This window comes from Micromonospora sp. CNZ296 (genome assembly GCF_007827635.1).
The window spans coordinates 1-53,860 of sequence record NZ_VISW01000029.1; the positions used below are offsets into that span (position 1 = coordinate 1).

General features: G+C 66.4%; 28 protein-coding genes and 5 pseudogenes. 18 read left to right on the top strand and 15 right to left on the bottom strand.

Features of this window, described 5'->3' with window-relative positions:
* Positions 1–107, top strand: a pseudogene (locus FB455_RS31100) (IS5/IS1182 family transposase); the annotation flags it as partial.
* Between the two features lie 771 nt (positions 108–878).
* On the opposite strand, the gene FB455_RS31110 reads toward FB455_RS31100, so the two are convergent.
* Both FB455_RS31110 and FB455_RS31120 read right to left on the bottom strand, forming a co-directional pair.
* Positions 879–1,193 carry a YrhB domain-containing protein gene (locus tag FB455_RS31110; protein ID WP_145755654.1) on the bottom strand — a complete coding sequence of 105 codons (315 nt, stop codon included), beginning with the start codon at positions 1,191–1,193 and terminating at the stop codon, positions 879–881.
* 623 nt (positions 1,194–1,816) lie between these two features.
* The gene (locus FB455_RS31120) at positions 1,817–2,764 is read right to left on the bottom strand and encodes a hypothetical protein (RefSeq protein ID WP_145755656.1); all 948 of its coding nucleotides are present in this window, start codon (positions 2,762–2,764) and stop codon (positions 1,817–1,819) included.
* 226 nt (positions 2,765–2,990) lie between these two features.
* Between FB455_RS31120 and FB455_RS31125 the strand changes: the two genes are divergently transcribed.
* The gene (locus FB455_RS31125) at positions 2,991–3,380 is read left to right on the top strand and encodes a hypothetical protein (protein ID WP_145755657.1); all 390 of its coding nucleotides are present in this window, start codon (positions 2,991–2,993) and stop codon (positions 3,378–3,380) included.
* 279 nt (positions 3,381–3,659) lie between these two features.
* Here the strand turns inward: FB455_RS31125 and FB455_RS31135 are convergent, their stop codons facing one another.
* The 5 genes from FB455_RS31135 to FB455_RS31155 form a co-directional block, all read right to left on the bottom strand.
* Positions 3,660–9,161: a DUF3320 domain-containing protein gene (locus FB455_RS31135; protein ID WP_186466473.1), complete on the bottom strand. Its 5,502-nt coding sequence runs from the start codon at positions 9,159–9,161 to the stop codon at positions 3,660–3,662.
* A 404-nt stretch (positions 9,162–9,565) separates the two neighbouring features.
* A complete protein-coding gene (locus tag FB455_RS31140) occupies positions 9,566–10,780 on the bottom strand; it encodes an SNIPE associated domain-containing protein (protein ID WP_486481623.1) in 1,215 nt (404 codons plus the stop codon).
* Positions 10,781–11,370: 590 nt separating this feature from the next.
* Positions 11,371–12,575 (bottom strand): IS3 family transposase gene (locus FB455_RS31145; RefSeq protein ID WP_145755659.1). Its coding sequence is split into 2 segments (ribosomal slippage): positions 11,371–12,252 and positions 12,255–12,575, totalling 1,203 coding nucleotides; the frame shifts between segments, so codons are not numbered across the junction.
* A gap of 180 nt (positions 12,576–12,755) precedes the next feature.
* Positions 12,756–13,070, bottom strand: coding sequence for a hypothetical protein (locus tag FB455_RS31150; RefSeq protein ID WP_145755660.1), 315 nt, complete (start codon positions 13,068–13,070; stop codon positions 12,756–12,758).
* A 12-nt stretch (positions 13,071–13,082) separates the two neighbouring features.
* Positions 13,083–24,047, bottom strand: a complete 10,965-nt coding sequence (locus FB455_RS31155; RefSeq protein ID WP_145755661.1) for a LamG-like jellyroll fold domain-containing protein — start codon at positions 24,045–24,047, stop codon at positions 13,083–13,085.
* A 214-nt stretch (positions 24,048–24,261) separates the two neighbouring features.
* On the opposite strand from FB455_RS31155, the gene FB455_RS31160 reads away from it, so the two are divergent.
* The 3 genes from FB455_RS31160 to FB455_RS31170 all read left to right on the top strand — a co-directional run bounded on the left by FB455_RS31160 (position 24,262) and on the right by FB455_RS31170 (position 28,365).
* Positions 24,262–24,744 (top strand): hypothetical protein, encoded by a 483-nt coding sequence (locus tag FB455_RS31160; RefSeq protein ID WP_145755662.1) that lies wholly within the window; start codon positions 24,262–24,264, stop codon positions 24,742–24,744.
* 261 nt (positions 24,745–25,005) lie between these two features.
* Positions 25,006–26,409: an MGMT family protein gene (locus tag FB455_RS31165; RefSeq protein WP_145755663.1), complete on the top strand. Its 1,404-nt coding sequence runs from the start codon at positions 25,006–25,008 to the stop codon at positions 26,407–26,409.
* Positions 26,410–27,006: 597 nt separating this feature from the next.
* Positions 27,007–28,365, top strand: coding sequence for an integrase core domain-containing protein (locus tag FB455_RS31170; protein WP_486481624.1), 1,359 nt, complete (start codon positions 27,007–27,009; stop codon positions 28,363–28,365).
* Between the two features lie 82 nt (positions 28,366–28,447).
* Here FB455_RS31170 and FB455_RS31175 read toward each other — a convergent pair whose 3' ends face one another.
* From FB455_RS31175 to FB455_RS31185, 3 genes and pseudogenes are all read right to left on the bottom strand, one after another.
* Positions 28,448–31,636: a serine protease gene (locus FB455_RS31175; protein WP_145755664.1), complete on the bottom strand. Its 3,189-nt coding sequence runs from the start codon at positions 31,634–31,636 to the stop codon at positions 28,448–28,450.
* Between the two features lie 7 nt (positions 31,637–31,643).
* Positions 31,644–31,973 (bottom strand): trypco2 family protein, encoded by a 330-nt coding sequence (locus FB455_RS31180; protein WP_145755665.1) that lies wholly within the window; start codon positions 31,971–31,973, stop codon positions 31,644–31,646.
* Positions 31,974–32,911: 938 nt separating this feature from the next.
* Positions 32,912–34,199, bottom strand: a pseudogene (locus tag FB455_RS31185) (IS256 family transposase).
* A 340-nt stretch (positions 34,200–34,539) separates the two neighbouring features.
* On the opposite strand from FB455_RS31185, the gene FB455_RS31190 reads away from it, so the two are divergent.
* On the top strand, positions 34,540–36,159 hold the full coding sequence (locus FB455_RS31190; protein ID WP_145755666.1) for a hypothetical protein: 1,620 nt from the start codon (positions 34,540–34,542) through the stop codon (positions 36,157–36,159).
* Between the two features lie 359 nt (positions 36,160–36,518).
* Here the strand turns inward: FB455_RS31190 and FB455_RS31195 are convergent, their stop codons facing one another.
* Positions 36,519–37,055, bottom strand: coding sequence for a hypothetical protein (locus FB455_RS31195; RefSeq protein ID WP_145755667.1), 537 nt, complete (start codon positions 37,053–37,055; stop codon positions 36,519–36,521).
* A gap of 124 nt (positions 37,056–37,179) precedes the next feature.
* Positions 37,180–37,314: a hypothetical protein gene (locus FB455_RS34975; RefSeq protein WP_486481625.1), complete on the bottom strand. Its 135-nt coding sequence runs from the start codon at positions 37,312–37,314 to the stop codon at positions 37,180–37,182.
* Positions 37,315–37,407: 93 nt separating this feature from the next.
* Between FB455_RS34975 and FB455_RS31200 the strand changes: the two are divergent.
* The 4 genes and pseudogenes from FB455_RS31200 to FB455_RS34980 all read left to right on the top strand — a co-directional run.
* Positions 37,408–37,740: pseudogene (locus FB455_RS31200) on the top strand (transposase family protein); the annotation flags it as partial.
* Positions 37,741–37,952: 212 nt separating this feature from the next.
* The gene (locus tag FB455_RS31205; protein WP_145755668.1) at positions 37,953–38,843 is read left to right on the top strand and encodes an esterase/lipase family protein; all 891 of its coding nucleotides are present in this window, start codon (positions 37,953–37,955) and stop codon (positions 38,841–38,843) included.
* Positions 38,836–40,509, top strand: coding sequence for a tetratricopeptide repeat protein (locus FB455_RS31210; RefSeq protein ID WP_145755669.1), 1,674 nt, complete (start codon positions 38,836–38,838; stop codon positions 40,507–40,509). The genes FB455_RS31205 and FB455_RS31210 overlap by 8 nt, the downstream gene beginning before the upstream one ends.
* A gap of 294 nt (positions 40,510–40,803) precedes the next feature.
* A pseudogene (locus FB455_RS34980) lies at positions 40,804–40,895 on the top strand (transcriptional regulator); the annotation flags it as partial.
* A gap of 169 nt (positions 40,896–41,064) precedes the next feature.
* On the opposite strand, the gene FB455_RS31215 reads toward FB455_RS34980, so the two are convergent.
* Positions 41,065–41,409, bottom strand: a complete 345-nt coding sequence (locus tag FB455_RS31215) for a hypothetical protein (protein ID WP_145755670.1) — start codon at positions 41,407–41,409, stop codon at positions 41,065–41,067.
* Positions 41,410–41,711: 302 nt separating this feature from the next.
* On the bottom strand, positions 41,712–42,386 hold the full coding sequence (locus FB455_RS31220; protein WP_145755671.1) for an HNH endonuclease family protein: 675 nt from the start codon (positions 42,384–42,386) through the stop codon (positions 41,712–41,714).
* A 272-nt stretch (positions 42,387–42,658) separates the two neighbouring features.
* On the opposite strand from FB455_RS31220, the gene FB455_RS31225 reads away from it, so the two are divergent.
* Positions 42,659–43,600 (top strand): endonuclease/exonuclease/phosphatase family protein, encoded by a 942-nt coding sequence (locus FB455_RS31225; protein ID WP_145755672.1) that lies wholly within the window; start codon positions 42,659–42,661, stop codon positions 43,598–43,600.
* 498 nt (positions 43,601–44,098) lie between these two features.
* Positions 44,099–45,484 (top strand): helix-turn-helix domain-containing protein, encoded by a 1,386-nt coding sequence (locus tag FB455_RS31230; protein ID WP_145755673.1) that lies wholly within the window; start codon positions 44,099–44,101, stop codon positions 45,482–45,484.
* Here FB455_RS31230 and FB455_RS31235 read toward each other — a convergent pair.
* Positions 45,457–46,645: pseudogene (locus tag FB455_RS31235) on the bottom strand (alpha/beta hydrolase family protein). The gene FB455_RS31230 and the pseudogene FB455_RS31235 overlap by 28 nt on opposite strands.
* Positions 46,646–47,648: 1,003 nt before the next feature.
* Here FB455_RS31235 and FB455_RS31245 point away from each other — a divergent pair.
* From FB455_RS31245 to FB455_RS31270, 6 genes are all read left to right on the top strand, one after another.
* Positions 47,649–49,055: an APC family permease gene (locus FB455_RS31245; RefSeq protein WP_145755674.1), complete on the top strand. Its 1,407-nt coding sequence runs from the start codon at positions 47,649–47,651 to the stop codon at positions 49,053–49,055.
* Positions 49,052–50,077, top strand: coding sequence for an acetamidase/formamidase family protein (locus FB455_RS31250; RefSeq protein ID WP_414739641.1), 1,026 nt, complete (start codon positions 49,052–49,054; stop codon positions 50,075–50,077). Before FB455_RS31245 ends, FB455_RS31250 begins: the two co-directional genes overlap by 4 nt.
* The gene (locus tag FB455_RS31255; protein WP_145755675.1) at positions 50,074–50,751 is read left to right on the top strand and encodes a GOLPH3/VPS74 family protein; all 678 of its coding nucleotides are present in this window, start codon (positions 50,074–50,076) and stop codon (positions 50,749–50,751) included. Before FB455_RS31250 ends, FB455_RS31255 begins: the two co-directional genes overlap by 4 nt.
* A gap of 697 nt (positions 50,752–51,448) precedes the next feature.
* Positions 51,449–51,781 (top strand): hypothetical protein, encoded by a 333-nt coding sequence (locus FB455_RS31260; protein ID WP_091331899.1) that lies wholly within the window; start codon positions 51,449–51,451, stop codon positions 51,779–51,781.
* Positions 51,782–51,930: 149 nt separating this feature from the next.
* On the top strand, positions 51,931–52,419 hold the full coding sequence (locus FB455_RS31265) for a glycine-rich domain-containing protein (RefSeq protein WP_145755676.1): 489 nt from the start codon (positions 51,931–51,933) through the stop codon (positions 52,417–52,419).
* Positions 52,420–52,431: 12 nt separating this feature from the next.
* Positions 52,432–53,223, top strand: a complete 792-nt coding sequence (locus tag FB455_RS31270) for a protein kinase family protein (RefSeq protein ID WP_145755677.1) — start codon at positions 52,432–52,434, stop codon at positions 53,221–53,223.
* Positions 53,224–53,860 lie beyond the last annotated feature (637 nt).

Sequence of the window (53,860 nt, forward strand, 5' to 3'; positions counted from 1 at the left end):
CCTGGAAAATCCTGGTCAAGCTGCGCTGCTGCCCACGCCGAGCGACCGCGATCGTGCAGGCCATCCTCGTCCTGCACCGCGTCGAAGCCGACCGCCACGCAGGATGAAAATGGCTCAGTCCATGTCCCACGGCTCCTCCCACGGCGGGTGGAAGCAATCGTGATCAAAGCGCACCAGAAGGCCAGCACCACACTCCGGGCAGGCCACCACGCTGCTCCAGCGGTAGTTGACCTGGTGCCCGAGGCACCGTGCGGAACGCCCCAACGGCTGATGAGCACCACCGTGCGCTGATCCGCCCGGCACACGACGCAGATGCCCATGGCCGCACCTCCCCTGCCGTACGCCCGCAACCACACTGTAGAGATCGACGACAACCCACGGGACGGGGCGAAGGAGGCGAACGCTGTGAGGTCGAGATGAGGTGGGCTCGGTACCGTGACGAGGTGATTCCGAGTTGTCCCGACTGCCACGCCGCGGGCGTTCCTCTGCTCTTCGGCCTCCCGGCGCCGGAAGCCAGAGAGGCCGCAGCCGCAGGCGAGCTTGCGCTCGGCGGATGCTTCCTCCCCGAAGAACCGGTACCGAACTGGCAGTGCCCACGGCAACACCGATGGCACGACGCCGATGAGCGGACATGGAACACGCAACTCCTAGCCGCGCTACTCGCACACGGCTACACCGAGCGGGATGACGACGCTTGAGCCGGCAGCGGGAGCGGGCGCCGGCAGCTGCGGTGCTTCGGCAGAGACCGTGCTCCCCACCGATAACGGCCTCTTACTCCTACGGGACGTCGCCGCGGGCACGCCAGCACACCATCGACCCGCCTTCGAGGCATCGCGCATCCCCCGCTCCGACGCGTGGCTCCCAAAGAGGGCTCGGGCTTACGGCTGCGGGGAGGCGCAGAGTGCGCAGGTGTGTCGGCCGTTGGTGTGCTCAGCGACGTAGTAGTCGATCGATCGAGCCGTACCCGTGTGGTGGGCCTGCCCCGTTTTCCGGTCCACAAGGATCGGCGCGTTACCCATGACGGAGTCGAGGAAGGATCCAGTCTCGATGTACCGCACCGACTGGTAGTGGAACACCCAGAAGGCCGGGCGCTCCTTCACATCGGCGATGGCAAGCGGCGGCACGTCCGGAAACGAGGACATCTCCTGCAGCACCGCCGCTGCGATGCTTCTCGCCTCCTGCTCCGTAACCACCGCCACATCATGCCCTCAGAGAGGCACCCGGGCGACCCCGCCTTACAGAAGGTCAAGCGCCCTGCGAGATGGGAAACCGGTGAGGCGTGCGCCCTCTGGCCTCGGCAGCTTGTCCAATACCGGAGCCACTCTCAACCGACCTGGTCCAGCCATGTGCGGAAGCGGCTTCCGAAGGGTTCCACACCGTCGTACAGCGCAGTCGACAGCCACTCGGCGGTCCCCTCCGCGCGCGTGATGAGGTCTCGTGGATAGTCGTACCGCCTCTGACTACTGGCGAACTCATCCTCGTCGTTCATAACGACTGACCCGCTGGAGACGGAGCAGTGAACCGGACCGACGCGTACCGGTTCATCGACACGATGAAGACCACCTACCCGGCCCGTCTGCTCTGCCGACTCCTTGGCGTCGGCCACAGCGCCTTCTACGACTGGCTTCGGCAGGGACGCCACCGCGATCACCGAGCAGGCGTGGTCAAAGCACCGATCAAGCCGCCGACTTGGCCGAAGCTACACCCGCCTCCCCCCGTTAGCGCGGGATAAGCATCAACACCGCTCCGTCCTTGGAGATAGCGGTGACGTCGTCGCTGGTCCCGCTGCACCGCCAGTGTTCGTGAGCCGCCGATCTCAATGATGGTTCGCCGCCCAGACGGGATCGGCCAGGGTCGCCACACGCTCCCACTGCGGCACTCCGCCGGGGAGCATCCAGGCCTTGCTGGGCTTCGTCGCGAGCTGCGGTGCCACGAAATCGTCGGCGAGCCGCCGTCGCTCAGCCACCAGCGCGTCAGCGGCGCCCGGCGTGCCCTTGGAGATCTCGCGTTCGATGTGCGCGGTGGTCTCGGCATGATGGCGAACCGACCAGGCGTGGCACCGTTGCACCTCGTCGGCGTCGACGACCGCGGTCAGGGTCATCAGCGGCGGCTCGACCATCTCGGCCAGGCAGGCGGCCAGCCGATCATGACCGTCGAGAAGAAGGTACGAGTCGAGGCTGCTCACCCACCACAACAGGATCGGCGGCAGCGTGCCGCTGCGGACCTGCTTGCGGTAGCTCTTCACCCGCGCGTCGTCGGGCCGGGACGTCGGACGCATGGTCAGGACGAGGCCGCTGCCGCCGTGGATGTACCAGTCGAGCTGCCCCGCATCGTCATCGACCAGCAGCTCGGACCACCGCTCGGCGGTCCCGGCAGGTTGCCGGACCGATGCGGCTGCCTCCACGTACCGCAGGTTCGGTGCGCTGGGCTGCAACAACCACCGGCCCGGATACAGCGGCCCTGCTCCGCTGGCGGTGAGCAGATCCGCGAACCGGTACGCCCACCGGACATCCCGATCGTCCGCCGTGCCCCCGCCCATACGACGTGCATCCATCGACCTCACCGGCGGCAAGATCGGGTCGTAGCCCGCCAGCCGCCGGTAGTCGACGTGGTAGTGGCCCGCGTCGAGCCGAGCGAGGAACACCACCGTCGGCCCCTGCCGGATCTGCAGACGCCCGCCCCCGGTCACCTCCACCACGATCCCGGGACACCGGGGCGCGGCGGTGACGTCGAGGAGCAGGCCCTGCCAGCGGTCGTCCCGCACCAGATCCTCACGACGGGCACGGAGACCGCCTGTCCCGGACCGCGATTCCTCAACCACCATGACATCGTCCTACCCGACCACGAACCTGATCACGAGCAAATTTCGGGATGTTCGTTCTCGCCCGGTGAAGCTGAGTACGCCGACTCATGCTCGGCCGGGGAGAGCCGTCCACGCTGACTGCATGACGTCTGACGCGATCGGTACAGGTCGGCGGGGTGGCCCGATCGTGGGATTTCTGGTCCTGGTCTGGGTCTGCGGATTGATCGCGGCGACTGTGTGGTGGGCGGGCATCGGATTGGAGCAGTGGAGCGTCAGTTACGGCGACCAGCCCGGCGAGTTCGCGGACCTCAAACGTCGGGCGAGCCTGGCCCTGCTGGTCGCCGCGTTGGTGGCGGCCGTCGGGCCGGCCGTCATCGCGCTCGTCGCGCACCGGCTGCGGCTGGTCCGGACCGCGGTCGTCTTCCTGGTGCTGGCAGTCGCGATCGCCGCGCCCGCCGGACCGGTTGCCGTGCTCGCCGGCCGGGACCTCGCTCCGGCGCCGGCAGCGACGACGCCCGGCCCGCCATGGCACTGCGTTGAACACAGCGGCGGTGACACCCGCTGCCCGGGCGGATGACCGCAGCGGTTCCGTCGGACTGTCGTGCCATGACGCCGCTCACCTCAAGGCAAGGAGCACGAGGCGATGGCCACGGTGACGGTTCGGGACGAGACAGCGACGGGCAGGGCGATCGATCAGTGGCCGTCGACCGGCCTGCCCGAGCGCATCTCCGCGCGGGAGCTGGTCCGGTTGCGCGTCCGAGAGGAGGTGGCGCGGTTCAACGCCGACCAGGGCGGCCTCTTCCGGGGTCTGGTGCGGCCGACCGACGCGGAGGCGACGCTGAACGGCTATCGAAACTCAGTATCCGGGCTCATAAAGGGCGAGAGGACTGACCGACAAGCTGGGCCCGTTGGCGCCCAAAAGGCCCTTGGACATCAGCCGGTCGATCAGCGTCTCGAGTCGGCGGGAGATATCAGCGCCCCTTCGCGTCCAGCCATACAGTTTGGCAACTTGGGCGCTCAACTCGTCGCGGCCCACACCACCGGTATCGCGGACCAGGTTGACCAGCGCGAGCATCAGCTCCTCGTCGTGGACCTGCTCTACAGTCCGACTGCATTTGTCGGAAGGGCGGCGGATCTCGCTGACCACGACGCCAGGCACGCGTACGAAGTCGCCTTCACGGTTAAGGCCGGCCTGTAGGATCGCGAGATCGATGTTCTCGCGGATCCGCGCCCCGATCCGGCCGATGCCCCAACTGTCACGCAACCGCTGGTGCAGGACAGCGATGTGCACCGGCCCCTCAACGGCTACGACCTCGGCGACACCGATCTTCATGACGTGGGCGGTGCCGCGCTCACCGGGATCGACCCAGTACGGTAGGCGATCAACGATCGCTGTCCGGTACGGCGTCACCCAACTTGGCTGCAGGTCGAGCGCTGCTACCTCGGTGGTGACGGCCGGACGCTCGATCACGTCCTCGACCTGGGACAGCAGCCCACGCACCGGCGCCGCTACAGCCTTCTCGATTGCGGCGCGCAGTCGTTCCTCCTCACCGAGCCGGTTGCGATACCAGGCTGTACCCCATATGCGGTGCAAGTTCCACCCGAGGCCACGCAGCACTTGCTCACGCAATCGGTCCCGGTCCCGGGCGACCTTCGAGGAGTGGTACTGGAATCCGTCGCATTCGACGCCGAGGACGAAGACGCCGGGCCGGTCCGGGTGGCGTAAGCCCATGTCGATCCGGTAGCCGGCCGCGCCAACCTGCGGGGTCACCTCGTAACCCCAGAAACGGATTACGGAGATGACCGACTCCTCGAACGGTGACTCGGCGTCGCCACCCGTGCTGGTGTTCAGCGCGAGCGCCGCGATGCCGCGCTCGGCGTAGTCCAGGTAGCGGCGCAGATGCCGCAGCCCTTCGCTGCCGGCAGAGGCGACGATGTCGGACGCTCGCACGCTGGTGACGACTTCGTTGCGGTAGCGCGCCCGGGTGATGGCCACGTTCAGGCGCCGCCAACCGCCTGCCCGGTTGAGCGGGCCGAAGTTCATCGTGGTCTTGCCGGCCTCGTCGGGACCGTACCCGATCGAGAAGATCATCACGTCGCGCTCGTCGCCCTGCACCGACTCCAGGTTCTTGACGAAGAAGCCGTCGAGCCGGTCATCGGTGAAGAACCTGTCCAGTTCCGGCCGGTCCTCGCGAGCCTGTTCCACCGCATGTTCGATCGCTGCGGCCTGCGCCTCGGAGAAGCTGACAACGCCGAGGGTGAGGTGTGGGCGAGTGGTGAAGTGGTGGATGACCCGCTCGGCGACCTTGGCTGCCTCGACCGGGTTGTCTCGCGACGATCCTCGCCGATAGACACCGGCGGCGTAGAAGAGCTCCACGCCCACGTCGGGCCCGACATCCTCGGCGCCGGGGAACGTGATCAGCCGGCCCTTGTAGAACGACGAGTTCGAGAAGGCGATGAGCGCCTCGTGCCGGGATCGGTAGTGCCAGCGCAGCGTGAGCGCCCGGAACTCGGCGGAGCCCTTCATGAGATCGAGGACAGACTCGAAGTCGACACCGTCTTCAGCCTCCTCGTCCCACTCGTCGCCATCGTTGGCAACACCGGCCGTAAAGAAGCTGGTCGGCGGGAGCTGCTTCTGGTCACCGGCAGTGATCAGGGCTTCGCCCCGGTAGATGCAGTTGACCGCGTCAGCCGGTGCGACCTGACTCGCCTCGTCGAAGATGACGACGTCGAACCGCATGTCGGACGGGAGATACTGGCTGACTGCCAGTGGAGACATCATGAAGCACGGCTTGATCGCCTGGGTGACGTGACGAGTGCGCTCCAGCAGCAGCCGCACCGGCATGTGCTTCTTCTTCTTGCCGGCTTCGCGGCGGATGACGCCCGACTCACCCAGATTGTTGCGGGGCCGACGCGCATTGCAGGAGGTGATGATCTGCGAGGTCGCCGCCGAAATGAGACCACGGTCGAGAACGCGGTACTCCGCTACTAGTGAGTCCCGATCTTCCGCTCGCGCGACACGCAGGGCCGAATCCTGCTGCAGGTGATGGTCGGCCCATTCCTGCAGCAGGGCGCGTTCGAGAACCAGCGGTACCTGGTCGGCGCTCAGTCCCTCGGTGATGCAGAAGTCGATAGCGGTCTCGAGTCCCACGGCGACGAGATCAGTACGGGCACCTTGATAGGCGAACCACTCCTGTTGCCCAGCGCTGTCCTCACGCAACGCCGCGATGAGATCGTCAGCCTCTGCGTAGTCGTCGAGTTCGGCCCCGAGCTCCGCGTGCCGGCTGGGATCGAAGGCGGCCAGCACGTCGGCACGGGCTGCGGCCCACCGTCGCTCGATCTCGCCTAGTTGCGGTGTCGGAACGATGCTCCCCAGCGCCTCGACCTCGGTATCGGTCAAGCGTCGATCGGGACCGACTCGGCAGGCACGCATCTGCGTCGCCCAGTCCAAGGCCGCGTACACGGCCGGCAGATCGGTCTCTTCCCCGTCGTACAGCAGACCGAGATTCGACAGGAAGAAATCGTCGTGTGCTGACAGCGCGGCATAGGCCGCATCGACAGCCGCACGCAGCTGAAGCAAATGGCCAGACTCCGCCACAGTCAACTGTCGGTTCACCGCCTTGCTGACGGATCCGGCCAGCACGGCTGCCGTCCTGAGCGGGGCCTCGTGGCTGTGCAACCAGCCGGCCGCGTCGGTGATCGGAAGCAGGACAAGTTCCGGCCGTGCAGCGTGCAGCGGTTCCGGCGCCAGGCGGGATTGCCAGTCTTGAAGCTTCGCTCGCGTTTCGTCCGCGACGGCAAGCACGCTGGCGTTGGGGGTGGCGTCGCGGGCGATGTGATCGGCGAGCTTGCGCAAGTCAGTGGTACGGGCTCGGCGAATCGCGGTGTCCGCGATCGCCAATGCCCGGGTGATGAGGTTGAAGTCGGTCGAGCGGCCGTCGTAGTAGCCTCCGAGGGCCGCCGCGTGCTGGGTCTCCGCCTCGTGGAGCGCGGCTGCGGCCTGCTTCCAGGTGATCGCCAGTGGGAGTTGGTCACGTGCACACCGCCACTCCACGCCCGGGCAGGTGATCGTCGCCAAGGTGCGCTTGTCGGCGCGGTAGGCGCCGCGCAGCTTCTTCAAGCCGCGGTGTTCCTGCGCGAAGCGGTGCGCCATCCCTTCGACGTCCGCGATAAGTCCGGCCTCGGTGTATCGCGCCACCGCCGCCATCTCTGCCTCCACCAGGGTGGCGATGGCCTGCTGCAGGATGTGCGCGGCCCGAGTCGCGGCAGCGTGGCCTTCGGCGGACAGCCACGCACGTTCGGGGCGGTCTTCACTGGAGCCGAGAGCGGCTGTCGCCAGCGTCGCCGCGGCGTCGTCGAACGACACGACCGGCGGCAGGCCCAGCATGACGGCCACCCCGCTGAGCGATCGGCTGGCCGTCTGCAGTGCCTCAGCGTCGCCCTGAAACGTGTCGGCGAGGACCGTGGCCTGCTCCGCGGTCAGCGATGCGAGGTGCAGGGGTGCAACCGCGAGACGTTCCAGCGTAGAGGTGTCGAGTTCCGGCGTGCTGTCCGCAGTGGGAAGCTCGGACCATGGAACACCGGCGGTACGACTGGCAGCCTCCTGCAGATTGGCAAGCTCGCGCAGTTCGGTGGTGAGCCGATCCGCGGACTCCTTGGCGAAGGTGAGCTGGCCAGCAGTGAGCCACTGCTGCGGTAGGCCCTCCGGCCGCGTGGCGGCGTGATCGACGATACGCGCGAGAGCAGATGCTTGCCCCAACCGGTTGACGTCGAACGCGTTGGCCAGCGAAGCGTTCACCGCGGTGACGCCCCGCAAGGCATGGAGCGCCGACGCCGCTGCGTACAGGCGAGCGTCTAGGGAACCGCGATACGTAACGCCTCTCCAGACGAATGACCGTCCCTGCACGGCCGGCCGCCAGGCCCGGGCCAGCGCCGCAGCGGTGACCCGTACGGTCCCGAACATCTCCACGGTCAGATCAACCGGCGCGATGCCGCTCATTGGGGCAGCGGGAACCTTGTGCAGGTTGGCGATCATGCCGAGGACGTCGTGCAGCGAGTAGTTGAGCGGCGCCCGCGGTGCATTCATGGCTTCGGCGTATGCGTTCAGCTCTTCTCGCCGGCGCCGCGCGTTGTCCAGATCGAGGCCGGTCATGCCGCTTGGGGCGACCGGAACCGTCTCCAATGCCTGACCCAGAGCCGAGGCGACTTCTTTTCGCGTCGCCTTGTGAGAGTGCAGTTCCAGCAGGTAGGCGCTGAGGCCGACATCGTGGAGCCGGTTGCGGACGACTTCGAGCGCCGCCGCCTTCTCGGAGACGAATAGGACGCGTTTGCCTGCGTGCAGCAGCGCTCCGATCATGTTGGCGATGGTCTGCGACTTGCCGGTTCCGGGCGGGCCGTCCATGACGAACGAGCGGCCTGCCAGTGCGGCGGCGACGCTGGCTCGCTGAGATGAGTCGGCGTCGAGCACCAGCGGGATTTGCTCGGCCGGCATGTCACGGTCGACTTGGTCCTCCGTCAGCTCTTCGAAGAGGAAATCCCCGCCACCGGAGCCTCGCCCGCCTGTCGCCAGCCCTTGGATCACCGGATGCTTGGCGATGGAGCTTTCGTTGTCGAGCAGGTCGCGGTACATTGCCTCCTTCGCGAACGAGAAGTAGGAGAGCGTGACCTCGTCATTCACGCGCCAGCCGGTTTGTCCCGCCACGGAAGCTCGCACCTCGGCTAGGAAGTCGGGGTAGGCGACATCGTCGAGATCGTCGACGGACGGCAACGTGACCATCAGTTGGTTGAGCTTGAGCGTCAGCGCCGGGTTGACGGCGGGGTCTTCATCCGCTCGCTGCAACAACGGGAGCTGCCGGGGCCCGGTAGGGTCGAGCCGGACCGGAACCAGCAGCAACGGACTGGTGTGTCGCGTTTTGTCGCCGTCGGTCCAGGTGAGCGAACCGAAGGCCAGATAGAGAATCCACAGGCCGCGGTCCAAAAACTCCTGGTTCGACCGGCGCATCAGGTTGCGAAGCGCCGCACCCAGGTCATTGATCGGCTTGTCCGTCCGGAGTACCTCGACCCGAAAACCTTTGGTCGGAGCGATGCCGTCACCTGACGGGAGTGCCAGTTTCGATCCGGCCGTCGGACCCTCGATCTCGTCTCCGGCCTCTGCTGAGGGAAGGAACCGGAAGTTACGTCCCGCACTGAGCCCGGCCAGGATTTCCGCAGCTGCGGGGTCGAGCACCCGGACCGCCCCCGTCTTGCTCAGTCGGAAGTTGAGGAGCCGGTTCGTGCCGGAGAGGTTGATGAGGCTGTCACGCCATTGGCGGATGGTCGCCTGCAGTAGCCGATCCCGCGCCGCATAGTTCTCGTTCATGCCAGCGCTGCTTTCCATTCGGTTTTCTCCATCCCCGCTGCACATTTCGGATCTTGGTACCGCACCGCTGCGCTGGCGCACGTCGAGGGTCAGATGCCCCATGCCCCATCCAGGAACGTGGGCCAGCGGCATGCCCCGGGTGTACTTCGATCGCGGTGCACGACCGTGCAACGTCTGGGCAGAATGATGTCATCGTTCATGGAGATCTGATCGAACTTAGAGGTCAACTTGACTCTCCCGAACTCAGCCATCCGGGCCGTGTTCACGCGCTGCTGGCCCATGGCCGGACCGAGACGGAGGCGTCAACGGGGCCGTCCTCGGCGGCCGCCGCGACGGCGAGGCGCCCGATGCGGGTGGTCGTCAAGGTAGCTCCTGATCTCCGGTGTGAATTCTCAACGTCGCCATCATCGGCCCTTGGCCTGGGTCAGGCTCTGCCGGTATTCGAGCGCCTCGGGAGTCTCTTCGTACTGCAGGAGGCTGCCGGCCAGCTCGAGCAGGTGTTCTTTGGCCTCATGGGGAGTGGCATAGAAGAACTCGCGCCGTTGGTTGATGAGGTTGACTCTCCGGTCGGCTAAACGAGCGTGCATCTTGGCTTCGATGCCGATGGCATCCTCGGAGAAGAACAGGGCGTGCACGTCGAAGTTGAACGGCACGGAGGCGTCGCTGAGCTCCTTCACCCGGTCGAGCGGGTCGAGGCGCCGGGTCATGCCGACTTTCACCATCTTCTCGCCGAACGCTCCCAGGTTCGAGATGACGTACACGTAGCCGGCGCGCACGTTGGCGGCCCGGTAGTCCACGTCCTCGATCGCGGTGTCGATCTGCGCCAGCCGCTCCTGCATCTGCGCGGCACCGTCGACATCGCCCTTGGCCTGCAGCGCAACGAGGGCGTTGGCGTAGTGCTGACGCTCCTTGTCGAGGCGGGCGCGCTCGCGTTCGATCTCCTGCTGGACCCGTCGCTCCTCCCGCAGCCGTGCCTTCTCCTCCCGCTCACGCTCCTTCTCCTCGGCGACCTTCGCCTGGTAGTCCGCCGTGAGTTCCATCTCGCGAACCCGCAGCCGGTGGTAGCCGTCGGAGATGCGGATGTGCATCGTCTTGCCCAGCTTGGCGATGGTCGCGGCCACCTTGCCCAGGCGCTCGACGGCCGAGTGGAGCTTGTAGGGCTTCAGGCCGCGGACCAGGTTGTCCGCCTCGGCGTTGTAGGCACGCAGCATCAGCTTGGAGAAGTCCCGCACCATCACCCGCCCCTCAGCCGCGGAACCGTTCACTGTCCAGCCAGTCGCGGCCAGGACCGCGCCGCCTTCCCGCTTGGTCATGCTCTTGATCTGGCCCTGCAGCCCAGCCAGAGCTGCCTGGTAGGCGACCGCGTCCGACAGGGGATGCCGATACTCGTAGATGCCGGCCTCCTGCAGCAGCGCCGTCTCCTCAGTCACCACGACCTGCTGACGAAGCTCACGTAGCTGACGGTCGAGATCCGCTTTCTGCCCTTGAGCCGCCGCAGCCTGCTTCGTGATCTCCCGCTTCAACCGCTCTCGATACTGCTCGAGCTCGACCGCCGGGAGCACACCAAGACGGTTCATCTCCCCACGGAGCCGCTCCAGCTCCGCCCGCAGCTGCGTCACCTCCGCAGCCAACTCCCGCGCTTTGCCGCGCGCCCCGAACAGCGGAATCTCAGACTCATCGGCACGTGGAATCGGGACCGATGCAGGCACGGATGCGGCCACTCCAGGTGAGGCGGCCGGCTGCTGTGGCGCGACCGGAACCGCAGGCGGCGCCTCGGCAACCCACAGCTGCCAACCCGGCGGCGGAGGCCCCCACGCCGGATCCGGCTTCCACCCAGGGCCAGGCACCCAGCCCGCCGGCGGCGTCGGCCAATTCGGCGGAGCGTTGAAACGGTACGCCACAGATCAATCCCCCACGTGTCACGCATGAACCGCTGACGCTAGCCCCGCCGCCGCATCTCAACATCGATCAGTCAGCCAACAAGTCTCACCAACAGGACCCACCCAGGTATCCAACCGCTCACTTACGGTCAGATAGCCGACCCAGGGAGGTTGCAACGAACAACGCCACGCCTGGTTAGCTCTCCCCGCACTGCCGAACGCGGCGGAACCCTCGACTTCGCCGAGACCCGAAGCATCCCGCGCCGCGATGGGCCTGCGGACCGTGCTTGCGAGCGGGGGGTTGCTGCACCGATAGGTGACAGTTCCAGTCACGCGGCCTGACTGGCCGGTGGGGTCATGATGGTCTCGTACTCGATAGGGGTCAACCGGGACAGGGATCGTTGGCGTCGACGGCGGTGGTAGGTCCGTTCGACCCAGGTCACGATCGCGGTCCTCAACTGCTGCCGGGCCGTCCAGGTTCGGCGGTCGAGGACGTTGTTCTGCAGCAGGCCGAAGAACGACTCCATGGCGGCGTTGTCGCCGGCAGCGCCGACCCTGCCCATCGACCCGATCATGTGGTGCTGGTGGAGGGCGTGGACGAATTTCCGGCTTCGGAATTGCGACCCGCGGTCGGTGTGCAGCACGCAGCCGGCCACGTCACCACGGCGGGCTACGGCGTTGTGCAGGCCGTTGACGGACAGCCTCGACTTCATCCGTGAGTCGATGGAGTAGCCGACGATCCGGTTGGACCACACGTCCTTGATCGCGCACAGGTAGAGCTTGCCTTCGGCGGTGCGGTGCTCGGTGATGTCGGCCAGCCACAACCGGTTCGGGCCGTCGGCGGTGAAGTCCCGCTGGACCAGGTCGTCGTGCACCGGCGGGCCCACCTTGCCGCCCTTGCCGCGACGCTTGCGCTTGCCGAACGCGCTCCACCAGCCGTTGCCGGAGCAGATCCGCCACGCAGTGCGGTCGGCCATCGGCTGCCCGGCGTCGCGGGCCTCGTCGACCAGGAACCGGTAGCCGAACTCCGGATCGTCGCGGTGGGCGTCGAACGACGCGTTGGCGCGATACGCCGCCACCTCCTCGGCGCTGGTGACGGGCCGGGCCAGCCACCGGTAGTAAGGCTGACGAGCGATCTTCAGTACCCGGCACGTCACCGCCACGGGGATCCCGTCGGCGGCCAGCTCGCTCACGAGCGGGTAGAGCCTTTTCCCGGCAGATGCGCCTGCGACAAGTAGGCAGCAGCCCGCCGCAGGACCTCGTTCTCCTGCTCCAACAACCTGATCCGCTTACGCGCCTCCCGCAGCTCGGCCGACTCGGTGCCGGTCGTCCCGGGCGCGGCGCCGGCGTCGACGTCGGCCTGGCGCAGCCACTTGAACAACGTCATCGGGTGCACCCCGAAATCCTTGGCGATCTGCTCGACCGTCACTCCCGCCTCGCGGTCGCGAGCGACACGCACGACGTCATCGCGGAACTCTCGGGGTAGGGCTTGGGCACAGCGACATCCTTCCAGCCCGCCCGCAGGGCAAGCCATCTCAGATGTCACCTATCGGTGCAGCAAACCCAATTGAGCGTACGAGCTCGACGCTACGACGAGTGACGATTATCTGCCGCGGCGACAACCCGGCGCCCGCCGCCACTATTGAAGCCTTCATGCCAGGTTGGCGAGCACAGCCGCCCTGACATGAAGGACGCAACGAGAAAGATGGATAACCTACTGATAACCCGGGAGCCATTCCAGCGATTCGACATCATCCAGATCTCCGGTTGCCACCAGGGACATGATCCGTGAAATCTCCGGTCTCGACACCTCAACCATGTGACGTGGCTCGTCGTCGGAATCGGGGTTCTCCCAGACGATCCTTCCGCCCTGGAAGGCCGATAGCATCCACCCGCTCTCGTCGTCAGACACAGCAACGTCAGGGTGTTCGTGGTCGGTGGGGCCATCAAGCTCCGCTACGAGCGCAGCGATGGCCGACAGGTCGCCCTCTTCCATTTCGCCGCCTCGATGCGTGATCGTAAAGGACATACCACTTCTCTTTCAGTTCCCTGGGGCACCGTTTGGAATTGCCCATTCAGCGTATCCGCCGGCCCCTCCAGGATGAAGAAGGTTCTGCCAAACCGAACCCGGTCGATGCTGCGGTTCAGGTACAAGTCGCATCACCCCTTGCCGCCCTCCCGCATTAGAAGATGGCTCATGTTGCCAGGTCCAGCCTGTCGGCGTTCTTCTACCACCCTTGGAAGACACAGCCCCCCCTACCCCTGGGATCAAATTTTCCATCTCGGCCGCGAATGCCGCATCTGATCTAAGCGCCTTATCAAGCGCTGCGTTCGCCCGCCTGAAGTGGGTTCCTCTGGAGCGACCGAAGTCTTTCGTGTCCAACGTCATCTCGAAAGCAGAGCTGTATGCGTTAGGGCCATTGGCGCACTTGCAGGCGTTGCCGTTCGCATCGACGCCACTTCCGCAATTGTGAACCAGCACCGGCGTGTCGCCGACGATCACATAGTACGTGTGGGTGATGGCGACTGTGAGGTCCCGCATCACCTTAGCGCCGATGAAGTTGCGGACGTCGGTGACGTACTGGATCTGTCCGTCGGGCCCGACCAGAGTCGACTCGCCTGGGATCAGGTCGGCAGCGTCGACCCAGTCGCCGGTGGTGGCGTCCCAGAAGGGGTGGTGTGCGGTGGTGTGCAGAACCGCCCCGGTCGGTCCGCGGGTACTGCGTTCCCCTTCACCCTCACCGGTGGACCTCGTCGCCTGGTCGGCAGGCTTTGCCGACACGGTCACGTCGGTCAGCTCGGTGTCCCGGTTGGCGTGTAGCAGGGTCACCTGCTGATCGCTGTGTTCACCGGTGGTGGGGTCTGTTGTGGCTACCGTGTCACCGATGTTGACCTCAGCGATCGGTCGTGCGGTGCCGTCGGCCATCAGGACCCGGGTGTTCGGGTCGAAGCTGTGCCGGTCGCATCCGGCTGCCTTCGGCTCGTTGTCCTGAACACGATCTCGGTCGCGCTGGTGCTCGGGCCGGTTCTGCTTCGGCGAGGTCCGTTCGGGCTTCTCCTGCCGCTTCGGCGCCTGTTTCGCCTTCGGCGGCGTGGCCGGCTTGGACGGCTTGGGCTTGGGCTTGGGCTTCGGCTTCGGCTTCGGCTTTGGCTTGACCGGTGGCTTGGGCTTCTTCTTGGGAGGCTTGGGTTTCTTGGGCACCTTATGCATGAGGTCGTTGAGGTGCTTTCGGGCCTGGTTCATCAGGTCCTGGGCGCGGCGCATCATTGTGCGGGCGCCCTCGACGATGCGTTTCCACATCCGGTATCCGCTGAAGGCACGGTCGACCGCCCGGAACAGCGACTTGCCGATCTTGAATGCCTTGATCGGCCCGAGGAAGTTGGTGGCGAGGTCGATGCAGTCCCAGACGCCTCCGTCGAGGCATCCCATCAGCGATGTCCAGCCGATCATGTCGAGGAGCATCCCGACACCGACCTGGAGCAGGATGTCGAACAGGGAGGTTTGGCTCTCCCGCTCTGCCCGCTGGTAGTCGGCTTCCTGCCGGGCGATCTCCTCGCCGGCGAACTTGACGTCTCGCTGGTGTTGCGTGAGGTCACGGGTGTATTGGGCGATCGCGGCGTCGTACTTCTTCAGCTCGCACGCGTAGTCGTATTGGCCGCACTTGCCGTCCACCGCATGCCCGGTGGTGTCGGTGTTACCCAGCGGGTCCGCCTCCGCGTACGCGAACCTGTTCGCCGCCCCGGAGCTGGGAGTGGGATTGAGCGTGACATCGTCGCGGGTGTCGAACGCGCCGGTTTCTGGGTTGTACCACCTCGCCCACATGTTGACTCGGCCGGTGCCCTGGTCGGTCCACTCGGACTGGTAGCCGAGCTTGCCGAGCATCCCGGTGCTGGACAGGACCTTGCCCCAGGGGTCGTACGCGACCGACGCGGTCAGGGCCGTGCCCGTCCCGGTGAACTCGCCCACCACGTCGGTGTGCAGATCGGTCCAGGCGTAACGCTGCGTACCGCCGGATGCGACACCTACGAGCCCGTCCGCGGCGTCGCGCACGTACACCGCGCCGCCGTCGCCGGCCACCGTGTTACCGAGACCGGTGTACGTCAGGTTCGGCTGGATGAGCCGGCCCAGGCCGTCGTAGGTGTAGGTGGAGGCCGCACCGCCAGCCGAACCCTGCGACCACACCTGGTTGAACGCGTCCGTGACGGTGTTCGTGTCCTGGCCGCCAGACCTGGTGCGTGTGAGCGTGCCCCGCGGCGTGTACTCGTAGCTCGTCCCGTCCGACGACGACTGCAACTGGTTGCGCGCGTCGTAGGTGAACGTCTTGCTGCCCGCCTGAACACGGTTGCCGGACTTGTCGTACGCGTACACCACGGGGTTCGTGCCGTTGTTCCAGCCGATCAGCCGGTCGGCCAGGTCGTAGGTGTAGGTGTTGGCTGCCGCGCCGGTGAGTCCGATGGTCGTCTTCGAGGTGACGTTGTCGTTGAGGTCCCATCCGTACTGGATCTTGGCGATGCTGGTGCCGGCGCTGGTCTTCAGCTCGTCGGCTGTCATGCGGTGCAGCTCGTCGTAGCTGAACGACCGGACGTTGCCGCCGGTTCCGTGCGTGATCGACGACACCTGCGACAGGGTGTTGTACCCGTAGGTCAGGTTCGTCCCCGCGGTCGGGTTGACCACCGTGGCGGGGCGGCCGGCCGTGTCATAGGTGTACGACGTCGTTCCGGCCGCGTCCGTGCGGGAGGTCAGCGCCCCGTCGCCGTTGTAGGTGTAGGACGAGGCACCCGACACCCCACCGATGGTCACGGGCAGACTGCGGTCGTCGTACTCGACGGTGGTCTGGCCCGCTGAACCGACGAACGACGTCATCCGGCCTGCCGCGTCGTAGTCGAACGTGCGGTCCACCGTCGTCGTCTGCGCGCCGGCGCCGGAGCTGCGTACCAGCCGGCCCAGGTCGTCGTACTCCGAGGTGACGCTCACCCCGCCCGGCGAGTCCAGACGCACCAGCTGGCCGCCCGCGTCGTACGACATGGTGAACGTGCGGTCGGCGAGTGCCGGATGGGCGGTCGTGGCGGGCTCGATCTGCGATTCGACCAGGCCCCAGGGGTTGTAGGTGGTGATGAACTTGTTGCCCCGGCCGTCGGTAAATCGGGTCTGGCGGCCGGCCAGGTCGTAGCCGAACGTCGAGACGATCTGGTCGGATCCGCTGATCGGCTCGGTCTGGGACACCATCTGCCCGAGCGCGTCGAAGGCGAACGTCTTCGTCGTGCCCCGCGCGTCGGTGGCCGCTACCAGGTTGCCGGCGGCGTCGTACTGGCTGGACACCGTCCGCAGCAGCACGTCGTCGGCCGCCGCGTTGGTCGGGCCGGGCGAGTACGACTTGGCGTTGATCGCGCGCCCGGCCAGGTCGTACGCCATGGTCTGGTAGGTCTGGTCGGGGGCGGTGACCCTGATCGGGCGGCCGGCGCCGTCGTACTGGGTGGTCGTGGTGTTGTTGGCTCCGTCGGTGACGCTGATCTGCTCACCGGCGGTGTTGTAGGCCTGCGTCGTGACCACGCCGGTCGGCGAGGTGATCGACGTCGGCCACGGTCCGGTCCCGTACCCGAAGGTGGTCGTGTGGGCCTTTGCGGTCTGGCGCACCACCTCGGTGGAGGTGACGGTGCGTCCCAGGTAGTCGTATGTGGCGGTGCCCTTCGCCCCGGTCGGGTCGGTCTGTGACAGCAGGTCGCCGTTGAGGTTGTACTCGAAGCGGCTCACGCCGCCGTCGGGTGCGGTGACTTTTGCGGTGCGACCGAGCTGGTCGTAGACGATCGAGGTCTCCGCGCCGAGGGGGTCGGAGGTGGACACCACCTGTCCGACGGCGTTGTAGACGTTGGTCGTCTTGGCCACGATCGGGGTGGACGAGCCCGGCGGGGTGTAGGCAGGCAGTTGTGTCTCCACCGGCTGGCCCGCGGCGTCATAGCGGACAACTGTCACGTTGCCGTTGGGGTCCTGCTGTTCGGTCAGCTCGTCGAAGGTGTTGTAGCCGAGTCGAACCGTCGACACCGCGGTGACGGGCGCCTGCTCTCCCGCCACCGTGCTTGCCGCTGGAGAGGTGGTGACCACGGCGCGGCCCACCTCGTCGTTCGTCACGTACGTGGTGTCGCCGTTCGGGTTGGTTGTCGACGTGATCGACCCGTCGGTGTCCAGGGTGTAGCTCGTGCGGATCACCCGGGCGTCCGCCGCCGGCAGGGCGCCGGAGCGCACCTGTCCCACCTCGCTGCCGCTCAGCGGCCGCGAGTAGACCTGCACGTCGTCAACGCGGCCCTGCCAGAAGTTCTCCAACACGCCGTTCCAGGTGCCGGCGCCGATGAGCATCGACTTGCGGGGAGTGAACGTCGTGGTGGCGGTGGCGGTGTGCTTGAGCACCCCGTTGACGTACAGACTCATCGTGCCGGAGGCGGGATCGTACGTACCTACGAGGTGAGTCCAGGTGTTCAGCTGCCCGGCTGCTGAGGTCTTGGCGGCTTTGCCCGGCGAACTGGTGGTGTCGGAGTCCTTCATGTTGAACCGCCACTCGACGGTGGCGTCGTCGAAGCCGAGGGAGAAGGCGTCCTGCATCGCGCCCCGCGCGGCGACGACTTTGTGCTTGGCGGTGCTGTCGGTCAGGTAGACCCATGCCGCGACGGTGAACCCTGCGGTGGCGTCCACGGCTGGGCCCGCCGTCTCGATGGCGCTGGTGCCGTCGAACTGCGCCGAGCCGCCGTGGTCGGTGGACCAGCCGACTCCGCTGGCCGGCAGCATGCCGGCGTTGTTGCCGGTCGAGTCGGCGGCCTTGCCGCCGGTCGTCTCGTCGAGCATCCACCGGCCGACCGGCGTTGCCGCGTTGCCGGTGTACGTCGTGTTCGACAGCACCCGGCCCAGCGGGTCGTACAGGGCCTCCGAGGCGCCGACCAAGGTGCCGCCCTGGGTCAGGGTCGTGGACAGCACGTCGTCGTTGGCCGAGTAGGTGTGGCTGGTGGTGCGGTTGAGTCCACCCGGATTCAGAGTCGCGGTCAGGCCCCGGCCGGCCGCGTCGTACGTACGATCGGTCCTGGTCAGGCCGTTGTTGGTGATCTGCGAGACCAGGTTGCCGGCGGCGTCGTAGCTGTTGTTCTCCTGGGTGAACGACGCGCCGGTGCTGGGGTCGCTCCGGGTCACCGTGGCGAGCAGGTTGTTGTCGGTGTAGGTGTACTCCGTCCTCCAGCCCATCGCGTCGGTCACCGACGCCAGGCGGCCGCCCGGGTCGTACGCCATCGACTTGACGACGAGATCCGTCGGCGGCGAGGGATCGTTGGGGTCTCCGGTGTAGTCCTCCACCACCACGGCGAGTTCGTTACCGATGGCGTCGTAGTCGGTGCGCAGGATGCTGCCGTCGGCGTGGGTCTGCCGGTGCACCCGGCCGTACGGGTCGTAGCCGAGGGTCAGCGTCTTACCGTTGGCGTCGGTCTCGGTCACCCGCCTCCCGTGGCTGTCGTAGCCATACGTCACGGTTCGCGGTGCGTCCCCGCCGGTGCTGTCCGACACGGTCTCCGATACGGGTAGACCGTCCTCGTTGTAGGTGACGTTGGTGACCGGTGTGTGAGTCGCGCCGGTGACCTGGTTGGTGGTCGCTGGATCCGTCCGCTCGACCACCCGGTCCAGCGCATCGTGCTTGAAGGCGGTCGTTGAGCGGGGGACGCCCCCGACGATGTCGATTTCCTTGGTGGTGCGTCCGAGCTGGTCGTACTCGTACCGGGTGACCAGGCCTGCCGGGTCGGTCACCTCGGCGATGTCGCCGTTGGCGTAGTAGACGATGCGCACCACGCCACCGCCCGGTTTGGTGATCGTCGACGGCAGGCCGGGCGGAGCGAATCCTCCGCCGAACGCCGCGACGGTGGTGCCGTCGGTGTAGGCGACGGTTGTCCTGCGCCCCAGCGGGTCGGTCGTCGCGGTGCGGTTGCCGGTGACGGGGTCGTACGTGTAGGTGGTCAGGTAGGTGTTGTCGGACGCGGAGGTCGACCCTGCTTCCCGCTTCTCGAGCAACCGGTCGTTGAGCACGTTCACCGGAGGGCTCTGCGTGGTCGCATCCGGGTAGTAGGTGGAATAGCTCGTCGAGCACTTGTTCGCCGACCGGTCCTGGCAGGTGGTGGTGGAGACGACGTTGCCGCGCACGTCGTGCTCGTTGATCGTCATGTTGCCGTTGGGGTCGGTGACCGTGCGCAGGTAGCCCTTGCTGCTGTAGCCGAATCGGGTCGCGAAGCCGCGTGCGTCGACCTCGGCGACCTTGCGCCCGGCTTGCAGGTCGTGCACGTCCTTGCTCTGAGCGTCGTCCGGGTGCACCACCGTGTAGGTGACCCCTGGTACGGCGGCGGCCTTCACCGCGTCCCGGGCCTTGAACTGCGTCTCGACATGCTTGGTGTCGAGTGAGGTGCGGTAGAACGCGACCTCGGCGATCTGGCCGTTGAAGTGGCCGTTGAGGTTCGTCGGGGTGGACGGCCAGTGGGTGCTGATCTTTCCCGCGCCGATGTAGCCGTAGCCCAGGGTGCGGGTCTCCGTCGATGTCGTCGTCTTGGTGGCGATCTGCTTGCCGTCGAGGTACAGCGCCTGACCGTTCGCAGTGCGGGTCAGCACCGCCGAATGCCACTTGCCGTCGTTGACCGTGGTGGCCGAGGTCATCGCGCCGGCGCCGGTGCAGTAGCAGAAGGTGCCGCGCAGCTTTCCGTCGATCCCGACGTACAGCGCGGGAAGCCATTGGGCGTCCCCGCCCTGCCCGAGCGCGTTGGTCTGGAATCCGGCCAGGACGCCACCAGCGGAGCTGCTGGTCTTGAACCACAACCCGATCGAACGGTCATCGGCCGTCGCCGGTGGGATCTCCGTGCCCGGCAGTGTCAGGTAAGAGGATGTGCCGTTGAAGGATGCCGCCGGGGCGGACGACCCGAACGGCCCGGGCGCGCTGCCGAGCGTGACCGAGCTGTAGCTGGCGACGTCCCCGTTGATCTCATTGACCGCGTCGATCGTGCCGGTCTCCGCCAACCGCCAGTAGTTCGACGGCGCGCCGCCCAGCACGGCGCTCTCGTAGATCTTCGTGGTGCCGGCCACGGACGCCGGGAGCGGACGCCACACGCCGCCGTTGCCGTCGGTCATCTCGCTGACCCGGCCGGTCACGCCGTCGTAGGAGACCTGCGCGGTCGCGTTGCCCGACGGACGCCGCACCTCCGTCAAAGGGGTCACCGGCGTCCTGGCCCCGTAGATGTCACCGACCATCTGGTCAGTGACCGGCGTGTCGAACAGCGCCACCTCCGCCACCGACCCGGTGAAATGGTCCGGCGTGCCGAGATTGCTGACCGTACTGCCGCGCGACTGGTTCGGCCAGCCGCCGCCGAGGAACCCGGTACCGATATACGAGTAGACCGGGCTCATGTCCTGGACGGCGATGCCGGTCTGCTGCGCCACCTGGACGCCGTCGACGAACATCTGCTGCTTGTTGCCCGATGCCGACAGCACCACGTGGTGCCACTGGTTGTCCGCGACGCTGGCCGGTGACTGCATCGGGTTGTGCGTCCGCGCCACGAACGACTGGTCCGCCTGGTTGAACCGGCCGCAGGCCCAGATCTGCATCTCGGCACCGTTTTGGGTCCCGTCCCCGACCGAGTCCAGACACTTGTACGAGTAGTCGTTGATGACCTGGCCGTTGGCCCGCACGTCCCACTTCTGGTCGACCGCGCCGGTGCAGGCCCACGTGACGACGTCCGCGCCGTTACCGGTGGCGCCGCCGGACACGCCCGCGCACTTCACCGAACCGCCGCTGGTCACGCGCAACTCCCGGTCCGCGGTCCAGGTCCACTGCTGGTTCGCCGCCCCCGTGCAGGGGCCCAGCGCCAGCACAACATTGCTCGCCGACGAGTTCCCGGGCACCTCCAGGCATTGCCCCTGCCCGTACGCGAGCAGACTGCCGATGGCGGTGCCCGGCGTCGGGGCGGTGGGGAAACCGCCCACGAGCTTCCCGTTCGAGCCGATGTACAACGTCGGGTTGTAAGCCCCCTTGGCGGCGCTCGCCGTGGCCGGTTCCCAGGACTGGCCGTAAAGGACACCGTCGCCGCCGGAGGTCTTCACCCACATGCTGATCGCCTGCGCGGAGGCGTCCCCCACAAGCTTGGCCGGCACCGACACCCGTGACGAGGAGCCGTTGAAACCGGCCGCCGTCGCCGTCGAGGCCGCCAGCGGACCGGGCTGCCCGAGGGTCACATTGCTGTAGACGCCGTTGTCGGCACCGGCGTTCTCCAGCACCGAGCTCGCGGCGGTCGTACCGCTGGTCTCGGTCAGCCGCCAGTAGGAGTGGGGCAGGGCGTTGCTCACCGCGGTCTGGTAGAGAGAGCCGCCGGTATAGCTGTAGGTGTGGCACTGCGTGCTGGACGTCGGCGGGCAGGCCTGGGTCAGCGCGTCGCCGGAATAGCTGTAGGTCCACGTGTTCTGCGTGGTCTGACCGTTGACCGTGACGGGATCGCTGCTGACCGATGCCACGTGCGGCGCGCTGGCCCCCGGTGGGGTGGCCCAGTTCAGCGTCAAGGTCCGTCCCGACGCGGCGGTCATCTTGGTCATCCGGCCGCTGGTATAGGTGAACGTCAGGGCTCGCCCGGAGACATCCTTGACCTTGGTCACCGCGTACCGGCCTGAGCCCTGGGAGCTCAGGAACTCGTAGCTGGTGCCGTCCTTCTCGACAAGCTTGTAACCGCCGGTGACTGTCGAGAGCGTGGTCGTACGCCCGGCTGGTGACGAGAACGTGCCGTTTCCGTTGCGGCCGAAGGCCATCTGTCGGCCGTTCGGGTAGGTCACCACGACGGTGTTGACGGTGGTGGTTCCGCTGGCGTACCGCTCAATCGCATGGGCGTCGGCCATGGTCGACCAGCCGGCACCGAACGCGTGACCACTGCGCGGGTCGATGCTGTTGTACGACCGCACGATCTCCAGCGGTGGACCGACCGTGTTCACCATCGCGTCCCGGGTCGCGGTGGTGTAATTGCCGATGCTCGGTTCGAAACCGCGTCCCGAGTTCTGCGACAGCCCGGAGGTGATCGACGGCTGTGGCACTGGGGTGACCAGCAGGTGCTTGGTCAAGGCGTCGGCGTTGGTGAGCAGGCCGTCGGAAACCTGCACCGTCCAGTAGTACGACTCACCCCAGGTGAGTACGCCGGAGGGCACGATCCACGACTTCTTGGTAAGCCAGTTCGAGGTGGCGATCTGAGTCTTGCCGTCGCTGCCGTAGACGATGAACTTGTACTGCAGAGACTTCGGGAACTTGTCCGGGTCGTGCGCGTCGGCCAGCAGCTCCGGCGTCAACGTCTGCGTGGCCTGCCCGTAGCCCGGGTACTGCTCGTTGACCTGAGGGGGCTCGTTGTAGTCGTAGGTCAACTGCAGGTAGGGCTTGTACGCCGCGCCGTAGTTGGCAGAGGTGAACCTCTTGAAGCCGGTGGAACTGGTCTCCGACGCGGTGATCGCCAAGCCGTTGTTGCCGATGTCCCGGGTCGACCAGGCGTTGAAGGTCGTCACCGAGAGCGGAACCGACCACCACCTGCCGACGCTGCGGTCCCCCGACGTGTTCCCGCACGCCGGCGAGTTGTTGGTGATCGTCAACGTTCCGATCGCGGTGCCGAAGGTCGGGCCTGCGGCGAGACCTGCGTTGTTGGTCAGCGAATCGACGGTCCACGGCTCGTGAATCTGCCGCACGAAGAACGGGGTGTTGTCGCCGCAGCTCCATGACCAGGTGTGGTACAGGAACAGCTTCGCTGCCCTGATCTGGGTACCCACCAACCCGTTGTTGTCGAACTCGTCGAAGTGAATGAACGAGCGGGAGACCGACGTACCGTTGTTCCAGGTGCCGACCGGCAGATCGTTGGTGTTGTGGTTGGTCGTGCTCGAATCGTTGTCGACAAAGACGTCACCGGTGTCGAAGGTGTCCACTGTCGATGGATCGACTCGCACCGGATACCGACGAGCCGGGTCGGCCAGCCACGCCGCGTCCGCCGTCACCCGCAGCGCCGGCTGACCGTCGACCGTGATCAGCTCGTAGGTGACAGCGGACGACTGGGCCGGCGCACCGGACCTGGGGTGGACGTTGGAGTCTTCCATGTAGCCCTGCGGCACCCGCAACGCGACATCGCCGCTCGGGTTCAGCAACGCGAGCGAACCGTCTGCCCGCAGCTGCGGGGTCAGCCCCTTCAGCCGAAGCGGGAAGACCCACTGGTTACCCGCCATCGGCGACTTGAGGATCAGGGTCTCCTTGAGACCGTTACCGAAGGTGTCCAGCTCGACATCGGTGTACGGCAGGATCTCCGGATACGTCGCCGTGGAACCATCGACGATCGCCGGCACCTCCGCCGCCCCGGCCAGCCCGTAGGCCAACGAATGACCCGACGCGGTCGTCACCGAAGCCAACGGATCGGAGGCATCCGCGGCACCACGCGGGGCCAGGTCCACCGCGATGGAGTTGGCACGCATCGCCCACCGACCGTCCCGGCGGGTCAGCTGCGTGTCGATCGGCTGGTAGGTGCCGCTCTTGTCCTTGAAATTGACCCGCGCTCCATACAGCCGACGCGTGAACGAACCGTCAGCGTTCTGGAACTCGTCGTACCGCGCACTCGACCGCTGCGGCACCCGCTTACTGGTCTGCTCGTTGAAGCTGTTCTCGCCGGACAGCACCGGCGCCGTCCACGGCTTCTTCGGATCCGGTGCGGGGACCTCCGCGTCGACTGCGCCGCGCCCTCGACCAGGCGCCCGGCCCTGTCCGCCGTCGGCCCGAGTCTGCTCCGCCGACACGTAGTGGTCGCGGTTCTTAGCGCCACCAGCCGACTTCTGCACCGGCACGCCCGTGACGGCAGCCCACGCCGGCAACTGCCGGAACCACGACGACAGCGACGGAAGCGGAAAGCCGCCCTCCTCGGGCACCGCCCCCTGCGGCACACCCAACGACAGCGCCAGCGCCAACGTGGTGACGACAGCGATCCGGCGCCTCATGGGCCCTCCACTATTGAAGATGATCAAACAGCTCGGGAAGTCTCGCCTGCCGATGACGTCGGCGCAAGATCTTGTTTTCGAACCTCAGGTGCCTTAACGTGCGCCGATGTCCAACCGCGTACGGCCGCGCCCAGCAGCAGCAAACCGGCGACGGCGGCTTCAGGAGCTGTCATCCCGACGGCGCCCGGCTGTGCGGCTGCCAACCCGGTGGCCGATGCGCATCGCCATGGCCGCACTGGGCCTCCTCCTCGCAGCCGTCGCAACGACCTGGATGCTGTGGCCCGATCCCGAGCCCCGCCAGCGGGAATACCTCAACGCCACCGCATGCCTGCTCACCGACCACGCGGGCGTCAGCGACGATGCGGCCAAGCCGGTCTGGGCCGCCATGCAGGAAGCCTCGGTCTCCAGCCTCGTCAAGGTTCAGTACCTGGCGGTCAACGGCCCGCAGACGGTCGACAACGCCCGAAACCACGTCGCGTCGCTGGCCGGCAGCAAATGCGGCCTCGTCATAGCCACCGGCCCCGCCCAGATCGACGCCGTCGTGGCCGCCGCGCCCGCCTATCCCAAGGTGCGGTTCGTCACCATCGGCGGAAGCGCCACGGCGGCCAACATCACCGTCATCAGCGACAGCGCTGCGGACAACCTTCGTACCGCCCTGAAGCACGAGGTCACCGCGCTAGCCGACTCCGCGTCCTGACCACGAAACTCGTGGGCGGCTTGATCGGCCCGAGGGTGTGCCGGTTGAACTCGTACAACTCCTCAGCGGGCACCCACAGCTGCTCCGGTGATCTCTTCGGTCCGCCCAAAGATCACCGCCCAAAGAAACCCTGGTCCGATGGCTGCCTGTGAGACTCGAGTCTCAACTGCCCATACTTCTTAGCCGAACTGCTTCGGAAGAGGTGGTTGAGCCGGCCGGTAGGCTCGGTGTCAGTCGACAGAAGCCGTATGCGGGGAGCCGATGGCGCAGGATCTGGTCTATCTCGTCGAGGGGTCGGTAGCGACCCCGGCCGTCCGCGTCTCCCTGGCTGAGGCGGGGCTAAAGGAACGCGAGGACCTGCAGGAATGGGTGGTGGTCCACCCGGAGGTCATCGGCGACGGTGTGCGGGTCATCACGATCGAGTACGACAGGTGGTCCACCGGCTCTGGGACTAGTGCCCGTCAACGCCTCGATGTGCTTGGTCTCGACCGCTCCGGTCGACTGGTCGTGGTCGAACTCAAGCGGGAACGAGACCGCGACATTCACCTGCAAGCGTTGACCTACGCCGCACTGGTCTCCCGGTTCACCATCGCGACACTGGCATCCGCTCACGCCGATTTCCTAAACCGCCGAGGCCAGACGACGTCGGCCGACGAGGCGATGGCGCACCTCCGCGATCATGTCGAAGGTGAATTCGACCCGGAGCTGCTGACCAACCCTCGTATCGTGCTGCTCGCGGCCGAGCACCCGCCGCAGGTGGTGACGGCCGTGGACTGGCTTTGCAATGTCAGCGGACACAGGCTCGATATCGAGCTGAGGACGATGAGTGCATGGCAGATCGGGACACAGGTCGCCGTGCAATTCGATTCGATTTATCCGGTCCTCGGCATCGACGACATGCTGCTGTCGCCGACGGACGTGGACGCGACAACGACCTCAACAGTCGCTGAGAAGACGACCGAGGCAACGCGCACCGCCAACACCGTCCAGCGGATTATCGACAACGGTCTGCTGGCGATCGGCGCCGCACTAACGTTGCAACCAACGACGGAAATCCCCGCCGATGCACGAGCGGCGATCGAGTCGTGGGTGGCCGAGGAACCCTATCGTGGACGCGCCACCTGGACGGCGGACAGCACGGGTCCACTGCGCTGGGAGGGTGACGGCAATACCTGGAGACCCACGACCCTAATTCGGCACATTATCAAGCAAGCCAGCGGACTCGACCGCGGCGGGCGGGGACCGGCCTGGTGGGTCACCGAGGCCGGCGTAGACCTGACAGCCCTCGCTTACGGCAGGAACACTCGAGACTGGACCGACCTACATCAACTGATAGCGCAACTGCGTCCAGGAGAATGGACTAACTACGGGGAAATTGCGCAAATCATCGCACTCCCAGCCATCAGCGTCGGCCAGCACATCGCGAGCTGTCTCGACTGCCCCTACGGTGCTCACCGCGTCCTGACCTCGGCAGGCAAGCCGGCAGACGGCTTCCGATGGGCCGATCCCACCATCACCCAGACCTGCCGTGAGGTCCTGACCGGCGAAGGCATCATCTTCCACTCTGACGGCCGAGCCGACCCGGACCAGAAGCTCTCCGCGGCGACGCTCCATCAACGCCGCAAGCTCAAAAACATCCCCATGCAGGACGCCCCGGTGTCGTAGCAGTCCGTTATGTCTGGTCGTGCAAGCTCCCCTCATCAGGCAGCCGCCGGTCCACTGGCCGGCGAAAGACCGGCTGGCCGAGCTCGCCGGGTCTGCTACCTCCCCGACCTTGACCTTCCACATAGCCGCGCCAGTGAGCACTGCACCAGCCGACGGGGCGCCCAGCGCCTGGGGCGTCCGGTCACTCGACAATCCACCGGCAACGACCCACGCCGCCTGACTTGAACCGAGGACAACCTCTTGTCGAGTCCTCTCAGGACTTGTCATTGGTTGTCAAGACCCCTTGTTACCGTGCGTAGCTACCCCGACCTTGTCATTGGTCGTCAGAAATAAGCGCTGAGCTGCACAGACACAATCAGAGACCGATCGCCTCTTGTCACTGTTTGTCAACAGCAGGTGCGGGTTTTCGGGGGGTAAACGGGGGACAGAACGACAGGACGTCGCCAGGGTCCGACCGCGGCCGCCGCCCTGCCATCGGCGTCTCCCGTCACCAAGAGATCGACGAGCCCTCATCCGTCGGTGCCCTGTGGGTCTCGAATACTCGGTTCGGCGGTCTGAAGTGCGCTTCTGTGCGAGTTCGAGCCCTACGCAGCCGTCATGCTCGTCGGCGTGAGCGCGTCGTTGCTGTACCTGCTGGTTCGCCAAGTTCTGCAGATGTTGTCCCAGATCGCCTGCGACGGTGGGGCCAAGGATGTGGAGATCCTTGTGCTCCGCCATCAAGTTGCCGTGCTGCGCCGACAGGTGACCCGCCCCGATCTCCAACCGGCCGACCGGGTGGTACTGGCGGCGCTGTCACGGCTGCTGCCCCGCCCGCGCTGGTCGGTGTTCTTCGTAACCCCTGCCACGCTGCTGCGGTGGCACGTGAACTCGTCACCCGGCGGTGGACGTACCTACATGCCCGGCCAGGCCGGCCACCAGTCGACAAGCAGGTCCCCGACCTGGTGCTGCCGACTCGCGGCGGAAGACCCGACGTGGGGGCACCGCCGGATCCAGGGTGAACTGCTCGGCCCGGGCTACCAGGTCGCGGCCAGCACATTGTGGAAGATCCTCAACCAGGCCGGAGTCGACCCGGCACCCCGGCGGTCCGGACGGACCTGGAAACAGTTCCTGACCGCCCAGGCCCACACGATCCTGGCCTGCGACTTCTTCACCGTCGACACCGTGTTCCTCAACCGGATCTACGTGCTGTTCCTCGTCGAGATCGCCACCCGCCACGTCCACGTGGTTGGGGTGACCGCCCATCCCACCGGCGCCTGGGTGTCCCAGCAGGCACGGAATCTACTGATGGACCTCGACCACCGCGCCGCTGGGCTACGGTTCCTGCTCCACGACCGAGATACGAAATTTACGGCGATCTTCGACGCGGTATTCACCGCCGACGGCATCGACGTGATCAGAACCCCGCCGCAGGCGCCCCGGGCGAACGCGTTCGCCGAGCGGTGGGTGGGCACCGTACGCCGGGAGTGCACCGACCGGATGCTCATCGTCGGCGAACGCCACCTCGCAGCCGTCCTCGCCGAGTACAGGACCCACTACAACAGCCATCGCCCACATCGATCACTCGGCCAGCAGCCGCCCAACCCGCCGCCGGGAGTCATTGACCTGACCGCCGCCAGGATCCGGCGGCGCCCGATCCTCGGCGGGGTGATCAACGAGTGTTCGCAGGCAGCGAAGCCGAACCGACTTTGCGAGCCCCACACCTGGTGGACTCGATTCGGGTCAACGAGCCCGGCCCCGCGAGCGACCCAGCGCTTCGACCTCCGCCTACGCCTGTCGGGCAGCGGCGCGTACTGTCGGCCACACGACAGCCGGGCTCCCGGTCGCACCGCACCAGTCCACCCCGGGCCGTTGGATGATCATGCAATGCGACTCCGAACACACCCTGTGTGGCTCGAATACTCGGTTCGGCCGTCTGAAGTGCGGTTCTGTGCGAGCTCGAATACCGTGCGCGAGTAGTCCACTATCGCGGCAGTCACCGGGATCAGTTGGCATCGCCCGGGCGGCAGCATTGGCCGTTGATAACCATCGTTTGATTAAGCTACGTTAGGTGAGCAGGTGGTTCAAGACCTTTCCGGAAAAGGTGCTCGGCCGCCGCGGGGTCGCGACGACGCAGTAGAGCAACGAGCTTCAGGGCACCTTGGGCGTCCCCCACAAGAGCCGCTGTCTCATAGGATTGGCGCGCGTCCCGCAGTCGCATCGCCTGCTCATGAAGCTCGCCGATGCGGCGGTGCCCCTGTCGTTGTCCAGCCGCGATCGCCTCCGTCCAAACGGCAATTGCCTCGCTGTACCGTCGCGTCCCGGCGTAACGGTTAGCCAACGGTGCATACGCCTGGTTGTCACCAACCTCGATCGCCTGGCGTAGTACCGTTTCCGCTTCCTCGTTCTCACGCCAGCGGAGCAGTGCTTCGCCGAGCTCACGCAGCGCGTATGGATCGTTCGCCGCCGCAGCAGCCCGCCGGACATCAAGTGCCTCATGGATTCGCCCGTCGCGCTCAAGCGCACGGGCGAGACGACGGCGTGCGCCTGGAATCCCCATCTCGACCGCGGCCCGACACATGCCGATCGCAGCTTCCATGGCGTCGAAAAAGTTGGCAAACATACCGATTTCATGCAAGGGAATTTGCCGATTGGCGATGCCATCACGAAGTTCGTTGATGGCATCGTCGATGCGGCCGCGGCGCATGTGAGCCCTTACGATTGCGATTCGTGCACGATGGTCACCGTCATCGGCGGCCTGCCGGTACAGATCGAGCGCGGCTTCCTCCCTCCCTCGATCGAGGTACAGGGCGGCGAGGTCGCGGCGGGCGCTCAGGTCACCGGACTCGATGATGGACCGCAGGACAGTGACCGCTTCGTCTTCCCTCCCGGTGACACGCAGCAAGTCAACCAACCGCCGCCACAGCGCCTCGTGTCCCTCTGTGATGGCCTCACGCAGGCAATCGAGCGCTTCCTGTTGTTTTCCCGCGTCCTGGAGAAGGGTGGCGCGTAGAGCCCAGAACTCGTATCGGGGTTCGGACACCGTGGCGAGCAGGTCCAGGGCCTGGTTGAACACCCCTGCGGCACGTAGCAGCTTGGCGATTCGGAGGCGGTCCGCATCGTCCGTGGGTTCGGATTGGGTGAGCAAGCTCTTGACCGCCGCCGCGTCTCGTCCGAGAATCCTGCCAGCCGCAACGTCGCCCTGGGAGAACCCGATCGCAAAGACGTCTACGGCCTCGTTCGGACGCCCCATTTCGAGGTAGAGCCGGCCGAGGGCGCTGTAGGCGGACACGCTGCCGCACTCCGCAGCCTTGTGGAAGAGCCGTTCGGCTATCGGATAGTGCAGTCGCAGGCGTGCGGCGACAGCGGCGCGGTGCAAATCCCGTCCCCAGGCAATGTGATCGGCTACGGCCGTCCACAGACCGCGGGCGATGGGCTGGGCATCACGAAGGCGAGACCCGTACTGGGCGAGATAGTCGGCGACGATGTATGCGGCGGGGCCGTCGGAGCCTTGACCGGTAACCGGTAGCAGCGCGGACGTCGCGCCGGCAGCCTGGGTCGCGTAGCCTATCGCCTTGTCCAGCCATTCTGCGCCGGCGCGGGCTTTGTCCGGCTCGGAGACCAGCGACAAGGCAGCCGTCTCGAAGAAGCCACGCGGCAGTGGGGCCCTGATGCCGATCCGCCGCGCGTCGATCGCTGCGGTTATGACGGCTGCCCCGTAGAGGTCACTGCCGTAAAGCCAGCGCCGCACGAGTTCCGGCGCGCCGGCGAGGATCTCCGTCACACCGAAGTTCGGATCACCAAGGGCGACGCGAATACGAGGGTCGTAACCACCGTATGTTCGAGCCCAGGCTCTTTCCTCGTCACCGAAGGTCTTCACGAAGATGCACCGAGCGAGTGTGCCAAGGATCTGCCGCGCGCTACGATGCGGGTCACGCATCGGGTTCGGGCCGAAAGTGGTGCGGTGGCCCGCGCCGTGGGAAGGCCGCGAACCAGAGCCGGTCGGACCGTTCTCGTTATGCATAGGTAGCGGCGGCGGCTTACGGTTCATAATCTGCTCGTACACTTCCGGCCATAGCGTACCGATGATGATCGTGGGTTCGCGAGGATTGACGAGCCGGTGCATTTCATTAAGGCTGAGGGCCTCGGGGCCGTCGATGAAAAGCTCGAGTTCGTCCAGCCACAGGACGGTCCTGCGCTCCGGCAGCCGACCTTCTTCGACCAGAGCCGTGACCTCGGTGGGCGAGAAGGGACGCAGCAGCCGCCAGTCACGGACTTCTGTCCTGATCGCCTCCATAGCCGAGCGGGTCTTGCCGACGGACGAGTCGCCGACTAAGACGATGAGGCCACCATAACGTGCGGCAGTCCGAACGGCGTCTCGCAGCTCGCTGTCGATCTGACGGCGCAAGTACAGCGGGAGCGGCCCTAACTCGCGGCCGTGGTCGGTTCGGTGACGGTCCGCCTCCAGCACTTTGATGGACGGCTGCACACCAAGCCGATGCGGGTCCCACTGGTCGACGCGCAGAAGCGATTCGTTCACCGCCGTTCGTTCTGGTACGCCGGCTGGCGTCAGGCTCCGCAGTCCCTCCTGCTGTGCTCGGGGCCAGTCGCCGCCGGGCCCGCCGGTCACCACCACCATCCCAGACCGGTCAGCGCCCACCAACCCGGCGAAGCCCGCATCGTCGAGCAAAGCCGCGACCGGCACCGCTTCCAGACGCGACGCCTCAAACCCGGTCGGATCCTCGATGAGCACACCCAGCACACAACGGCCGTCGGCGGTCAACACCGCCGCGCCGGACAGACCCGACCACGGCGACAAGCCCAGGGGCAGGTCATACGGCTGAGTAGTCGTAACATTGACCGCGTACCGGCCGATCCGCCGCCCCGTCACGGGCATGATGAACCCAGCGATCTGTTCCTCGGCCCGGGTACCGTCATCAGTCTTCTGCACCCTCGGATACCCGATTGCGGTGCATGACACGGCATACATACCCGAGACGGCGGCCCACCGTGTATCAATACCGTCCCACGGCCGGACCGGCACTTGCACCAGCGCCGCGTCAAGTCCTGGATCACGCCACACCACAACGCCAGGCATATCCTGCCCGCCAACGATGACCCGCACCGCAGCCTCGTTGGAGACGACGTGCGCCGCGGTCAGGACCATATCGGCGGCGACCGCGAAACCAGAACCCCGCCCGGTGCCGGCGCGCAACACCTCGACCACCCGAGCATGCACGTCGTGAATCACGCGTCCGTCAATTGTCGCTCATCGCGAGCTTGGCACCAGTCCTACTGAGCTCCGGCTTCAGGACAAGCTTCACCACGTGTGCCGCGCTGACCGCATGATCCACACCACCACCGACCGTGACGACGCTCCACAGCCCAGCCTTCGCCTCACCCTTACGGGTATTCGTAACGACCACCTGCAATTGGACCTCGACACTGTCACACACAAACGACACATCCTGACCCTGCGCCCGATCAACAGCCTCCTTCAGCTGCTCCCGCAGACTCTCCAACGCATCAGCCAGCAGCAGGTTTCCTCGCACTAGGCCACCATCGGCCAGCCTCTCCACAGCATCCACGCCAACCTGCATACCGCATCCATACCCGAACGTCAGCCATCGACCGAACACCAGCCCAACACGCCCGCGGCCATAGTGCTACTCCCCATTCCCCGCCGACAGCACTGCTCGGCAGGGAAAACTCAGACAACCGCAGCACACCCCGCTGTCACACGAAGCGACGACCGGACGCACGAACACCAAGCAAGGTCGGACATCCGACACCCACGAAGGTCAGGCGTTCCACGCTTTCAGCTGGAGCGCCCGGCCCGAAGGCCGTCCAGTCAACCTCGTTACCGGTCAGTGCCCGCCACCGGACGTAGAGCACCTCCAGCGGAAGGGTACGTAGCTCCTCTGTCAAGCCCACACCCGAGACTGGACGGACCTACACCAGCTAATCGCGCAACTTCGCCAGGAGAATGGACCAACTACGGGGAACTAGCGCAAATCATCGCACTTCCAGCCATCAGCGTTGGCCAGCACATCACAACATGCCCCGAATGCCCTTACGGCGCTCACCTGTCCTGACTGCGACAGGCAAGCCGGCAGACGGCTTCCGATGGGCCGACCCCACCATCACCCAAACCTGCCGCGAGGTCCTGACCGGCGAAGGCATCATCTTCCACTCCGGCGGCCGAGCCGCCCCGGACCAGAAGCTCTTTGCGGCAACGGTCCAGCAACGGCGCAAGCTCAACGCCATTCCCAACCAGAACGCCTCGACAGCGCAGCTGCCCGCTACCTCTGATCGTGCTGGCGCTGCTCTTGAGGTGCGGCGGTCCGCTGGCCCGCGGAAGGCCGGCCGGGCCGGGCTCGGCGAATTTGCTACGTCCCCGACCTCAACGCTCGTGGGCAAGGCCACGTTCCTCGCGCAGGGGCTACGCCCTCCAGACCGTCGCAGCGCATCCGCTGCGCCTCGTCTATCGGGCCTGTCTCGCTAACGGTGTTTCCGGCGATCTTGGTTAGTAGGTTTCAGCGGCGGGGAAGCGGTCGCTGAAGGTGATGGCGAAGGCGTTCAACGCGGGTTTCCAGCGCATCGTCCATCGGGTTCGGCCTGCTCCGGTGGGGTCCAGGGATCGGGTCACCAGGTATAGACACTTCAACGCGGCCTGCTCGTTGGGGAAGTGGCCGCGGGCCTTGACCGCCCGCCGGTAGCGGGCGTTGAGCGATTCGATCGCGTTCGTGGAGCAGATGACCTTGCGGATCTCCAGGTCGTAGTCGAGGAACGGGATGAACTCCGCCCAGGCGTTGTCCCACAGCCGGATCACCGCCGGATACCGGCCACGCCACTTGTCGGCCAGGTCGTCGAACGCCGCCCGGGCGGCGTCGGCGTTGACGGCCGTGTAGATCGGCTTGATGTCCCGCTTGAGCTCGTCCCAGTACTTGCGGGAGGTGAGCCGGAAGGTGTTGCGGATCAGGTGGATCACGCAGGTCTGCACCACCGTCTGGGGCCACACGTTCGTCACGACCTCGGGCAGGCCCTTGAGACCGTCACAGACGAGGAAGAACACGTCTTTGACGCCCCGGTTACGCAGGTCGGTCAGCACGCTCATCCAGAACTTCGCGCCCTCACCGCCAGCGCCGGCCCACAAGCCCAGGATGTCCTTCTCCCCGTCGAGGGTGACGCCGATCGCGGCGTAGAACGGCCGGTTGGCGACCTGCCCGTCGCGCACCTTGACCACGATGGCGTCGATGAACACGGCGGGCGTAGATGGCGTCGAGAGGTCGGTGGGACCAGTCGGTCATCTCCTCGATGACCTTGTCGGTGATCCGGGAGATCGTCTCCTTCGACACCGAAGCCCCGTAGATCTCGGCGCACTTCGCCGAGATCTCCCCGGTCGTCAAGCCTTTGGCATACAGCGACAACACGACCTCGTCGACCCCTGACAGGCGCCGCTGCCGCTTGCGCACGATCTGCGGCTCAAAGATGCCTGCCCTGTCCCGCGGCACGTCGATCTGCACCGGCCCGTTGGCCTCGGTCAAGACGGTCTTCGGACGGGTGCCGTTGCGGATGTTGCCCGAACCAACACCGGCCTGGTCGTGCTTTTCATAGCCGAGGTGCTCGGTCATCTCCTCGTTTAGCGCGGTCTCCAGGACCGTCTTGGTCAGCTGCTTCAGCAGCCCGTCCGGACCGGTCAGGGACAGCCCTTGTTCCTTGGCTGCCCGGACGAGCTCGGCGGCGGCCTTCGCCTCCGCCGACGGCTCGGGCCGCTTCCTGCGTCCGGTCTGGTCGTTCAGTGTCGCGGTCATCACGGCACCCTCCTCACCAGGCACAACGCCCGGCAGGTCAGGCCGGAAACACCTTTAGATCCACAGACCCCGTCTATCCGCCAACCGCGGGATGTCCGGTGACGAGGAACCACCTTAGTCTGCCATTGTGGATCGTGTCGATTCTGCGGCTGCTCTGTGGAGACGCCTTTGTGACCTGGGGCATCTGCGTCCGCATGACTACGACACAGATCTCGTTCAGAGCATCAGGGCCGAGTTCGGCTTGCGCCCGAGACGTGATGTAGCCCAAGAGCTCGACGGGCTAGATCTACCGGCTGCGGCTCTCGTACGCGTACTGCTGCGTGACCTGCAGCCTTTCGCAATGATGTTGACCGACTTGCTCAGGCTGTATGAGCGGATCGCGGCGACCAGCGCGACCAGCGACAGCCTGCGGATCGTGTACGAGTTCTCCGAGGGCGACCAGCTTGACGTCTTGCTGTCCGCGTTCCGCGACCAGGTGCGGGTGACCCAGACCAGAATCCAGTCGGTGCTGCGCCTCGAGATCACACACGACCAGCTATGGAGTTTCCCCTTCTGGGTTCCGGCCAGCGACCTGCCGTCGGAGTTGGCAGCGTGGGCCGACGCCTACGCGGCAGGGGCTTGGCCAGATGACCTGCCCGCACCAGCGCAGACCGGCAACGCCGCGCTCGACGAGGCGGTTACTGATGTCATGGCTGTGCTGCGTGCGTACCTAGATCGAGCTCGGTCGTTGGCCCCTGACCGCCCCTCGCTCTGGCCCAGTGGCTTCGACCCACTGCCGGCTGACGCCGAAGTTGTCCGAAGCAGTGACGCCGAGAACTGGCTTCCCCCTCGGCTACTCGCTCTGCACACCGAGGTAGCGAGGGCCGCAAAGGATCAGTCGCATGGGGCGGGGGTCGCTGACAGGCTACGCGATTGGCTCGACAACCTCGATTGGCGCCAGGTTGAGGCAGAGGTGGTATTCGAGGCTGTCGAGACAGTACTTGCCTTACCGATCTGGGGTAAGCGACATGAATTTTACTCGGCGTGGCTGGTGACCGAGTTCGACAAGGCACTTCCCGACCGATTGACATTCCGCGTCCACGACGGCGTACTGGCTTTCCCATTCCGGGCCACTCCGGTGGCGGACATGGACAGCATTGCCGGTCCCACCGAACTTTGGGCCGAGCTACGGTCGCCGTACCACAAGCCGATCGGTGCCTCACGTAAGAACGGCATCCAGCCCGACTACAGGTTCCTCGCAGGCCGCGATACGCAGCGGGACACGCTGCTCGCGGTCGAGGCGAAACAGTACCTAAGGCCAGCTGCCAAGAACCCTGGGCAGGCTTTGGCCGACTACAGCGGAGGCCTGCCAAAGGCGGTCGTCATCTTGGCCGCATACGGTCCGGTAAGCCCCTCCGCCATCACCTACGTTCCCAAGAGTCGGCGGCATCGGACACATGTGCACGGCTATGTGCACCCGGGCGCTGCCGGCTCCAGCAGCTTCCGGCAGGAGGTGACGGCAGCACTGCCGCCGCCAAAACCGAAGCTCACCGCCCCGCAAGCAACCCTCGAACTCTCCTGGAATCCGGAAGTTCCGGACCTGGACCTTCACGCCTACATCGCCACAGGCGACGGCGAGGAGCATGTCTACCACGCGCAGAAGGTCAGCGAGCATGTGGAACTCGTGGAAGACGTGCTCGACGGCCGAGAGCCGGAGAGGATGATCGTCAGACAGGGTAGAGACGGAAGCCACCCGCCCGTTCATGTCGAAGTTCAGGTGTATACCTCGGACGCCGTCCTGGCCGGCGCTCATCCATCTCTCTCCGTCCCCACCGACCGTGGGCCAATCCGGGTCCGTCTACCGGCATCGGCACCCGCGACCGCCCGCACCTGGGTTGCGCTTTCGATCGATGCAGACGGCACCATCGATTTGCACCACGACTTCGTACAACGTGATGAAGGCGTAAACCAGGACGTCTAGCTATCTCGTAGACCACTAGCAAGAGGGACTTGATCCCACGACAACCTCTTGTCGAGTCCCTCAGGGCTTGTCATTGGTTGTCAAAACCCCTTGTTACGGAAAGTAGCCGAAGCAGGCTTGTCGTCACTTGCCTGAAGTGTAACCACCGCTCCAACAAAGCGGGGGGGGGGGGAACTCAGGGGGTAGAAGGGGGCCCACACAGGACCCAGCCAGGTCTGACCGCCGCCACGCTTGCCACCCCTAATTTGACCTTTAGCCTGAGTAGGTCGTCCCAGCACCGGGCGGGGATCCTACTTGGCACCCGAGATGGCGCTTGCATCACCTCAACGAGAACAACCTGGTCCGTTGCCCTAATCTGCTCAAGCCAGGATGCGCTTCTCATCGACTAGCATCACACCACCGGCTGTCATCAGCGTCCATGTCGGATTGAAACGGGACCCCGAGTCGCCCAGACCAATGGCTGCCGCAAACTGGTACTGAAACTCGAGTTCGCCGGAAACAGCTCGGCGAACCTTGGCAAGGTCGTCAGGATCACCACCAGGCGTCCAAATCCTCTTGATCTCCAGGAGCAGTAGGTTGTCTCTGATATCCTCCGACCCGCGCCGATGGATTGCAATGTCCGGCCGCATCGTCGAGGCGTTGGAGTCTAGCCCTCGCCTCTTCTGCTGACCGCGAACGCCCTGCCTGTCGTACTCGATGTCAACACGCCAGGCTGGATCAACGCGCTGCTCGAGGTAGACAGCAATTCGGAAGGCGCAGGACCACTCGCCGACGGAGTACTCCAAGAGGTCCAGGTCCCTCGCACGGAAGTCGCTTAGCGCACCGCTGACCCAGCTTGAGATCACAGGAAAGACATCGTCGAGGCTCCGCGCACTGCCCTGGTCACCCTGCACCATGCTACCGCCTTTGGATGCTCAGAGGATGCAGCGACGATAGCCAACTGTGGCACCACATCGCGCGACGGAAGCTCGGGCGCCGAGGATCGCTGCGGGTGAAGCCCCGGCGGGCTCAGTCGTCGCGTCAGTGTTCCTCGTAGTGCCACTCTTCCTCGTACCAGACTTCTTCGTAGCCGCCGTCGTAGTCGTCGCCGCGGTCGCGATTGAACCACGCGTAGCCGATGCCGGTGACGGCTTTCATCGTGATGGGCCTGGCCACGATGGGCGGCGGGAAGCATGTGTCGACATAGGGCGAAACTCCCGGTAAGACAGCAGTCGACCAAGATCCGATGCCCCAACCGGGAGCCTCGCTGTGCTGTCCTACCCGTCTGCGGTCGCGCTGTCCAACCGCACCCTGAACCACCTGGCCGACCTCATCCGCGCCAAACGCACCCGCCGCCGCGGCCGGCGGCGACGTCTTGATGCCGGCCGGCAGGCCTTGCTCGCCCTGGCCCATCTGCGTAACGGTGAAGCCATCGCCCGTCTGGCCTGCGGCTTCGAGGTCAGCGTCACCACGGCTTGGCGGCACGTCCGAGAAGCCAGCGACCTGCTCGCCACGCACGCCGAGGACCTGAACGAGGCCATGCGGCGCATCGCCCGGCTCGCGTATGCGATCCTGGATGGCACCCTGATCCCGATCGACCGAGGCACATCGGCTGGTGACACCTCGTAGGTCAACTCACCGCGACACGCACCGGCCCGTCGTCAACGATGAACCACTACAAGATCGGCAGGACACGCACCTGCCGAGCGACGCGGGACAGAATGGCCCACCCTCTCCCTGCTGCCTTCCCTTGCCGGTTAGTATTCGAGCGCGTTACGTGAATGGGCATCCAATAGCGTGCTACGGAGACGTCATTGATCGACGCGGACCTGGTGCTCATCCACGGTTTCTGGTCGTCGCCCGCCACTTGGGACCAGGTGGCCGAGCGGGTGCAAGCCGACCTGGATCTTCGGGGCCTGCGCGTCCACCGGTTCCGGTACGAGTCGCCGAAGCTGGCGATGCCGTTCGCTGCCACTCGCATTCCCGACTACAACGACGTGGCACAGTCCCTGCGCAACTACCTCGTGGCGACGGTGTCTGGGCGTGACACCGCGATCGTCACACACAGCCAGGGCGGCCTCATCCTGCAGCGGTTCCTCGCCTGGATGCTGAACGAGGGCTACGGGCGGGAACTTGCATCGGTCAAGCTTGTCCTGATGCTGGCCTGCCCGAACGAGGGCTCCGAGTTCAGCCGGTCCATTCGGAAGATGGCCGGCTTCGGCCGCCACGCCCAGGCCCGCGACCTACAGGTCCTGAGCTCGGACGTGACTGACGCGCGCCGCACGGTGCTGCGGCAGGTCGTCTACGCCGACACCGTGTCCGCCCGGGAGTGCCGGATCCCCTTCCGGGTCTACGCCGGGCGCAGCGACCGGGTCGTCACCCGCGCCTCGGCGCAGAGCGTTTTCCCGGACGCTGAAACCCTGCCGGGAGACCATTTCTCCATCCTGCACGCGGCGCAGACCGACAACCTGACGTTTCCCACTTTGAAACGGCACCTCGTCGAGGCCTTCGGCCAGCGTCCCAGCATTACCGTCGCCGACGATGGCCTGGTGCCCCCGCGATCCGTCAACTCGACAGACTCAGTAAACGCGAAAAACGTGGTGGTGCGATGGAACGCCGACTCCCGCACAGTCGACTTCATCACCACACCGGACATCGCGCTGTCATGGATCAGGGAACTGCGCGAGGAGCAGCCGGATGAGTAGCAAAGAGAATCACTCGCAGCGAATGCCGTTCCGCGAGGCCCAGGAAGCGTGGGACGACTTTGGTCGAACAGGGCACGGCGAGGACCTCGACAAGATCGTTACCGTGCTCCGTAACACCTTGGCGCACCTAAAACCCGGAACGCCGGAGTGGAACGCGGCTTCCACGAATCTGGGTGCTGCGCTGCTTCGTCGTTACGAGCTAGCCCGACGCGCCGACGACGTCCAGGAGGCGGCTCAGGTGTTGCGAGCCGCAGTAAACGGACTACCGGAGGGCGACCGGCGGCGGGTGCCAGCGTTGACAAACCTCGGCGCCGTTCACCTTCGCCTTTACGAACTTGCTGGCCGGGCGGAAGATGTAGACCAGGCGATCCAGGTGCTCGGCATCGCTGTCGAGCAGCTACCGGAGACGGACCATGAGGTCGCGGCGCTGACGAACCTGGGCGTCGCACTGCTGCTTCGGCACAATCAGTCGGACCACGAAGCGGACGTCGACCGGGCAATGGCAGTGCTCCGGACCGCAGTGAACCGGCTGCGGCCGGATCAGCCGGAATACCTGACGGCGTTGTCCAACCTCGGCGACGCGCTGCGGGCCAAGTATGAGCGAACACCTCGACAGCTTATCGATGAGGACGATGGGCAGCTGCGATCGTTAAGCATGGAGGCGGTGCGCATCTACCGCGAAGTGCTGAACCGACGTCGGCTGTTGCTCGGCGATGATCACCCGCAAACTCTCGCCTCGATGAACAACCTTGCGGTCGTACTGCAGAACCAAGGTGACCTCGAGGCCGCCGAACGCCTGCATAGGGAAACCTACGCGCGCGCGGGCCGGGTGCTTGGCCCGGAACATCCCACCACGCTGTCTTCGATGAATAACCTCGCAGGCGCGCTTCGAGACCGCGGCGATCTCGAAAGTGCGAAAAACCTTTACGAGCAGACGCTCGCGCTCCGGATCCGGCTGTATGGGCCGGAGCATCCAAACACGCTGTCGTCGATGCACAACCTCGCCGGTGTCCTCCGGAGCACTGGCCACCTCTCCGACGCCCGGCGCATGTACGAACAGGTGGTCACGGATTCGCGGCGTGTTCTCGGGCACGAGCATCCGAGCACCCTGGCGTCGATGACCAACCTAGCCGGGGTGCGGCGTGAGCGCGGCGACGTCGATGGAGCACGGGAGCTATACCGGCAGGCGCTGGAAATTTCCGAGCGGGTTCTTGGCCCCAACCATCCACGATGCCGGAGCATTCTCCGTGACCTAGCTGCGTTGTGGGAACCGGGCGACCGCCTCCAGCACGGCGCTTCATCCGTGGAGACGGAGATCGCGCTCACGATGCTTGGCGGCGATTCTGCCGAAGCTCGGTCACTTGCTGGGTGGCTTCGGCAAGAGCCCGCGCTGAGTGCCGAGCTACGCCTTACCAAGCCGGCACTCGACCCGGGTGCCATAGGCTCGCTCTCCGACACGATCGCGGTCGCGTTGGCTCCCGCGTCAGTTTTCCCATTCGTCCGAGCCCTCATGTCATGGATCCACGCCCGCCCAGGCGCACGCATAGTGATTACATCGCAGGACGGCAACCGGATCGAACTCTCGACCAGCGCACTGAACAAGATGACCCCAGTCGCCGAGCAAGATCTCGTCGACAGCTTGACGATGACGCTTCGTGGATCTTGAGCGCTCCTCCCGACGAACCCGACCAGTTGGGCATATAGGAGGTTAGCGGTCAGCATCGGTGGACGGTTCATCGTGACACGCTGCTCGTAGGCATGAGGGTTCGTATCGGTGGGGCGACGGCACCTGGGCATTCATGGTTGCCATCAGCGATGATCTGCAACTGGCACCCAGGTAGCGAGCGGCAAAAGGGCTGACGATGTCGTTGGATTCGGTTCGTGTGTCAGGGGCGACGGCGCAGCGTGGAAACCACGTCGGTGGCGGCAAGCGCCCAGAGCACGAGCAGCTGCTGGAAGAGTCTGGGCCTATTACCGCCTGATGCCGTCCGCAATCGCGGCGATCGCCGAGCTGTTGACGCCGCCCGCAAGCGAGCGACCAGGAAGACTCGCCAAGCGTCACCGGTGAAGGCGGGGCCTGTCTGCAGGCGACGCTCGGCTCATGCGACCGGATTGCTGACCACTTGGCCTGCACAGTGCTGCAGGCCAGCACCGTCACGTCACAGGAACTGCGGCGGCATCCCCACCACCGACCCGCGCTGGTGGGATATGGGAGAGCCCATTACCGTCCGTACCGCCACTGGGCTTCTTCTCGGAAGTCCGCATGCCGGGCCTGCTCCCACTCATGCATGCTCGGGTATCGGTCGCCGCAGTACCGCCGCTGCAAGTGATCGGCGAACTGGGTCCGCTCGTCGTCGTTCGCCAGGCGCAGTCCACGGTCGTCGGTGCCCGCTTGCAACACGACACCACCGTCGGGCTCAACAGTCAGGGTGATCTCGTCGTCACGCGGATCAGGAGCACGAGCCGCCAGGTACGCGAAGTAGATGTAGCGGTAGTCGAACTCGTCGTGGCGGTCGTGCACCCAGTCAAGCCATTGATCCACCTGCGCCACGGACCACGGTTCCATACGCCCCTCCCTTAGATCCCCGCCGGGCTACGCCCTCTCACCCCATAGATCCAACGCTATTGACCGGCAGCCACTCAGCCGGCCGGATGGGGTCATCATATGGCTCGCTCCACCGCCGTTGTCGTCACAGCTGCCAGTGTCGGCGTGGAGGCGGCAAGCCCGGGGGTTGAGCTTGCCGCCCGATGACAGCGTCACTGGCATCCGGTGATCAGCTGCCTCGTTTCGGAAGCCCGCACTTGCTTTCAGTCGCAGTCCGCCCGGCGGCGACGTGTGGGGCTGTGAGCGCGCGGACTCCTTTGGCGTCAGGAGCTGCAGGCGTTCAGCATGCTCTGCAGGGCGGACTTCTCGGACGACTGCAGGCTCAGCCCCCAGTTGTACTTCACGGTGATCCACATTTTGCTGTAGGTGCACCGGTACGACGACAGCGGCGGCTGCCACGTCGACGGGTCCTGGTCACCCTTGGCCTGGTTGACGTTGTCGGTGACAGCGATCAGCTGCGGGCGGGTCAGGTCGTTGGCGAAGCTCTGCCGCCGGCTGGTGGTCCAGCCGCTGGCACCCGAGCGCCACGCCTCGGCGAGGGGCACGACGTGGTCGATGTCGACGTCGGAGGCGGCGGTCCAGGTCGCGCCGTCGTACGGGCTGTACCAGCGGCCCGAGGTCGCCGCGCAGCTGCTGTCGGTGACCACGGACGTGCCGTCGCGCTTGAGGACCGTCTCGCGGGTGTTGCAGGCGCCGCTGATGGTGATCCAGTGCGGGAACAAATCCCGCGAGTACCCACTCGTCGACCCCTCGCTCTTCACCGTCAAAGCGTTGAGCTGCGACTGGGCGCTCGCCTTGGACGGAATCCCGGGAGGTGTCGCCGAAGCCACCGTGGCGTCGGCGGCGACCAGGCCGGCGCCGGCGAGCATCACGGCCGCTGCGCCGGTCAGGGCACGCCGCGCCAACGCGGATGTGGTGAGTTGTCGGGTGAGTCGCATGAGGGCCTCCTCGGGCAACCGTCGTGGCTAGCGACCATCTCGCCCCATCATGTCCATCGACAGTCACCACTGTGAAGAGTTGGGGAGGCCCTCGCGAACACTGATCACAGCCACCAACCGTCCGCACCGCCACACTGGGCGGGCTCGCCTGGCCGCTGCCCCGCAGCCGACCTCGGCTGTCGACATGACGACGAACCGGCGATCGGCCACGAACCGGCGTCCTAGAGTGCCACTCTCAGGCTGGCACGACACCTGCAACTCCGGGAGCGACGGTGGCCAACAACCTGATCGTAATGACATGGAACGTCGAGAACCTGTTCCCACCCGACGCCGACACGGCGGCGGCCGACACCTACGCCACGAAGCTCACCTACCTCGCCTCTCTGATCGCCGACACCGGCGCCGACGTCGTCGCCCTGCAAGAAATTGGCAGCCTCCGGGCCGCCCAGGACCTGCGGGCCGTTCTCGGTGAGCCGTGGCAGGCCGTCGTGTCCTCCCACTCGGACAGCCGCGGCATCCGCGTCGCCGTCCTCGCCCGACATCCCCTCACCGAGGAAGCGCAGATCATCGCGCTGCCGCCCTCCGGGCTGCCCGCGGTCCCCGACGTCAACGGCGACACCCTCACCCACATGGGACGCGGGGCGCTTCAAGTGCACGTCGATTGCGGCGGCGCCGGGCTGCGCTTGCTGACCGCGCACCTGAAAAGCAAACTGCTCACCTACCCCGGCGGGCGACGCTACCCCCTCAACGAAGACGAACGCGCCCGCGGCGCCGGCTACGCCCTCCTGCGACGCACCGCCGAAGCCGTCGCCCTTCGCGTACACCTCAACGAAACCCTCACCGCAGCCGCCGTGAACGGCCAACCAGGCACGCCGACCATCCTCTGCGGCGACCTCAACGACAGCCCCGACGCCATCACCACCGTCCTACTCGAAGGCCCCGCTGACGGAGACGTCAACCGCCCCGACAAAGGCGACACCGTCCGGCTGTACAACCTCGGACGACGCCTACCCCCAACCCGCGCATACTCCCGCATCTACCAAGGCAACGGCGAACTCATCGACCACATCCTGGCAACCCGCGACCTCCAACTCCGCCTGATCACCATCGACTCCCTCGTCGACGACATCACCTCCATCGGCGCCTCCACCCGCAGCCGGGAGAAGGCCGTCGTACCAGACCACGCCCCCGTCGTCGCCCGGTTCAACGGGTAACGCAGGCCCTTTCTTGTGCTCAACAGAGCGTCAAGCCGCTGGGGACTGGGACTCGCCAAGTCATGTGGAAGTCTGAGGTCGATGTGTGCTGGTCGAAGGCTGCGTACTGCTGTCGCGGGGGAGGTCCAACGGCATGCACGGATGTCCATTCGCATGAAAGCTCGTGCGGGTGGTAGGCCGAGAACGTAGCCAAGGTCCATCAAGATCACGGCGGCGAAGCGGATTCCTGCTGCGCTGCAACCTCCGCGGCTCGTTCGAGTCAGAGGCGGATCTGATGAGTAGCAAGGCTAATCTCCACACTGGCCCGTCGGGTCGGTGAAGTGAATGCCGAGCATGCGGACGAAGCGATTGTCCGCATCTTCGCGACCGATCGCACTCCTGCATCTATGGACCTTGGTGTTCTTGGTTGCGCCGGGCTGAACACTGAGTGACCCTATGTACGCGATATCTATGCTGCTCATCGCATTGATGGTGTGAACAGCCAGAGGAGGCGGTGCTATGGGCCAGACCCCGCGGATGCTCCAGCCGTCCCTGTCTGAGCGCCACTTCTTCGGTGCTGAGCTGCGTCGGTTGCGGGAGCGGGCCAGCCTCTCGCAGGCGCGACTCGGCGCGATGATCCGATTCAGCGCTGACCTGGTGCGTCGGGTGGAGACAGCGGACCGTTTCCCGTCCCAGGAATTCGTTGAAGCCTGCGACAGGACGTTGGCGGCTGGAGGAGCCTTGGTCCGCCTGCTACCGCTTCTCGAGGCAAGTCGCGCCAGCGAGCGCACGCGGACAACCTCCCCGAGCGGTCCTACCAACGACAGCACCCTGTTGACCGCCCAAGCGGAGGAGACGCCCGGGGTGGCGGACATGGTCGTCCGTGTCCCCTTCCAACCCGGCGTTCTTGACCGCGCCGCACTGGACTGGCTGAACGCCTCAGGGGGACCCCATCTACCCGTGGCCGCCCGACCCAACGCGCCCGATCAGGTCTGCGAAGAGGATCTCGACTCCGCTGAGACCGTCCTAGCAATGTTCCGCCAGTTGGATCACACCCACGGGGCCGGACGAGTCCACGCCCAGGTGCAGCGGTATGTCGAACGCGAGCTGAACCGGCTGTTGGCGAACTCTCCCACCTCGGAGACTGTCGGTCGGCACCTGTACACGCTGGCGGCGGGATTCTTCGAGCTCTGCGGGTACCAGGCGGTCGACACCGGTGCCCATGGCCTCGCCCAGCGCCGCTACCTTCGCGCCCTACGTCTGACGGAAGCCGCCGACGACCGCCTGTACGGCAGCTATCTGCTCGCCGTGAACATCGGCCATCTCGCGCTGCACTGCGGCCATCCCGAGCCGGCGCGCAGGATGGCGCTGACGGCGGTGAGAGGAAGCGAGACCCAGGCGACGCCCGCCGTGGCAGCCGCGCTGCACGCGGTGGTGGCGCGCACCCACGCCCGCCTTGGACGCGAAGGCGACTGCCTGGCCCACCTCGACGTCGCGGAAAGGCAACTGGCCCGTGCCAAGCCCGAGGACGAGCCGGCGTGGATCGGATACTTCGATGCGGCGTACCTCGCCGACGAGATTGCCCACTGCTTCCACGACCTGGGCCGACCGCAGCACACCCAGCGGCACCTGGGCGAAGCCCTCACCGCCCTGAGCCCCACCCACGTCCGGCGACTCGCCATCGACACCGCGCTCCTGGCCTCGTCGCTGGCCGCCGCCGGCCGCATCGACGAAGCCTGCGCCACCGCACGCGAGGCAGTCGACCACGCCGCACGAACCACCTCACACCGCTGCCTGCAGCGCATCGTCGAGGTGCAGGCCGACCTCGAGCCCTACCGGTGCGAGCCGGAGGTCCGCGAGTTCGGCGAGTACGTGCGTCACCGACTACCGCTGGCGGCCGTGTAGCCCCCGTTAGTCGTCGGCCGCATCCGCCATCACCGAGCGGTAGTGACCCAGCTCCGCCTCCAGCGCCGCGCCCGCTCGACGGGACGACGCCACATAGTGGCCGACATCGGCAAAAAGCAACACCTCAGGTGCCATGCCGAGAGACGTCAACTCGTCGGCGAGTTCGCGGACATCCTCGACCACGGCCACCTCGTCGGCGGTGCCATGAATGAGCAGCACCGGCCGTTGGACAGCAGCGGCACGGACCCGCCCGGCACCACCTCGCAGCCGCATCGCGTGCGCCCGCTGGAACCGGGGCACCGTCTGCGCCCACCGGTCAGGATCCACGATCGCCGACACGACCGTGGCAGCGGCGAACGGGCCGTCCTGGGCCACCGCATGCAACGCGGTGTAGCCGCCGGCGCTGGCACCACGGATGAACACCTGCCCCGGCACCGCCCGTCCCGTCGACAGCAGATGAACCGCCACCGCAGAGCAGTCGCCGACATCGTCCAGGCCCCACCGACCGTAAAGCGATTCCCGGAACGCGCGGCCGTACCCGGTGCTACCCAGGTAGTCGACATCAACAACGGCGAACCCGCGGCTGGTGAAGAACTGTGCCTGCCAGTCCAGGCGCAGCAGGCAGGACGCGGTCGGCCCGGGATGCGCCCGGACGATCACCGGCGCCCGCCAGTCCGCCGCCGAGCCCGTCGGCGGATACACCAGGGCAAGGACCTCCCGCCCACTGGCCACTCGGACGCGCAGCTCCGTTGGGGTCGATACTCGCGCGCGGTCGAGTGCGGCGTGCTCCGGCCTGGCAAGCACCTTCACCTGGGGGTCAGCCTCAGCCAGGTCTACAAGCGCGACCTGTGGAGCTACGGTCGGCGATGATCCGATCAACGCCACCGTCGTCCCGCGGGAGGCGAGGTACGGCTTGATCGACGTGTACGGCAGGTCGACCGGGCAGACAGTGCCGTCGGGCTCGATGACGATAAGGCGGTGTCGCGGCCCCTCCTGCACCACCAAGACAATGCGACCATCGTCGAGGAAGCCGTACGACGCGTAACCCAACTCCCACGGCTCCGCGGCGCACTCACCCGCGATCGACGCCACAGCTTTCACCTCAAGGCCGTTCCATCGGTAGAGGTTCCACCAGCCGCTGCGGTCCGACACGAAGTACAACGCCCCGTCGGGCCCCCACTGCGGCTCCACCGCCGATTCCTCTGGACCACCGGCCAGCTTCACGGGGTTCTCGACCCCACCGTGCCCTGAGTAGGAGGCGGTCCACACCTCGCAGGAATCCCAAGGCATGTCGCGCTCACTCCAAGCGGTCCAAGCCAACCGACCAGAGCCTGGCCGAGGGGCGCCGAGAAACCCTGGGGACGAGACGAGAGTCCGCATCTGCGAGGCGCCAGTGAACGACACAGCGACGAGCTGGTCACCATGCTCCGACTCCCGTACAGCCAGCAACTCGCCGTCGCCGATCGTTAAGTCGCCGAAGCACCCGCGGCTGACCGGTTCGGGTTCATTGCTACAAGGGTGGCTCCGGTACAGGCCGTCTCCAGCGACGCACCACAACGTCTCCGCGGCAACAGCGAACGATCCGCCTCCGTACGCATGCACTTCGCTGGCGACATCGAAGTTCCTCGGACTGACGTCACGCTTGCCATCGCTTGCCCGCCAGCGTGTCACCGTAGTACCCCGGTCCGCTCCGGGGCGAGTCTCCAGCCAATAAAGGCCATCTTCACCGCTACGTAGCTGGTCGTAGCTGACCGAGGCGCGGACTGCGTCGTCAACCGATAGTTCGGCGGTCCTGTGCGCCGCCACCCTCACATGTCCTCCTCGAACGACCATCCAGCGGCCGGACGACGGCAGGCTCCTCAACCGGTCGTCCGGACGTCGGCAAAGGCAGCGGCTGGTCTGGGTCCTGCAGGCGCCGCGAGTGCTCAGACGACCGACTCTACGCCCGAGCGGTGTGTCCCTGCCGCTGGATGCCTCCTTGTTACGTACCCGCCCTCTCGTGTCGGCTCTCGAGGCAGCGTCGATGCGGACAACAATCCTTGTCCGCATCTGCGGTATCGACCAAGCCGTTCAGGGCGAGCCACCATTCGGAGCGATAAGCGTTTCACGGGTGGCACGGTGATTGATGTCCCGGTGCCCATTACGACTTTGATGGAAGGGTCCAATGCAGCCACAGGATGAATTGGCGCGCTACGGCTACCGCCAAGATTTGGCCCGGAGGCTGCGGTTCCGGGACTTGGTCGCGTACGGCTTGGTGTACATGGTGCCGATCGCCCCGATGGCGATCTTCGGCAGCGTGTACGCCGGCTCCGGCGGGATGGTGGCCCTGGCATACGCGGTCGGTGTGGTGGCCCTCGTTTTCACCGCGTTCTCGTACGCGCAGATGGTGAAGGCGTTCCCCATGTCGGGCAGCGTCTACAACTACGCGGGTAGGGGCATCAACGCGCCGGTCGGTTTCCTCGCCGGTTGGGTGATCCTGCTGGACTACGTCCTCGTGCCGGGCTTGCTGTATCTGGTGGCCTCGGTGGCGATGCACACCACCGTGCCGGCGGTGCCGGTGTGGCTGTGGCTGCTGGGATTCGTCGCGGTCAACACGGTCGTCAATTCGGTCGGCATCCGCATGACCGCCGTGGTGACTCGGGTGATGCTCGTCGGCGAGTTGATCGTCCTGGCGATCTTCCTGGCCGTCGCCTGCTGGGCCCTCGCCTCGGGCAGGGGCCGGTTCAGCTGGGATGCGTTCTACAACGCCGACACCTTCACCTGGTCGGTGGTGGCGGGGGCGGTGTCGATCGCCGTCCTCAGTTTCCTGGGCTTCGACGGCATCAGCATGCTGGCCGAGGAGACCCGGGGCGGTTCCCGGCAGATCGGCCGGGCGATGGCCGCTGTCCTAATCCTGGCGGGGGTGTTGTTCATCGCGCAGACGTGGCTGGCGGCGATGCTCGTCCCCGATCCGGGCGTGCTCCTGGCGCAGGGTGATCCGAACGGCACCGCTTTCTACGATGCTGCCGCGGTGGCCGGCGGCGGCTGGCTGGCGACGCTGTGCGCGGTGGCGACGGCCATGGCGTGGGGGTTGCCGAACTCGATGGTCGCGCAGGTCGCGACGTCCCGGCTGTTGTACGCGATGGCCCGCGACCGGCAACTCCCGGCCTTTCTGGCGAAGGTGTCGGTACGCCGGAACGTGCCGATCAACGCGACCCTGCTCACCGGCGCCGTGTCCCTCACGCTGGGCCTGTACATGGCCACCCGCGCCGACGGGATCACCCTGCTGTCATCACTGATCAACTTCGGGGCGATGGTCGCGTTCCTCGTCCTGCACATCTCCGTCGTCGCGCACCACCTCATCCGCCAGCACAGCCGCAACTGGTGGGCACACCTCGTCACGCCCGCCATCGGGTTCGCGATCCTCGCCTACGTAGTAGTCAACGCGAACATCGCCGCGCAGCGCCTCGGCCTGGCCTGGCTCGCCCTCGGCATGGTCGTGCTCGCTGGCCTCTACCTGTCCGGCCGCCGCCCGTCGCTGTCCGGCCTGGCGCCAGTGCAGCGGTCCGCTCGTGACTTGGAGCGGGTGTGACCACGGTGTCTTCCGGAAGTCACTTCACGTATCGGCCGGCGCGTGACGAGTTGGCCTACACCTTCGGCGGGCGGATCCCGGTAGCGCATGTGCGCTCCGGTGACGTGTTCACCGTGCACACCGAGGACTGCTTCGGCGGCCGGGTGCGCGGTCCGGCGGACCTGCCGTCGCAGGTGTGCGCGATGCCGTATCTAAATCCGGTGTCGGGGCCGTTCTTCGTTGAGGACGCCGAACCCGGCGACACCCTCGCCGTCCACATCGCCTCGATCGTCCCGGCCCGGGACTGGGGTGTGTCCGCGACCTTCCCGTACTTCGGGGCGCTGACCTCCACCGGGCACACCGCGACCCTCCAACCACCGCTCGACGAGCGCGTCTGGGTCTACGACATCGACCCCGCCGCCGGAACCGTGCGGTACTGCGCCACCACCAGCGACCACAGCGTTGAACTGCCGCTGGATCCGATGATCGGCACGATCGGCGTCGCCCCCACCGCGATGGAAACCCGCGCCACGATCGTCCCGGACTACTACGGCGGGAACCTCGACACCCCGCAACTGCGCGCCGGAACCACCCTCTACCTCGGCGTCAACGTCCACGGCGCGCTCCTCGCCCTCGGTGACGGACACGCCCGCCAAGGCGAGGGTGAAGCGTGCGGTGTCGCGGTGGAGATCGCCACCATCACCACCCTCGCCGTCGAGGTCATCAAGGGCGGCCTTCCCACCGCGTGGCCGCGGCTGGAAACCGACACCGCAATCATGTCCATCGGCTGCGCCCGACCACTCGAGGACGCCTACCGCATCGCCCACCACGACCTCACCACCTGGACCGCCGACCTCTGCCGCCTGGACACCCTCGACGCCTACCAGCTCATCTCCCAAGCCGGCCGGGCACCGATCGGCAACGTCTGCGACCCCAACTACACAATCCTCGCCGCCATCGACAAAGCCCACCTCCCCCAGCCGCAGCCCGCCTACGCAGACGCCCACGCCCGGCTCCGCAGCCTCACCCAGGGGCAGCCATGACCACGCCGGTGCCCAGGCTGCCGCTACGCGACGAGCTGTACCTGCTCGCCCACAACGACGACACCGGCCAACCCCACATCCACCGCCAAGCCCTGGCCCTCGGTCTCGCCGGCGCCGTCCTCATCGACCTCGTCCTCACCGGCCGCACCACCCTCGACGGCATCGGCCATCCGGTCGGCGAGCAGCGGGTTCGGCTGCACATCGACCGGCCCGTCGGCGACCTCATCACCGATGCCGCCCTCACCAGCCTGCGCCACACCCGGCCCGCCCCACCACTGCGCCACTGGCTGCGCGGATTCGCCGACGACCTCTACGAACGCACCCGCGCCGGCCTGCACGCCGCAGGAATCCTCCGCCACACCAGCCACCGCCGACTCGGCGGACTGATCCGCGCCGACACCTACCTGCCCACCCACCAGCGGTGGCCCGTCATCGCGCGCGCTCGCCTGCGCTACCTCGCCGACGGCCGCGAACAACCCGACAACCACACCGCCGCCCTCGCCGGACTCGTCGTCGCCCTCAACCTCACCGGTCACCTCTATCTCCACGACGACACCACCACCGTCGCCGCCCAACTGCGCGCCATCGCCGACCAACACCACCGGCCCGTCCGCGACATCACTACCGCCGTCAACGCCGCAGTCGGCGACCTCGCCACCGCCACCTACCGCTAAACACGAGGAAGGAACCCCCGACACCGTGATGCTCCGCTCGACGATCCCCACCGGCTTGGCGGTGAACCTGCTCAACGCACTCCTGAAAGACGCGGACGTGCTGGCCGGTAGCGCCCCGAGAGCTGGCCGCCGACCTCGCCTATCCCGGCTGCTCATCAGCGGCGTCGTCGCGCTCGTGAGCAGCCAATACCTCGACCAGGCCCAGCGGGCGACGAGCCTGCGCGTCCTCGCCGACATCCCCGGCATCACCGGCATCACCTACCGCAGCCAGAGCACCGGCCTGACGTTCGCCGTCACCGCCGACGGATCCACCTCGCAGCTCCTGGTCGAAACGCAAAGCGGCGAGGTCCTCGCCGCGCACGAACGGCTGACCGGCCGCCGGGCGGGCCTGTTCTCGTACGTCCTCATCCTCGAACGCGACCACACCACCCACGCCGGCGCCCCGTCGGACCGTGACCGGCCAGCCACCAACCTCCACCGTCGCAGGCGCGATCAGCAGCAGGGGTCACCCGAGCTGCGACGCGTAGCCACGGCAGCACCGGGCCACCGAATCATCGCCACCGCCTACCGACAACGGCGAAGGAAAGAGGTACTTCCTCATGGATCTACGCACGTGGACCGGCTCTGGCCGTCGAACGGGCCCGAGAAAGCAACCCCGCCAGGAGTGGAAGGTTCGATCAGCCGGGAGCCGTCGGTGATGTCGTCGCAGCTGCAGACGCCGGACGCCGGCCCCACGCCAGATCGGCCGCGCTACAGAACCGAAACGACGCCTCCGCACACCCCGCTACGGCCGACCTGGGCATGCCGGGCCTGCGGTCAGCCGTGGCCATGCCCGCAGGCCCGGCTGCTGTTGAAAGTGGAGTACGAATCCGCGCTCCCCGCGCTCTCGATCTACCTCAGCGGGCTGATGTTCGAGGCAATGCGCGACCTGTTCCACCTCAACCCACACGACGGACCGAGCCCGCAGGAGATGTTCGACCGCTTCGTGGCCTGGGGCCCATTCCGAAGATCGATCCTGGAGCAGCGGTGAGCAAGCACCGCAGCCTGCCGCTGGTGAGGGGACCTCCGCGACGGCTGGCCGCGACGTCACCTTCACATCACCGCACGACAAACGCTCGCATCACCGCCCCGACGGCGACGTGATACGCGCTCATCCCCGTTCGCGATTAAGGAGGAATCTTGAGCATCACCGCAGACAGACCCGTCACGACCGTCGCACAGGACCCGCGCACGCTCGTGTCGACCGAGGTGTTCGACAAGCTGACCCGCTACTTCGCCGCCCGGCAGGAGGTGAGCCACACCTACGCCGAGCGTGCGGTCGGGCAATTCCTGGTCTTCCTGAAGGCCCACGCCGACCAGGCCGGCAAGCCCGACTTCGGGATGCTCCTGCCGACCGGCGAGTCCTACCGGGTCGTGCCCACCCGACCGGTCGACGCCGTCTGGCACGCCCTACTGCAGATCAGCGAGCCCTACACCGCCGCCTGCCACCAGATCGCCGGCCACTACGTGCACCACCGGCCGATCCTGACCGAAGCCATGCGAGACGGCACCGCGATCACCTACACCCTCGCGGCGTTGCACGACACCGGCTACCAGATCGACATGGAATTCTGGGGCGGTGAGGCCGAGTCCTGCTGTCCGCCGAACCCGCCGCAGCCCGGCCGGTAACAGGAGAACCTGATGCGCAGCGACTGGACGACCCTGCCCCGCAGCGTGATCACCAGGATCACCGACCAGGTCGGTGGAGCGTTCGAGGTAACCCCGGCACCCGACGGCAACCACGCACAGATCGCCTCGACCGTCACCGGCCCGTCCGGACCGGTCTTCGTCAAAGCGGCCTTCGGCGAATGGGGCGTCCGGTCGCTGCGCTACGAGCTGGCCGTCACCCAGGCCGTCGACCGGTACCCGCCGGCGCTGCGGTGGCACTTCGAGGCCGATGGCTGGCTGGTGGTGGGGACCGAGCATCTCGCCGGTCCCCACCCCGACCTATCCCCCGGCAGCCCCGATCTCGACCTGCTCACCGCCGCCCTGAAAGACCTTCAGCAGACGCCGGCGCCGGGCGATCGGTGGTTCACCCCGGCCGACCGGCTCGGGTTCACGCACCCGGCGATGGACGGCGGGACACTCGTGCACTCCGACCTCAACCCGACCAACCTGATCGTCACCCCGCACGGCCTGCGGATCGTCGACTGGGCCTGGGCCACCAAAGCAGCGGCATGGGTCGAACTGGCATTACTCGTCCAATGGCTGATCGGCAGCGGCCACACCGCCGACCAAGCCGAGGACTGGCTCGGGCAATTCCCGGCCTGGACGGCCACAAGCGCTGACGTGCTCAACCATTTCGCCTCGGCCAACGCCGCGAAGTGGGCGACCAAGGCCCGGCACAACACCGAGCGCTGGGTACAGGACCTCGCCCGATGGACCGGCGACTGGGCGATCCACCGGGCCTGCGGGCGTAGATCGAGGCCGTGAGCCACCGCCGAGGGCCCGACAGTCTTGACACCGGGCATGTAGTACCAGGTCACACCAGGCACAAGACATCGACATGACTCCGAGCAAGGCAGGGATGAACTCGCGCGCTGAGCACCTGAACCGCAGGGAGCCAACGATGGCCGACCCGCTCGACCCCGTACCGGCTTCTCATCGTCCTGTCGCATCGTGGCGTGGACGGTAACCAGGTCACACAGGCCGTCGCCGCCCGCAGAGGTGCTGGAACGATTCGGCTGGGAACTGATCACTGTCTCCGAGTTCGCGAGCAGCAGGATGGTCTACGCGGTCAGGCGCCGACGGTGTCGTCAGGCCCTCCATGACTACCGCAGGACGCCGTCGCGGGAGCGGCTGCTGGGCGATGCGTCCACAGAATGACAATTATGTCTACAGAGAGGTGTACCGATAAGAGTCACTATGGTGTCTTCTCTGAGACGACTCCCCTACTCTGATCCGTGGGCCCAGAGCTCCTATGAGCGAGCACGTGGGTCTGGTGCCTCCGGGCGAGTCGCTGGCCGGTCACGATCTAGTACTCCAGCCGGGGATTGTGATCACGGCTCGGTGAGGGCTTGTCGGGTGTAGTGGCTGGTCATGGCTTGGGCTTGGTGGCGTCGTCGGCGGA

Bases quoted from the DNA above. Each gene is read 5' to 3' on its own strand.
- FB455_RS31155 (WP_145755661.1), bottom strand. From the start codon at position 24,047: ATGAGGCGCCGGATCGCTGTCGTCACCACGTTGGCGCTGGCGCTGTCG.
- FB455_RS31160 (WP_145755662.1), top strand. From the start codon at position 24,262: ATGCGCATCGCCATGGCCGCACTGGGCCTCCTCCTCGCAGCCGTCGCA.
- FB455_RS31245 (WP_145755674.1), top strand. From the start codon at position 47,649: ATGCAGCCACAGGATGAATTGGCGCGCTACGGCTACCGCCAAGATTTG.
- FB455_RS31210 (WP_145755669.1), top strand. From the start codon at position 38,836: ATGAGTAGCAAAGAGAATCACTCGCAGCGAATGCCGTTCCGCGAGGCC.
- FB455_RS31270 (WP_145755677.1), top strand. From the start codon at position 52,432: ATGCGCAGCGACTGGACGACCCTGCCCCGCAGCGTGATCACCAGGATC.
- FB455_RS31170 (WP_486481624.1), top strand. From the start codon at position 27,007: ATGCTCGTCGGCGTGAGCGCGTCGTTGCTGTACCTGCTGGTTCGCCAA.
- FB455_RS31165 (WP_145755663.1), top strand. From the start codon at position 25,006: ATGGCGCAGGATCTGGTCTATCTCGTCGAGGGGTCGGTAGCGACCCCG.
- FB455_RS31135 (WP_186466473.1), bottom strand. From the start codon at position 9,161: ATGAACGAGAACTATGCGGCGCGGGATCGGCTACTGCAGGCGACCATC.
- FB455_RS31230 (WP_145755673.1), top strand. From the start codon at position 44,099: ATGGGCCAGACCCCGCGGATGCTCCAGCCGTCCCTGTCTGAGCGCCAC.
- FB455_RS31215 (WP_145755670.1), bottom strand. From the start codon at position 41,409: ATGGAACCGTGGTCCGTGGCGCAGGTGGATCAATGGCTTGACTGGGTG.
- FB455_RS31220 (WP_145755671.1), bottom strand. From the start codon at position 42,386: ATGCGACTCACCCGACAACTCACCACATCCGCGTTGGCGCGGCGTGCC.
- FB455_RS31150 (WP_145755660.1), bottom strand. From the start codon at position 13,070: ATGTCCTTTACGATCACGCATCGAGGCGGCGAAATGGAAGAGGGCGAC.
- FB455_RS31255 (WP_145755675.1), top strand. From the start codon at position 50,074: ATGACCACGCCGGTGCCCAGGCTGCCGCTACGCGACGAGCTGTACCTG.
- FB455_RS31195 (WP_145755667.1), bottom strand. From the start codon at position 37,055: ATGGTGCAGGGTGACCAGGGCAGTGCGCGGAGCCTCGACGATGTCTTT.
- FB455_RS31260 (WP_091331899.1), top strand. From the start codon at position 51,449: ATGTCGTCGCAGCTGCAGACGCCGGACGCCGGCCCCACGCCAGATCGG.
- FB455_RS31190 (WP_145755666.1), top strand. From the start codon at position 34,540: ATGATGTTGACCGACTTGCTCAGGCTGTATGAGCGGATCGCGGCGACC.